Origin of the sequence: Paraglaciecola chathamensis S18K6 (assembly GCA_000314955.1) — a bacterium.
GTDB lineage: Bacteria > Pseudomonadota > Gammaproteobacteria > Enterobacterales > Alteromonadaceae > Paraglaciecola > Paraglaciecola chathamensis.
The window spans coordinates 1-56,658 of record BAEM01000026.1 but is presented as its reverse complement, the minus strand read 5'-3'; the positions used below and the strand labels follow the sequence as shown (position 1 = coordinate 56,658).

The window sequence follows — 56,658 nt, the reverse complement described above, 5'->3', positions numbered from 1 at the left end:
GATAACCCCATTTCGTTACGCATTGTTTGGGCAACTTGAAGTCCAGCATCGTCAGTTTCCATGACGACATCTAATAAGATGATGGCAAGATTCGAACCAAGTGACTTAATGATTTCAAGCGCTTGAGCTTTAGAATAAGCGTGATAAAAGGTTAAATTCCGGTTATTGAGAACAAGATCTGATAAGGCCAATCGTGTCACTGAATGAATTTCTTCGTCATCATCAACAACTAATACATTCCAGCTACCGGTGAACTCTGTATTGTCTGCCGTATTTTCCTCAGACAGGAAAATTAGCTCATCATTCTCATATTCCATTGGGCACATTTAAATTACGATTCTCTTGAGTTTACCTAACCACTACAGCACTATTTCTTAAGTCTAGCTAAATCTTGACTAAATCAAAAATTAGTTTACCCAATATATTACCTAATGCCATGCTACTAGGAATAAGCACAGTATGGTAAATAAAATTTACTAAATTAGATATGTGAATGAGTACCTAATGAAAATAGATAGCCCAAATACGTCCCAAACGGTGCAAGCCCCTAAAAGCCCATCGACGCCAACAAAAACAGAGACGGCTAGTCAACAAACAACTGCGCAGCACAACCCAGAAACAAAAGGCACCGCAGCACTTATTACGCAGTGGTTTGCACAAATCGGTGTATCTTTGCCTTATCAAGGTTTACGAGCAAACAGCATTGAAAGCCGAGTGCAAAAGCGCCAGAAAATAGCCGCGCAGCGTAAGCTAACCAACATAGAAAGTGTCTTTGAAAAAGCGCTCAAATTTTGTATCGAAGACGGCAAGAACGAACGTCTTGACCCTGATTGGTTCTATAACTTTGTGAATATGGCTGAGGAGATACACTCGCCCGCCATGCAGGAATTATGGGGGAAAATATTCGCCGTTGAAACCAACCGACCTGGCAGTTTTTCACTTCGTACCCTGCTAATTTTAAAACAGTTGACTCACAAGGATGCGCAAACATTTCGTCGGGCGGTTTCTTTATCAAGCAGACGAAAAGGCGATACAACTCCAAAAATACTGACCGGGTTTTATCAGCAACCTTCGATGCTAGCCGTTTTTCGCCTTCGAAAAGAGCAGCAACTTAACTTAGCAACATTTGGCTTGAGTTACCCTGACCTGTTATCGTTAATCGACCTAGGCTTAATACATCAAACTGAGATTGAGTCGGGAGAATGGCCAATAAATACAGATGTTGAATGGCGCAGCAATGGCCAAACGTTTCATTTAAATGCGAAGAAGCAGGGAACAACACTCAAGTATTTTAAATTTACTACATCTGGAGCTGAGTTGTTCACTTTGGTGGGCGCCAATAAGCAAGAGAAATACTTAGAGGCGCTAAAGCTGATATTAAACAATGCGTTTACGATCAGTTAAATACCGTCACCATCACCAAACTCGTGTAAGCCACATTCGCGCTTTAAGCCAAAGAAACGGGTGTCTTTCTCATCCATTCCTTCTTGCAATGAACGCGTTGTATGCCAGTCGCCAATCGACACATAGCCTTGTTCCCATAATGGGTGATACGGCATATCATTGTCTTTCAAATAGTAATGAACGTCTTTATTGCTCCAATCAAGGATCGGATACACCTTCACTTGTCGTGTCAGTTTTTGCAAAATAGACAAAGATTCACGCATTTCAGACTGACTACGGCGCAATCCAGCAAACCAGGTTTTAACCCCAAGTTCTGAGAGTGCTTGTTGCATAGGTTGTACTTTGTTCAGCTTATTGTACTGCTCAATACCCTCAGCTCCTTTTTCCCATAATTTACCGAAGCGTGCTTCTTGCCAAGCACCAGACATAGGTGCTCGGTATACTTGCAAATTAAGATTCAAGCGTTCGGTTAGTTCATCAATAAACTGATAGGTTTCAGGAAACAAATATCCAGTGTCAGTCAAGACCACTGGGATATCAGGAAACTGCTGAGTTAGCATATGTAACATCACTGCAGCTTGGGCACCAAAACTTGAAGATAACATAAAAGTTGGCTCCAAATTTTCAAGCGCCCAGGTCACACGCTGAACCGCACTTTTCGCTTCCAACTGCTGGTTCAGCTCTTCCAATGAAACCTGCGTTAAAATCTTGGGAGTACCGTCGTTTGGCTCGGCATTTTGCGACGACTGCAATGTTAGGTTACGCATAAAAATCCTCAGCGGAATTAACCACTTCTGCGATTACACCGGTGCGAACAACAAAATCACCAAACGATTCATCGCTTTGCCCGTCCTTCGCCCATTGGCCGATTAACACGTCAAGCTCGTCCATAATCTGTTGCTCACCGATGTTTTCTTTGTACATTTTAGGAATACGCGTACCTTCGCGGTTTCCACCTAGGTGCAAGTTATATTTTCCAGGTCCTTTACCGACCAAACCAATTTCAGCCAGCATGGCCCGACCGCAGCCATTTGGACAACCGGTAACACGATAAATAATGCTCTTTTGCGCTATTTCATGTTTAGCTAACAAGCCCTCTAACTGAGTAACGGCTTCTGGTAAATAACGCTCTGCTTCCGCCATCGCTAAAGGACAAGTGGGTAAGGCAACACAGGCCATAGAGTCTTTACGCTGAGCTGACAACTCATCTTCAATCAAGCCGTGAGCTCTGGCGATTTCTTCAATTTTCGCTTTGTTCTGCTCGCTGACACCCGCCACAATTAGGTTTTGGTTAGCCGTTAAACGGAAATCACCTTCGTGTATTTTGGCAATTTCAGCACAGCCTGTTTTTAACGGCTTACCGGGATAATCTAAAATACGACCGTTTTCGATAAACAACGTAAGATGATGCTTTCCATCAATGCCTTCAACCCAACCGATACGATCACCACGCTCGGTAAATTCATAAGCCTGACTTTCGCCAAACGTAATACCAGAACGTTTTTCTACTTCCGCTTTGAAGTTGTCAACGCCTACACGCTCAAGGGTGTATTTTGTTTTGGCATTTTTACGATTGACGCGGTTTCCCCAATCTCGTTGGGTAGTAACAACGGCTTCAGCGACTGCAAGCGTATCTTCTACATTGATAAAACCAAAGTCACTTGCTTTACGTGGGAAGGTAGTGTGGTCTCCGTGTGTCATCGCAAGACCACCGCCTACCAACACATTAAAACCAATTAACTTTCCATCTTTAGAGATAGCAATGAAGTTCAAATCGTTTGCGTGCACGTCCACGTCATTGAGAGGCGGTATAGCCACTGTTGTTTTAAATTTACGCGGCAAATAATGTGAGCCTAAAATGGGCTCATGATCCGTGGTTTCTTTTTTCTCGCCATCTAGCCATATTTCTGCATAAGCACGTGTTTTGGGTAGCAAATGCTCACTGATCTTAGTCGCCCATTCATAGGCTTCTTGATGCACAGCTGACTCTATTGGGTTTGAAGTGCATAGTACGTTGCGGTTAACGTCACCGGCAGTCGCAATTGAATCGATACCCACTTGATTAAGCGTTTGGTGCATTAACTTAATATTCGGTTTAAGCACGCCGTGAAACTGAAACGTTTGGCGAGTGGTTAAGCGAATACTGCCGTACAATGACTTTTCTTCAGCAAATTGATCAATCGCCAACCACTGCTCAGGCTTAATGATGCCACCAGGTAAACGTGCACGTAGCATCACATTTTGCAATGGCTCTAACTTTTGCTTAGCACGTTCAGCACGTAAGTCACGGTCATCTTGTTGATACATTCCATGAAAACGAATTAGCTGGAAGTTATCACCGACAAATGCGCCAGTTAAATCGTCTTTTAAATCTTCAGCGATTGTGCCACGTAAAAAATTGCTTTCGCCTTTAAGGCGCTCGTTGTCGGCAAGCTTGCCTTGTACAACGAATTTATTGTCTGTTGTCATTAATAAACGTCCTTCTGATAACGTTTTGCTCTGCGCAATGCAGTTAAATATTCTTCGGCAGCTTCGGCGCTCTTTGCACCGTGCTTTTGTACTATTTCAACAAGTGCAGCATGCACGTCTTTAGCCATATGATTGGCATCGCCACACACATAAAAATGCGCGCCTTGCTCAAGCCATTCAAATACTTCAGCGCCTTGCTCTAGTAAGCGATGCTGAACATATATTTTGTCTTCTTGGTCGCGTGAAAATGCCAATGTGACCTTATTCAGCACACCGTCTTTTACAAAGCGTTGCCACTCTGTTTGATATAAAAAGTCTTGGGTGTAATTAGGGTTACCAAAGAACAACCAGTTTTTACCCTCAGCCTCTTGTGCTTCACGCTCTTGCATAAACGCTCTGAAAGGGGCAATACCGGTACCAGGGCCAACCATGATTACAGGGGTATCTGTACTTTCTGGTAAACGGAAGTTGTCGTTCTTTTCAACAAAGACTTGTACTTCACCGCCCTCTTCTAAGCGCTGAGCTAAATAGCCTGAAGCGCCTCCTTGATGGACTTGTCCGTGGGCATCATATTCAACTAGTGCAACAGTTAAATGCACTTCATCTTCAACTTCTGCCTGACTTGATGCAATAGAGTACAACCGTGGTGTAATGCCACGTAGCATATCAACCAAGGCTTGAGCATCAGCTTTAGCAGGATATTGACGCACAACATCGATAATCTGACGTTCACCTAAGAAAACGCGCAATCCTGCTTTATCTTCAATCAGAGCATTCAATTCAGGGTTATTAGCAAGCCCAGCATAAGCAGTGGCAAACGAGGGGTAACTCTGGGTTAATTCACGTTTTTCAATTAAGGCGTCGCGCACTGACAACGTATCATCATTGATAGTTACCTGTGTTGAACCATCAAGTTCAAGCAAACCGAGTAACTCGTCTACCATGACGGGATCATTTTTAAACCAAACACCGAGTGCGTCTCCAGGACGATATTGGATGCTTGAATCTTCGAGTGAAATTTCAATGTGCCTAATATCTTTCACTGAATCACGGCCGGTGATTTTCTGGCTGTCTAATAGGCTTGCTGTATATGGATTCTTTTTGGAATATTGCGCTGCAGCCACTGACAAACTCGGTTTGCCGACGTGAGGCATAGAGACTACATGCGAATTGCTTTTCGCTTTAAGCTCGTCTTGAACCTTGTCTAACACTTTTTGAGACCAAGTATCCGCAGCGTCATCATAATCAACATCGCAATCTGCACGGTCAACAATACGCTTTGCCCCTAGCTCTTCGAGTTTTTTATCGAAATCTTTCGCTGTCTGGCAGAAGAATTCGTAACTGCTATCACCTAGGCCTAACACAGAGAAACTTAAATTAGGTAGCTTAGGGGCTTTCTTACTTGATAGAAAATCATGTAATTCAACTGCGTCATCAGGTGCATCCCCTTCACCGTGGGTACTGACAATAACGACTATATGACTTTCATTTTTCAGTTGTTTAACTTTGTAATCAGCCATGTTGACTAACTTGGCAGAAATACCTGCCGCATCCAGCTTGGCTTTGTAACCTTGCGCCAATGCTTTCGCATTACCCGTTTGGGAGCCGTATAATATGGTGATGAATTTCTCAGGGCTGACTGCATCTCCTACCATCGGAGATGGTTGTGCAGCAGAAACGCCTGTTTGAGTTTGAGCTAACCCTGCTAAATAACCGCTTAACCAGCCTAATTGTGCAGGCGTAAGTGTCGGCGTCAACTGATTAAGCTGTGCCCACTGGGTATCGCTAAGAGCGGTCGTAGTACCTAAATTTTGCTGTGTATTTAATGACATAATATCGCTAACCTCGAATGCTATGGCACTAGGTTAGCGATCTATCTTCATAACAGGAAAGAATAAATACTAATTTTTTATTACTTAATGGACTGAGCGAAAAGTCAACTATTCACTACAGCCCTGTCGGTTTAGAAATGTACTTCAACACCGACGAATGCGCCGCTAAATTCGAAGTCCGTATAGATACCGTCTAAATCGTCTAATTCCATCTTCAATTGGCGATAGCCCAACTGTAGCGTAGCGTCAATCGCTATGTTGTCGAGTAATCCATAAGTGACGGCAGCCTGATAATCTGAGATGGTGTTGTCATCAAATGCCAAAAAGCTCCCTTCAAGGTAAGCCCCAAGACCTGTAAAAGGTACCCCTACAGCAACACGAGAATACAACATAGGCACAAACCCAGAAAAATCTTGGGCTGCATTTTGAGTGGCATCGTTTTGCGCTTCAACGTAAATATCACCATCAAGGTGCTTAGCATTCACACCTAGATCGAAGCTGACCAAGTCATTATCGAACAATTCGTAATACGCTATATAATCGGTACTCACCAAATCAAGGCTCGTGTTGACAGAGGTATTTGCTGAAAATAACTCTCCATCATAGGTCATACTTGAAGACAGCAGTGTTTCCCCATTGGTATCTAAGCCTGTGCGCTGTAGTTTTATGTTTGGTATCAAAGGCACTGGGTGCTCTAAGGCAACATAAAAACTACCTTTGGTTTCATCTTCAAAGTTAAAGTCTACATTACTGTTGCTGTCTGAAAACCCACCTGTAGTTTCCATATCCCATGCTTGCGCTCCCGCATATACGCCTAAAAGGGTGTCTGCTTGGCTAGAAAAGCTAGAAAGAGCCAATACCAATGCACCAGCACAGAGTGATTTGTTCATGCGTTATCCTTGATTTAACAGTTCAGAAAGTTCAATTAGAGCAGCATTTGCTCGGGAAATATAGTTCGCCATGACTAAAGAATGGTTGGCTAACATACCAAAGCCACTGCCATTCAAAATCATTGGGCTGAAAATTGACTCTTGGGTCGATTCGAGCTCTCGGATGATCTGCTGAACGCTAACGCGAGCATTCTTTTTATCTAGTACGTCCGCAAAATCAACCTCAACCGCCTTTAAAAAATGAATTAAGGCCCAGCTAGCGCCGCGAGCTTCGTAAAAATTGTTGTCTAACTGGAACCAACTGGTTTGTTCACGCAATTCCTCTGCAGGAATACTTCCAGCGCTGTTATCGCCGGCAAAGCTCGTATCGAGTCGGTCTTGGCCTACGCTGACACTTAACTTTTGCGATAAGTTGCCGAGTCTTTTTTCTACTTGTTTGACCCAGTCACGCAAATTATCGGCACGAGCGTAAAATTGCGCACTACCTTGACGACTGGTCGATAGGCTCGTTCGGTACTGATAGAGCTTGTCAATCGCATCTTGATACTGCGATTCTGCCGACGGTAACAGCCAACTGCGGTGATCGATATTGAGTTTTGGCTGAGCATCAGTCAGAAACGGGTTCTCACTGGACTGCGACTGAGAGCGGCTAATATCTTTACGCATTGATAGCGCCAAATCTCGTGACATTTCCAATGCGCCAAATTCCCAACTCGGCATGTTATCCATGAACAACCCCGGAGGCATAACATCATTTGATAAGTAACCACCGGATTTATTTAACAGTGTTTCAGTCACGGTAATCAAGCTAGTGGTCAAGGTGTAGCCAGGTACAAGTTTTTCGTTGTGCTGTGCTGCGTAATCTTGAGCGGTCTGCTTGGGATTAAACGTTGCCGGCTCGAAGCTCCAATAAATAGCAATCAGCCAGAAAATGATAAATAAAATTGCTGCTGCACTGAGCAACCATTTGGGAGTTAAATATTTTTGCATGTTCACCTCCTAGTGATGACGATGTTGATTAGGTGATACGACGTGTGCATCGAATTTGATCTGTTGGCCGTCTTTTGTCATTAATGCTAAAGGCACGATTTGCTCTTTTTTCAAAGGCTGTTTCAAGCCAAATATCATCATATGCAAGCCACCTGGCGCAAACGTAATGGTTTTACCCGCAGGAATAATAACAGCGCTTTGTTTTTCCATTCGCATAACGTCGCCACTCATTATGTGATTATGCAACTCCACTTTATTGGCGATATCCGCTTTTCCTCCGACTAGGGTAACGTCGTTTTCACCACTATTCTCGATTTCAAAATAAGCTGACGTATTGGGAACACTAGGCGGCAATAATCGAATTTTTGCCTGCGTTACGTGTAATTCAGCAAGGGCAATATTCGAAATCAATATCAATGTGGTGGTAATTAAAGCGCGTGAAGTAAGTAGCATCTACAATTCCATCGTAATAGACCAAAACAGAATTATTCAGTAAATCCGTGCAAGATGCTACCCATTCCAATAGATGGACGTCCATGTGCTTCACTTATAAAAAGTAGTTTGCTGTTGCACTTACGAGTAACCGTCATTGCTTTTTTTGTCTTTAAGTGCCCAAATTATGATAATCGCCCCGAGTATTACGGGCCAAATGCTACTTAGGCCAGCGAACACTAAGGCCCCTAATACCGCAAATACGGTAAATCCAATCGCAGCCATAAGACTTAGAGCAACAGCAAAACCAATCATCACTAATACGACACCGACAATCACCAGAAGCGCTAACGAAGTCACCGGTTCGACAAAATCACTGTCTAATTGAACACGAATATCGAGCAGATCAGATGCGGCATAACCTAAGCTGTAGGTAATCAATATCGCAATAAGAACCGCTAGTGCTAGGTTTTTAAGTACATTCATGGGTGTGTCGGCAATAGCAATACTGCCATACCATAGGCCACAGCCGTAGGCACCGGTAAAAGTAATAAGCTTGCGATTGCTGCAACGCGTATTGCCCATCGCGGCTGATCCCAATGCTTTGCAAGCCCAGCACAAACACCTGATATTTTTGCGTGCAAAGTATCTCGATGAAGCCTATTCAAATTAATATAATCTCTCATGTCATTCTCCTAATATGAGGTAAGCAACTGTCCTTTGCTGCTCCCCGATCTATAATACTTCTAGCGACTCAATGAATTACTCACGTTTAAGCGACTTTTTTTCTTAACTCGGTAAGTTGTTTTTCAATCTCGTCATTCGCTTCTAATTCAGCTAACTCAGCATCAAGACTTTTTGTTTCACTGACCAAATCAAACGCGTCAACTTGCGCTTCTAGGTCATCGATGCGGCGCTCGTATTGATCAAATTTTACGATAGCAGTGTCCACTTTACTGTAAGCATCCGAACTTCTTAGTTTTAAGCGAGTACTTTGCGTACGCTGCTTGATCATTAATGTTTTTTGCTTTGCTTTAGCTTCAAGTAACTTGTCATTTAACTGACTGCTATCACTTTGCAATTTGCCGATAGCCTCCTTGACTTCATTTAACTGCTCATATAAGCCATCTAATGCCTGAGCGACACGCTGTTTTTCACCAAGCGCTGCTCGTGCTAGGTCTTCCCTGTCTTTTTGCAAGGCGATCTGTGCTTTGTTTTGCCAGTTCGTACTTTCAATTTCTAATTTGTCGATGCGACGTTCAATTTGCTTTTTATCGGCCAAAACTGTCGCAGCTACTGAGCGCACCTCAACTAATGTGTCCTGCATTTCTAAAATAAGATGCTTAATCATCTTTTCAGGATCTTCAGCCTTATCCAGCAATGCATTAATGTTTGATTGCACGATATCTGACATTCTTGTAAATAAACCCATAATAAATCTCCACTTGGTTAGGTTTATTGGTTGTACATTCTGTGCAACCAACACTTATGTATTCTCTTCATTGATACATTACAAGTGTTATGCCACTTAGACGAAAATTATAAGCTTTTGAAAATAAAGAATTATTTTTAGTTCCTGACATTTAGAGTAATTTCAAGGGTAAGAATAAGTGGTTATTTTGACCAATAAGTTAGCGAAAATAGCTATTATGAAAGAATGCATTTTCAGGTCGCGTAAAATTAGCGTTTGCAGACCGTTATTTTTTCAGCGTATTATAGTTCGTACTGCCCAGTTATTGAGCAGTCCTGCTCAATGGTTCTGCTACGCTAAGGAATAAGCACATGACCCACAACGAAATCCAATCACTTGTTTTCGCAGCGCTTGAATTGACGAATCAATCTCGCGAAGACGACGCGCAAGTCCCTATTGCATCTGACACTCCCCTTTTTGGCAAACAAGGGCATCTCGACTCCATGGGATTGGTGGGGCTTCTTATCGACATCGAAGATATGTTGCAAGACCAAGATATTCATATCTCCCTAAGCGATGAGCGAGCCATGTCAGCAGCAAATAGCCCATTTAAAAATGTCAGCACGCTTGTAGCGCATATAGACACTCTTTTAAAAGGGGAGTAACCCAATGCATCACATACTTGTTACTGGGGCGAGTCGTGGACTTGGGTTGTCCATGGTCGAACATTTATTAGATCAAGGTAATATCGTGCTGGGCTGCTCTCGCGGAAAGAGCCCTTTTTCACATAAAAATTATCATCACTTTGAAGCGGATGTTTCAAACGAAGAACAGGTTAATGATCTATTCATTAAAATAAGAAAGTCATTTAAATACATAGATGTGTTGATTAATAACGCAGGGGTTGCACGCATGAACGCCTTCGCGCTAACCCCTTTTAAGAATATGCGCGAAACCATAGACGTAAACTATGCAGGCACCTTTATGTGTTGCCAAAAGGCAATCAGCTTACTAAGAAAGTCAACAAACCCTCGCATCATCAACATGAGTACTGTTGCTGTACCAATGAACCTAGAGGGGGAAGCCGCCTACGCCGCGTCTAAAAGTGCAGTTGAGTCATTAACGCGTGTACTCGCAAAAGAACTCAGCAGCTTTAGTATAACGTGCAATGCGATTGGTCCATCACCAATAGCGACAGACCTGATACGAGGGGTGGGAGAGGAAAAAATAGCACGCCTAGTCAAACAACAGGCAATACCCAAAATGGCGCAACCAGAGGATGTGCTCAATTTGATTGATTTTTTCGTTAAGCCCGAAAGCCATATGATCACTGGTCAAATCATTTATCTAGGAGGGATATCATGACGGTACAATTTTTATTGGACAAAATGGCAGAGCTGAAAGACCAAGAGGCTGTAGCAGTAGGCAGTAACGTCATCACATATGGACAATTATTAACTAAATATCATGATTGGCTTGAATGGATAAAAACAGAAAAAATTCAACAAGGTGAAGTCGTTAGTATCAAGTCAGATTACAGTGCCGATAGTATTTCTTTGTTTTTAGCCCTGACCCATAATCGCAATATTATCGTCCCCCTATCAAATGACTCAAAGGCACATTTTGATACCTTTTGTGACATAGCCCAAAACCAATACGATATTATACTCGGTGATGGCCCTGTTTCCTTAATACGAACAAATAATCAACCAGACCATGAACTCTACAAAGTATTGCATGAGAGAAATCAACCAGGTTTGGTGTTGTTTTCCTCAGGCTCAACGGGCAAAAGCAAAGCAATATTTCATGATTTATCGCAACTTTTAAATAAGTTTACTGTACCGCGAAAAATGATGCGCACACTGGCCTTTTTGCAATTTGATCATATAGGTGGTGTTAATACTTTACTTTATACCTTGGCGAATGGCGGAACCGCTGTGGTACCAGCAAAACGCACACCAGAATCCGTATGTGAAGCTATCGATACCCACCAAGTCGAAGTATTGCCGACTTCCCCTACCTTTATAAATTTGCTCTTACTCTCCGGCGCAGCTGACGATGCTGACCTTAGTTCTCTAAAGCTGATTACCTATGGTACAGAGACTATGCCCGACAGCACGTTAGCGGCAATAACCGCTCGGTTTCCAGAAACCAAGCTTTTACAAACGTATGGCTTATCTGAAGTAGGTATTCTGCGCTCAAAATCGAGGGATTCGAAGTCGCTCTGGGTAAAAGTAGGCGGCGCTGAATTTGAAACCAAAATTATCGAAGGACGACTGTGGATAAAATCTGAATCGGCCATGCTAGGTTACCTGAATGCACCCTCTCCTTTTGATGAAGAGGGCTTTTTGGACACGGGCGACCAAGTTGAACAGGATGGTGAATGGATAAAAATACTCGGTAGGCAAAGCGAAATTATTAACGTGGGCGGAGAAAAAGTCTATCCAGCTGAGGTCGAAAGTGTGGTCCTCGAAATGTCTGGTGTAGAAGACGCTGCCGTATATTCACTGCCACACGCCATAACTGGCATGATTGTCGCCATTGAAATCAAACTAGACACTGACGAAACATTAGCTGAGTTTAAGGTTAGATTAAGACAGCATTGCACCGGCAGACTACAAGCGTACAAAATCCCTAGAAAAATAACCTTGATTGACAACTATACTCATAACGCACGTTTTAAAAGAATGCGAAAACGATCGTAAAACAGCCAACCACTCGGCCTTTTTACGACTCAACAAGGATATTGACTATGCGCAGCACTATTAAATTAATCATAAACCGCTTTTGCCAGCTATTGGTATTACCTATGGCAATCACCTGTTGGCTAGAAACTCGACTCACTTCGCATTCTGAAGCTATATTTTCATTTTGGACTCATACTGTTTCAATCTTTCCTGGACTGCCAGGTGTGTTTTTACGCAGGGCATTTTATTCACTGACATTAGAAAAGTGTTCCCTCAATGCGTATATAGGATTTGGAACTATCTTTGCTCATCGCAGTACTGTAGTTGAAGATAACGTTTATACTGGCATTTATTGTTCAATAGGTTCAGCCCACCTAGGTAAAAACAGTCTTATCGGTAGCCATTCAAGCCTACTTAGCGGAAATACCCAGCACACACGTAATGAAGTAAATGGGGTGTGGATGGCGTTTTCTGCAGAAAATATCAAGCGAATAGATGTTGCTGAAAACGTATGGATAGGAGAAGGGGCAATAATATTGGCAAATATTGGTAAGGGCTCTCTGGTGGCGGCAGGAGCGGTGGTCAACACGAACGTGAAAGCGAATATCGTTGTTGCCGGTAACCCCGCTAGGTTTGTAAAAAGTTTTGAACCAATAGCACCTGCGTTAACACCCGAGCAAAAATTAAGCGAAGCTGTTCTAACCTCCCAACCTGAGGTGTGATTGATCATGAACAAAGTACGTTGCGATTTTGTCGACTGGATGAAAGCGGTGGGCATGTTCCTTATCGTTTTTGGGCACTTTTTCGGCGACCCATTTAATCAATTTACCCAGCCTGTCTATCCAAAACAGCTTGGAGTCGCTATGTTTGTTTTTATCATGGGATGGGGTTTGGGGAAATTAAACAAAGACACACTATATGTTGGTTACAACCGTCTATTTCCGATGTTTTTTTGGGGGATTCTTATAGCGGTATTTATTAGTTTCATTAGCTTGTTGATAGTTCAAGATCTAGCGGAAAGTAACTATGCTCCTTTCATTCTTGGAGTCAACGTGGCATTCAACCTCTTTCCTGCCAATCCGACAACATGGTTTATCGGCACTTACCTTCATATTATTTTACTCTGGGCTTTATTTTTGTACCGCTTACGAATTACACCTTCGATTCTAGTGGTAAGCTTACTAATAGAAATTGCCATTCGTTGTTACTTCATCTACAACAATTCAATTTTTATTGCTTATATGTCATTACCTAATTGGCTTACACTGTTTATATTAGGGATGTATATGTGTCAGAAAACAGATCAACCCACGTTACAAGGATTAACAATACGCATTCTTGCTTGGGTCGTTTTTTTATTGATCTGGGCTGTGCTGCTAAATGAATTAAACGTAAAACATCGGTTTCCATTTAAAAATATTGAAATTGGTGACTCGGCTATAAATGCGTTAATTACATCGATTGTCGTTTCCTTCGTGTATATATCAAACACACTATTTAGCATTTCCATTTTTAGCAGAGTCCAAGCTGGACGTATCGTGCGTTTTTTTTCTCGCAATACCATTATTGTATTTATAGGACACATGCCACTGTACTTCGTTCTTGAGCCTATTGTACGAATTGTGTTCCCAAGTGGCTGGCCAAAGCGCTTGTGTATCGTTCTGATCATGTACATCGGGCTATCTTGGGTGTCCGAACTACTTCACAAATGGATCAAAGTGGATCAAATTAAAAAATGGGGATGGGAGAAGATTACACAGTTGATGCCGCAATTAGCAAAATCTCAATAATACAAACAGCGGTCAATACTACACAGAGTGACCGCTGTTTATGTGTGAGCCTGTCGGGCCAGAAGAGGTAGAAGTGCTTTCCTGTAACGAAGTGATTATGGAAAACAAAACTGCACCCGCTATATAAGCGACCACCGGTGCAAACAAAAGCGTAATCAGAGTGTTATGGTCAAACATACTCAACTCCTTATTCTGCTTGGTCTTTATCTTCTTCCGTATTTAAATCGGTAATCGTAATCTTACTCGCAATAACAGGGGCGTCGCTATCGAGACTAAACATATTGCTTGCCGTTAATACTGCTTCCTGGATACCGTATTGAAGTTCACTTTTTGTGCTTTCAATGGTTTTCACCATCATGCCACTGACAAACTGTTCAAGGTTTACTTCTGCTGCTGATGCGTGTGAGCTAAACGCAAAAGTTGATGATAGAGCGATTGCTGCGATAGTTGTTTTAGTAAACATGATATTTCCTCTCGTTTAATGGTATTTCGCTTAAGTCTATAAGCGTTATTGTCAAGTCGAGTGAAATATTGCGAGAGTTGTGCCAAGTATAAAATATATTTTAAGCTATTGATTTTACTAAAATATATTTCATACCTTACCTGATAACAAAATTAAAGGTGGGTTAAAAAAGCAACAGGTTAGCAAAAACCACCACTTAGGTGGTTAAATTAACTAACCCTGCTATCTTGATAGGCTTTTGCTGTAGCACGAGCTTCGTTAACAGCGGCTAATGCATTGACCAATAGCTCAGGTCCTACTTGCAAACCGTTCTTGCTTTGACCCGTTCCATGTTGGCTTAAATAGCGGCGCCACACTCGCCCGCCAGGCTGCCCTTGAAACAATCCCAGCATATGCCGAGCAATATTCCATGCGCGGGCACCACTTGCCATTTGCTTCTCTACATAAGGTAGCATGGCATGCACGATTTCTTCCCTGCTAGGTACTGGGGTTTGGTCTTGATAGAAGCGTTTATCTACATCGGCTAGAATATAGGGGTTGCTATATACTTCGCGGCCAATCATAACGCCATCGAGTTTGTCTAGATGCAAAGCTGCATCATCAAGCGTTTTAACCCCGCCGTTGATGCTTAAATTAAGATGTGGAAACTCTTCTTTAAGCGCGTAGACTCGGTCATACATCAAAGGCGGAATATCGCGATTCTCTTTAGGGCTTAGCCCTTTAAGCCACGCTTTACGAGCATGAACCGTAAATATTTCGCAACCTGCATCCGCAACAACCTGAATAAAATCCGTTAGATCTTTGTACTCGTCCATGTCATCGATCCCGATGCGAGATTTAACTGTAACCGGAATATCTACTTCTTTTTGCATCGCATTAATACAGTCAGCGACGGTCTTTGGCTCTGCCATCAAGCAAGCACCAAAACGACCGTTTTGCACCCTATCAGATGGGCAACCAACGTTAATGTTCACTTCGTCATAGCCACGCTCTTGTGCCAGCACAGCACAGCGCGCCATATCCGCAGGGTCTGAACCACCAAGTTGCAAGGCCACCGGATGCTCTGCTTCATTAAATGCTAAATAATCACCTTTACCGAAAATAATCGCCCCAGTGGTCACCATCTCCGTATATAACAAAGCGTGCTTGGAAATTTGACGCAAAAAATAACGGCAATGCTTATCTGTCCAATCCAGCATTGGTGCGACAGAAATTGTGCGATTGAGGGGAACAGAGGGAGTATTCACTGAAAGCCTTTCATAAATAGTTAGTATTTTTTTAACCAACACCAAACACAGGTAATGATCATTTCGCTCACAGATACAAGTGAGAACACAAATAGGCCGCGGATTATAACACTACAGCGCACACGCACAAACCTTGAGTACATCTGATACAAAGAGACCGCTAATCTAGCGGTCTCGTTTATAGTAGGGAGTAAAGCTTCTATTTACTTCCAAGCAAACTTTTTAAATGGTTCATCAAGCGGAGTTTCTGCAACATGGTTGGTGTAGTTGCTCATCACTTTTTGCGATAGGCATAGAATAATTTCTAGTAGTTGCCTTTGCCCATAACCTGCTGCATAGAATTTCTGTACAACATCGTCAGATACGATGCTGCGCTCGCGCACCATAGCCAAGGTCGTTTCGTGTAGTGCTTGCAGTTTTTCTGTTGGCATCGTCTCTGTGTTGCGCAACGCCTCAATTAAATCGTCAGAAACCTTCATCGAGTGGGCAATAGCCGTATGTGCAGGCACACAGTAGGTACAGTTGTGCTCAACATTAATCGTCTGCCATACCACGGTCTGCTCTTCTGCGTCGAATGATGAGTCCATAAATAACTTATGGAGTACTTGATAACCTTCGAGCAAGCCAGGGGCTTCAGCCATGACGGCATGTAAGTTAGGAAGCATGCCATTTGTTTTTTGTGACTGCTCCAAAATAGGTTTACTTTTTTCAGGCGCTGTTTCTACTGTGTGAAGGGTAAAATCTGTCATCGTATTGTCTCCAGCTATTGAGGTTAATTTCGGGACTTAATTAAGTCAGTAAAGGCAATATACATCCACCTGAACGATCGTTCAAGTTAAAAATGAACGACTGTTCAAAATATATTGATACGCCTCGTCCAATTGGAGTCTCAAGGAAGAATGCCAACTTTTAGTCACTTACGTTAAAGCCGATAGCGATATTGGTCTTCACGGAATGCCAGACACTTAGATATGTTAAGGTCCACTGTAATGAAAATGTCGAAATTGTCTCATTCTACATATTAGGAGTGCTTATGCAGCAGCATTTGTCTTGGCAAGAAACCATTAGCCGCGCCTTATCTGTTCATACGGATATCCCAAGCAGTCGTTTTTTACAGCTCGCCACTGTCGATATACACGGTCAGCCACATTGTCGAACGCTGGTATTTAGGGGATTCGATCAAGATAAAAACCAGTTGTATCTGCATACAGATAAGCGAAGTGAAAAAATTGCTCAACTTGAAAGCAATAACCGCGTTGAAACTTGTTGGTACTTTAGTGAAACCCGAGAGCAGTTTCGCTTTAAAGGCCAGATAGAGTGTATTGGGCATCTCGATGCGGCTATGGAGCAGGCCACATCTCGCTTCAAGCAGCAGCTACGGCTTACGCATTGGCAAAACTTAAGTGACGCATTACGTGAAAGCTATGGATCAAATTACAGCCATGCGCAACCAGATGAAAACTTTACTCTGCTAATAGTACACATAACACAAGTGGATTATTTGCGCCTAGCCCCCTTGCCCCACCTACGTCTCCTTTACAGCTTAGACGAACACGGAAAATGGCAAACAAAAGCGGGGAGCCCATGAAAAGCAGTTGCGCGGCTGACACAAATTCTTTCTCAGGTAACTAAAAAAACAGACCGCAAACAGTATTTAATGACAGTTGGTCAAAATAAGTACACAGTAGGATAGTAGGATGATTTGCCCAACGTGAGAAATGCGCAGTGTATTTACTTTGGGCGAACCTATATTGTCCCCCTATAAAGAGGCAAGTGTATGTTGGTATTAAGATTGAACAAATCTGGCCTACCTCAGGCTTGGATCACCTTAGAAGAAGCTGCCAAATACTATTCTCAAGACCGCGTTCTATTTGAGCTAGGTGAAAGTAAGCGTGTGTTGCGCGGTGGTTGGAACAACCAAGGTTTTCAGAGCCGCTTAACCTTGTCTTCAATCATCGGCTGTGATGGAAAAGTTACCCCGCCGTCAGGCAAAGTACCGTTGAATAATCGTTACTTGTTTCGACGCGATAACTACTTGTGTATGTACTGCGGTCAAAAATTCCGTATACCTGAGTTAACCCGAGACCACATTATTCCGCGCGCTAAAGGTGGACGAGATACATGGACGAACTGCGCTTCTGCCTGCAATCGCTGTAATTGTTTTAAAGCTGATCGTACTCCAGAAGAAGCTGGGCTTTCATTAATTGCTGTTCCCTTTACACCTAATATTTATGAGCGCTTTTATCTAATGAACCGGCGCATACTTAGTGATCAAATGGTGTTTTTAGGCAGCCACTTTTCTAAGAACAGAACGTGGGAAAACGTAAATAACAAGGATAATGTCGGCATTTAAGCTAACTTAAGGTACAAAATACCTAAAAACCTGATACTTCACTATTCGCTTGCTTCGACTTTAGTTTACACTACCCCCTTTGTTAGTTATTGCTTTGGGTTGGAGTGCAGGTAGTGGCGTTGTTGTTTGGCAATTTGATGGGTGTACTGTCGGTTATTTTGTATTTTATTAATACGGTATTTTGGGTTATCCCCATTGTAATACTGTCTTTTCTTAAACTGATCCCGATAAAAATATGGCGAACTGGGCTTTCTTATTTATTGGACGGCTGCGCAACATCATGGATCAGCGTCAACAATTTTAACCAACACATTTTCAGCCGCACCAAAGTAGAAGTCACTGGTGTTGAGACCTTAACGAGAGATGATTGGTACTTGGTTATCGCAAACCATCAATCGTGGGTGGATATACTCATTCTTCAACGCGTGTTTAATCGTAAAATTCCATTTTTGAAATTTTTTCTAAAACGAGAGTTAATCTGGGTGCCATTTTTAGGCATTGCTTGGTGGGCGCTCGACTTTCCCTTTATGCGTCGCTACACCAAGTCCTTTTTAGCCAAAAATCCGCACCTCAAAGGTAAGGATTTAGAAACCACACAAAAAGCCTGTGAAAAGTTTCAGACTAAACCTGTCAGTATTATGAACTTTGTCGAGGGCACCCGCTTTACGACAGAAAAATACCGACGCCAATCCCCCTCGTTCCAGCATTTATTAAAACCTAAAGCTGGCGGTATGGCCTTTGTATTAAGTGCCATGGGAGACCAACTTCACAAATTATTAGACGTGACGATTTATTATCCGCAAGGTAGCCCTAGTTATTGGGACTTTGTGTGCGGGAAGGTGAAAACAATCAAGGTACATGTTTCAGTTACGCCTATCAGCGACTTATTGCAAAGCGACGCATTCGCGAAAGATTACTTTGAAAACTCAGCGCAACGAGTGTTGTTCCAACGCTGGCTAAACAGCCTTTGGACTGAAAAAGACAACAAAATTGAACAATTGTCGATGGAGCGGTAAAGATGTTATCTGTAATGCGCGGGCTGCTTGTATTTCCGCTTCATCTTAGCCTTCAGCTCATTAATTTGTCTTTCTGGGCCATTCTTATTATTTGCTTAGGACTACTTAAGTTTCTACTACCATTTCCCCCTATCTCCCGTGCGTTAAATCCAATGTTAGATTTTATGCTTTGTGCCTTTGGTGTGATCAGCGTACGTCTTATTCGACTTTTTAACCCCGTAGAGTTTGATATTCAAATTGACGGTGAATTGAGTAAAAAGCATTGGTACCTCATGATGCCAAACCACTTGAGTTGGCTAGATATCATTTTACTGGTCGATTTCGCGGCTGACAAAATTCCTGCACCTAAGTTTTTTCTTAAGAAGGAACTGATCTGGTTACCTTTTGTTGGTCTCGGGGCATGGGCCTTAGATATGCCGTTCATGCAAAGATATAGCCGCGAATTTATTGAGAAAAACCCTCATTTAAAAGGTAAAGACATACAAACTACCAAGCGGTCATGTGAAAAGTTTAGAACCTGCCCCACTACTGTGATTAATTTCGTTGAAGGAAGCCGTTTTACCCCGCAAAAGCATCAATTACGTAACAGCCCATTCAACCATTTGCTGCCGCCAAAAGCCGGTGGCATCGCTTTTACTCTTGCTGCAATGGGAGAACTTTTCACAGGCATTTTAGATGTTACCTTGATGTATCCTGACAATTCCAACAAACCCATGCTTGATATGCTCGCGGGGCGTTTAGGCAGAGTCATTCTTCGCGCAAACGTCACCCCAGTGCAACCTGATATCATCGGTGATTACTTTAACGATGAAGGGTTTAAAACAGGTTTTCAAAGCTGGTTAAACTCGCAATGGGCAAACAAAGACACGCAAATAAAGCAGTTATCTGGAGGTAAATAAGTGGAAGAAAGCGCTCAATTAAGTGAGTATATAATTCAAGGTTATCAATACCTTGGGCTTACTGTAAGTAACAATGGTGCTATTTTTGCGATTACCGCTGTAACACTATTACTGTGTTTAGCCTGGCTCAGTTTCCGTTTGGTTCGCGTACTTTTAACAGGCCGTTTAACGCGGCTGATTTTCAATAGTAAAAACACCATAGATGACGAACTGCATGAACATGGTGTGTTCAGACGTATTGGCCATATTGTGCCAGCTATGGTGATTTATCTATGTAGCAGTGTTTTAGTACAAGATCCTATCCTTTATACCGCCCTGCAGAAAATTGCCATCATTTATATGCTAGTAGCTGCAGTTGCCGCGAGTAGCGCGCTGCTAAACACAATTGAAGATATATATAACGCATCAGAGCTGGCTAAACGTGCACCTGTTACCGGCTTTATTCAAGTAGGTAAACTGTTCGTTGTGATAGTAGCAGGTTTGCTTATCATCTCGAATTTACTCGACAAGTCACCGCTACTTTTACTCTCTGGGTTAGGAGCGGTCACCGCAATACTTTTATTGTTATTCAAAGATACAATTCTTGGTTTTGTCGCGGGTATTCAGATTGCCGCTAATCGCATGGTGAACACCGGTGATTGGGTTGAACTGCCTAAATATGGTGCCGATGGCACGGTACTTCAGGTAGGTTTAACCACAGTAAAAGTGCAAAATTGGGATAAAACCATTTCCACCGTGCCAACGTACAGCTTGATAAGCGACTCGATGAAGAACTGGCGCGGTATGTCTGAGTCTGCAGGGCGACGCATTAAACGCTCAATATACATTGATGTAAACAGCATTAGATTCTGCGATCAAGAAATGCTCGACGACTTTCGCAAAATTCGTTTTATAAATCAGTATATAGAAAAGAAGCGCGCAGAATTAGATGCTTATCATCTTGAGCAGAAAATCGATATTCAAGACTTGTTAAATAGCCGGCGCTTAACGAACATAGGTACATTACGCGCTTATTTAGTTTCCTACTTGCATCATCACCCCAGCGTTAACCATGATATGACCTTAATGGTAAGGCAATTACCACCTACTGAGTTAGGTTTACCTTTAGAAATATACTGCTTTAGTGCCAACAAAGATTGGATCGCTTACGAGGGTATTCAGGGGGATATATTTGATCATGCACTGGCTATGTTGCCAGTCTTCGAATTGCGAGCCTATCAACGTATCAGTGATAGAGCTCACTAATCTTAGGTAGCTACCATACTTGAAAGTAAACCTTTGACTGTAGGTAGTTAGCCTACGGTCAATGCGTATACGAATAACAAGAATAAAACCACACCAGAAACACCGAAAAAGCCGTATTCTACACGGGATTTCATTACGTCTTCCTGTTGTACAGGTTGAGCAATAAAGCCCATGATAATACTGGTAACACCCAATACAAACGCCACTAAACCAAAACCAAACAAGATTGCATCAGCCCAATTACCCATTACTCTTCCTCAACATCAAAAAATCAATCTAAAAGCCCACAAAAATAGTGGCGGAATTATATACCAAATTAATCCAGAAAACATAGGCTGGTGAAATTGCCTAACTATTAGCTTTTTTGCTAAATAAGCGTGTTAAATGGCAGAGTACGATCCCTGATAAAATAATAACTCTTTGTATTTATTGATTTTTTAATATTGGCCTAGCCTTTGCTCTATCCTGTAAAAGAACATTTCATCACGCCAGATGACAAAACGAAATTAAACTTTAAAGGAAAAAGGTTATGCATAAACTCATATTTTGTACTGCTCTACTCTTTAGCAGCATGGCTGTAGCCGCCGACCAACAATGTGATGTTGAATTTGATGGTGTCATGCAGCTAGAAAACCAAGTGTTGACACTAACCACTACACAAGATGACAAAATTGTTATCAATCAAAGTAAACAGCTTTGGGTAAACGGAACACAAACACAACTTAACGATAACCAACAAGCACGACTAGACGAGTTTTATAACAGTATCCACTCAGCGGTGCCTATGGCCGCCAATATCGCTTCTGACGCAATTGAATTGGCACGCTATGCCCTGCATGAGACCTTTACGCAGTTGTTAGGGGAAAACAATTCGGTTGTCGATGACATTAGCGCCCAGCTTGGTGAACTAAAACGTGAGCTTGACCGCAGCTTTTACAGTGATGATGGCTCAATAAGCTTAAACTCTGCTCATTTCGAGGATGGCGAATTTTTAAGTGAAGGATTTGAGCAAAAGTTCGAGCAAGCCATAGAAACCATTGTCGCCCATTCTATAGGGCAAATAATGATCGCCATCGGCAGTGAACTTATATTCAGCGACGGTGATGTGGATGATTTTGAACAACGCATGGAAACTTTCGCTGAAAATATTGAACAAAAGTTTGAGCATCAAGGTGAAGCCTTAGAAGCACGCGCCGAAGTACTTTGCGCCAGTTTAGCCAACATAGATCGCTTGGAGGAAAAACTGCAAAATGAAGTACCGCAACTTGCGAACATGGACGTACTTCAGGTAAAACACTACGCAATGTAATTTTATCAAGTCCACTTATTGTGTTAAGCCAACTATGAAAATAACTATTTATGGTGGGGGCTGGTTAGGCCAGCCCCTCGCCACTCGACTGAGCAGCAACGAGTTCAGAGAAAAAAACGAAGGCACCTCTGTTGAGGTAAGAGTCACGTCTCGCAGTGAAGAGCGGCTCAACCGTCTCAAGAAAGATGGAATTAATGCCCTAGCGTTTACGCTTGGTCAATCCCTCGCTGACCATCCTAGTAAAGCAGCGTTGCTTGATAACGATCTAGTGATTATTAATATTCCGCCTGGGCGCAAAAATTTAGCTAATAACCCACAAGCCAGCGCTGAGTTTGTTCGCAATATGTGCGAACTTATTCACAGTACAAGCATTGAACATAAAGCGAAAATCGTTTTTATCAGCACAAGTGCGGTGTACGGTAATGTCCAGGGGGAAATCACCGAACTGAGCCCCTTAAACCCTGCCACAGAGTCAGCTCACGCGCACCAAGCTATAGAAGAATATATTTGCCAAAATATTCCTCAAACAGCCTGTATTTTACGCCTAGCTGGGCTTGTTGGCACTGATCGACATCCCGGCAAGTTTTTAGCAGGCAAACAAGGGTTGGCCGCAGGCAGTCAAAAAATTAATTTGGTCCACCAGCGGGATGTGATAAACGCAATTGAAAAGATAATACTAAATGATGCGTGGGGGGAAACGTTGCTGTTATCGTCAACTGAGCACCCCACTCGAAAAGCCTATTATAGTTGGGCAGCAAAGCAGCTTAACTTAACACCGCCGACGTTTTCTGCTGAAGATCAAGAGCAGCCAAGCAAACACCTTAATCCAGAGTACACCTTGAGAAAGCTCAGTCTGTCTCTCGCATACCCAAGCCCTTACGATATGCTATAACATTCTCGAATCTACGAATGTTGTCGCCTTAAAGCAGCCAAATACCCTGCGTATTTGGCTCTGTAGGTTAGCCTATTAAAGCACTGCCAAAATACTTCAGCGCCACCGTATTAATAAACACTAAGAATAGAATGACCGGAATGAAGGTGCCTAAGGAAAAGTTAACATATCTCTCAAACCAGCTGTTGGCGAATTTCGGTGAACCTAAATCGAGTTCAGTGTTCAGGTTGCTTTTCTTCCAACGATAAATAACAAACAAACACACCAGAAGGCCGTTAAAGGGTAAAATCGTATCGTAGAATACGTCGATAATGACATCAAATACTGACTTTGTTTGCCCTGCGTAACTGAGAAACTCTGTAAAGAAAGTAGAAATACCAAAAGACGTCGCTGCCGCAATTGACATCACCACCAGCAATCCTCCTAGTATCGCCAAAGATTTCTTACGGCTATAACCTTTATCTTCCATTAACGCTGAAACTGGCACTTCAAAAATTGACACCAAAGAGGTGATCGCAGCAAAAAACACCAACAAAAAGAACAAACTCGCCACAATACTCGCGCCTGTATAGCCAATAGTGGCTTGTAGGGCCAAGAAAATCTTAGGCAAGAAGGTAAAAATCATTCCAACAGATGAATCACTTAGGCTTTCAGTATTGGTATTCGGATTGAATGAAAACACCGCAGGCAAAATTAACAGACCGGCAATAAAAGCAACGGCGGTATCCATTAAACCTACTAGTTTCGCTGAGCCAGGCACATCAGCATGCTTGTCGAGATATGAGCCGTAAGTCAGCATAATCCCCATACCCAGAGATAACGAAAAGAATGCTTGAGATAAGGCGGCGCTTACTACAGCAGCGTCTATTTTGGTGAAATCTGGGATAAGGTAATATTTTACCCCTTCAAATGCGTTATCTAGAGTAAGTACAAAAATAACCAAGCCGATTAGCATGACAAAGAGTGTTGGCATCATCAGTTTAGCGGCTTTTTCAATGCCCTGTTTCACCCCACCTTGTAAGATCATATACACAATGATGAGTACGCCAATCATGTAGTAAAACAGTTCGTAACCATTTATAAATATCCCAAATGTACTGGGGTCAGCCAACACATCAAGGTTACCTAATATACATTGCACTAAGTAGCCGAAAATCCACACGGTAAGCACGAGATAGAAAATGGCGATCATAAAAGGTGTAATAGTGGCCAACCAGCCCGCTATTTTCCAATGGCGTTGACCACCGGATAAGTCATTATATGCACCGAGCGGATCCTTACGACTTGCACGACCAACCGACATTTCGGCTAACATCACGGGTAAACAAACGAAGGCAACGAAAATGGCATACATCAGCAAGAAAGCACCGCCACCATTTTTTGTTGCAGCAACCGGAAAACCAACCATATTTCCGATACCCACAGCTGAACCAGCAGCGGCGAGTATAAAACCTAAACGAGAGCCAAACTGTTCGCGAGGTGCGCCCATAAAGACATCCTTTATTGTTGTTATCTATTTTTATAATAATGAACGGATGTTAACAGCAGATAATTAAAAAGTCTTCGCTCAGATGTATTCGCTCAATAGCTGACATGTACAAAATATTTACAAGTTGTAAATCCAGAGGATTACCATGGGATCTCTTTGCCGTTCCAATCTATAAAATACGGGCCTTTCTCGGCTTGAACCTTGTTTAAGTGCATAAGTAGGCGACTAACACTGAATTCACAGGTGAATAACTTCTCTGGTTTTACATTATTCTGAAAAGGCTTTGATAACGCTGTGTCAACAGTGCCTGGGTGGTAACACACCAAGCTCACATTTTTAGCTCGCCTTTGGTATTCAACCTGCGCGGTTTTAATCAGCATATTTAGCGCCGCTTTGCTCGCTCGATAACCGTACCAACCACCCAAACGGTTATCTTCGATACTGCCCACTCTGGCGCTAAAAAAACTGACATCAGAAGACAGCGGGCCTTGCACCAAAGGTAACAAATAGCGCAACCAAAGCGCAGGTATGACAGTATTGGTGTCAAAATACGCGCTGAGCATGTTTGCTGAAAGTTCTTCTAAGCGTTTCTCTGGGTGCAATTTAGCTCCGTCGGCACTGGAGCCATGCAATACCCCGCTACAACATACCACCCGTGTAAACTGCCCTGTATTTTCAAGCTCTTGGCAAAAGGATTTAACTAATGACTCTTTGCTATAATCGAGCTCTACGAGCTTGGCGCCTGATATAAAATGTGAAATATCCGCTGCTGGTTTTTGCTTAACGTGACGGGACACCCCAGTCACTGTTTTGTATTGACCTGTGGCCAGCAACTGCCTATACACTTCGCGACCTAACCCGCCTGACACTCCAATGACCAGCGCATTTCCCTTCATCGTCATACGTTACTACTCTTATCTTTCTCAGATTGTACAACGCACGTCGCACAACGTTTCTGTCCGGTTAGTAAATACGAAATGGTGTAGCGATTACGCGCAAAGAATGCGTAAAATCCATCAGCAAGCCAACGAATAACTGGCCAGCGTAACCAGCTATAGAGCCATCCTTTACCCACAGATTCCCAAGCGAGGTAAGTTGCATCTAACCCGGTAGCTAACTCGCCATTCTCTTTTTGCACGTGAATACGCGCATTAAGCGCATCCCAATTCAGGGCTGGGTATTGTTGGCTAAAATCTGTCATTTGAATATCAACAAACTGAATACACTGCTCAGTGTCATATGCCTTTAGCTTTTTCATTTCAGCCGCGCACAGAGGACAAAGACCATCATAAAAAATCTTTATTTTCATACCTACCTCTACAAGTAAGACCTTGCTTTGGGGTCTTTTACGCCTACAAAGAAAAAATAGTTTACTCATCAGCCTTGAACACACAGAACAATGTAACCACATTAAAGGTTTACCAATTTAAGTGAGACAAGTCATGGCAAATATTCAACAAGCGACTTTGGGCGGCGGCTGTTTTTGGTGTTTAGAATCAGCATTTAACACAGTAGATGGTGTCGAACTAGCGGTCAGTGCCTATGCCGGTGGCCAAACTCAAGATCCAACTTATGAATCTGTTTGTAGCGGTCAAACTGGTCACGCTGAAGTGGTTAGAGTCAATTTTGATGCAGACAAACTAAGCTATAGAGAAGTTTTAGAAATTTTCTTTGCGCTACATAACCCCACACAATTAAATCGACAAGGCAATGATGTAGGCACCCAGTATCGCAGTGCGATTTTCTATCATGATGAGCAACAAAAAGCAGCGGCTGAGGAAATAATACAAGAAATAAGCGACGAGGAAATCTGGCCAGATCCAGTAGTGACCGAAGTAACAGAACTAAACAACTACTTTCAAGCTGAGGATTATCACCAAGATTATTTTAGCAATAACCCTCAAAACCAATATTGCAATATGGTGGTCGCCCCGAAACTGGCTAAGTTTAAAAAGACATTCGCCAGCCGTTTGAAAAGCGTCTAGCGCTCGTCCCCCCCTAAGGTAAACCACGCGTCTTGAATCGGCAGATTAAAAAGCAAAGGCGCCATTTTTTCGAATTTGGCGCGATTTTGCTCACAGCTGATATTATTTAAGTACACTTTCTTCCAAGGGTCGTTCACCATCCACAAAGTGTCATCAATGATGGTTAACCCTTCAATCGAAGCGTTATCCATTGGCTCCCAGGCAGGGCATATATCATCTGGCTCATTCACTGCGGCATAAAAGCCGAGGTTAATAATCAGTGTTTCTTGTTGACCTGCAAGGTCCACCAGCCAGAGTTTTTCGTCGTTCCTTGCTGCTGCAAACAAGTATTCATGACCGTCACGTTCATATAATTCCAAGGCATTAATGGGATGATTACCGTGCTTAAAAGCCGGCAATTTCACTTTGCTATCCTCAACCACAATAAACCCATCGTGCAGCCAAGTATCTTGGTTGAGCGTGGTGGTAAAAATACGTGCTCTATCTTGTGCGTCTCTTTCTAGCGCAAAATACAATCGCCCGTCTTGGCTAAGGGCTAATCCTTCAATCCCGTCATTTGGATAATCCCCTAGATTAAACGAAGGTGAAAATTTTAAGGGCCGGGCATGGGTCATAAGAACAGAGTTGTCTTGTTGTACCTCTAGGCGAATAAGGACAAACGGGTAATCTACCGAGCCCGACTCACCATATTGCGTAACACAGCTTTCACTTAGCCCCTTAAAACTGCTGGCATCTTCTGTAATCGTCAAAAATACCCCGGGCTCATCAGGAACGGCTACCAACGCCTCTAAGTCAGGGTTACCTTGTATATAACCGGCAAAACAACTATCTTTTAGGCTCTCACTTAGCGACAGCATCATCTGCTCACCTGAGAGCTTAGCAGTATCCGGGGATATTACGTGCAGCTGCATGCGCTGGGAAACATCGGCGCTTCTATCACTTAACGAAACGAGTTTATCATTCCATACGGTTAAGCCTGATGTTTGCGGATCAATCATCACATCACCATTAGGTTCGGTGATCCACTGCCCTTTCAACATCATTGTCCCGTCAGCAATTTCGGTGTTTTTATCCAGTTCAACTGGCGCTACATCAGCCGCCTGCTGCACTTCCCCACAGCCCAATAGTGCCGTCGTAATCAGTCCCAACACCAAATATTTATGCTTCATGCATAGTCCAGCTCAATCATTTTTCTATGTTTTATAAGTAGATAAGCCGTCTTGGTCAATAGTTCATGGGATAAAAATTAAATATGTTATAAAAAACGCTATATATTCATAGCGTCACCAATGCCTGTCCGCTTACTCTTTACCCACGGCTTGGCTGCATCACAAATCCATAATGATAATCCCGCCAAGGTAAGGTGTACTGAAACAAAGGAGCTGTGCCCCAAGAATCTGTTCCTGCTACGCCACGCTGCTTGTAATCAATATTGATAAACACCCGGTCATGTTTGGTTAATTCATGCGGATGTAAGCCACGTTTTTCAAACTGGTCGTATTCGTGTACGTCATAACGCTGGGCGCCAAAGCCGATTTGGTTTAATCCCTTGAAGGTCAATCCCACTCCACTTGCATCATGGAAAGTCACCCAGCGCACATCGCTACGATAGCCATTTTCTTGAGGGCGAACGTAAGGAAACGCCAATTCATCTACTGACATTGCATAACGCCCAACAAATGCCGACGTTTTACGATCCCAATAGTTTTCGTGGGGGCCACGGCCAAACCATTGAACCTGATCAAACTGAGTAGGCATTTGCACCAGACTACCAATACGTGGCAAGGCACTGTGAAATTGATGAGGTGCTGCATAAAACCATATATCAAAGGTAACGCTGCCATCGCTATCCATTGTATAGCGACTCAAATATCGGCTTTGCACGTCCTTCAGGTAATGCTCTGTTGTTATTTCAAGCCCACAAATATCCTCATTGCTATCTTTGAGCGCCGCCCAGCTACACTTGGTCAGCTCAATATTCTGCCCTGCATACTGCCAATCTTTGGCTTTTTCAGGGAAGCCTTCCCCAAAGTCATTATCAGTAGGAGCACGCCAAAATTCAGGGCGAATAGGGTCAAGCAGCATTGCTTGGTTTTGTAAGTGATACTCGCTAATTAAACCCAATGCCAAATCAAAATGGATAGAAAAATCAGCCCCGCTATATATCAGTTGTGAATCCGACTCACTTATTTGCAACTGGTCGATTTTTTCAGCGGTATCTTGCGGTAAATCTACAGCACAAGATAAGTGCTCAAGGGGTATCTGACTGCGAGCAACAGTAAAACCTGCGGGCACCATGTCAGAGCTAGCTTTGCTTATAAAGGCAAAGTTGGCGAAATACTCAGCCGCAGGCAATGTATCTTGCTGAATAGGAAAGCTAACATCTGCCGTTGCTTGCGCCGGAATGTCCAAGGTATCAATAACTCCTTGCTGAACGACATGACCATTTTCTTCGATATGCCAATGCAGTGATACATCGGATAAATCAGTAAAGTATCGTTTGTTCGTGACCTTAATAGACTGCTTTTCAACATCAAACGCATCAACACACATATGTTGATAAACCGTCTGTACTTCGAACGCGTGAGGATTGGGCGTTCTATCCGCCGCCATTACCCCATTGGCACTGAAATTACCATCGTGATACATACCCGGCGTTTCCATATCTCCGCCGTAGCCCCAATATGGCGTGCCGTCTTTTGTGGTCAATGCAAAGGTTTGATCCACCCAGTCCCAAATAAAACCACCTTGCAGAAGCGGATATTTCTCGATCACTTGCCAATAATCAGCAAGATTCCCCATGGAATTGCCCATGGCGTGTTCGTATTCGCATAAAATGAGCGGGCGGGTTTCACCAAGTTGAGCATAGTGCTCAAGCACAGGGATAGGCGCATACATCTGACTATACATATCAGTATGGCGGCGTAACTGAGCCTGCTCTGACATGACTGGCATATTGGTTTTACTTTTCAACCAGTCGTACAAAGCCTCCATATTCGGCCCGTCGCCCGTCTCATTACCAATTGACCATATCACGACGCTGGGGTGGTTTTTATCTCGTTCATACATGTTAGAAACACGATCTAAGTAGGCGCCTTTCCAGTCAGGCATATTACCCATATGTCCTTTCGGGTCGTAAGCAATCGCTTGATTGGCAGCGCCAATACCATGAGATTCAATATTGGCTTCATCGACAATATACATACCGTATTCATCAGCCAATGCGTACCAATAAGGGTCATTTGGATAGTGCGAGGTACGCACTGCGTTGATATTAAACTGTTTGAGCAACTGCATATCTCGGCGCATAGATTCCCGACTGATGACATGCCCCGTTACCGGGTCATGATCATGGCGGTTTACCCCTTTGAATAATACGGGCTGGCCGTTAATTAACACGTTGCCATTTTTCAGTTCACTGCTACGAAATCCCACGCGCCAGTATATGTGCTGAATTGCCTGCTGCTTAGCAGTTACCACTGTCAGTTCAAGTTGATATAAGTAAGGCGTTTCAGCACTCCACTTAGCAACATGCTCAATTTTGCCAGCAAAATGTAATTCAGTAGAATACCCATTTAAGTCTATTACAGGCTCTACTTGCTCGAATACAACGGCCATTTCAGCGTCGAGCAAACGCGCGCGCACTTTACAGCCTTGCTCGCTATTTTCTTGTTCAGTCAAATGAGACTGAATACTAACGCTTAGTGCAAACTCACCATGCAGGTAATCGCTGTCTAGTGTTCCCAGCGCATGAAAATCTCGCACCCGTACTTTAGGTGTGCAATACAAATACACATCGCGCTCAATTCCAGACAATCGCCACATATCTTGTAGCTCAAGATAAGTGCCGTCAGACCAGCGATATACCTCCAGCGCAAGCACATTGTTTCCTGCGTTTACGTATTGAGTAATATCAAACTCAGCTGGTGTCTTAGAGTCTTGTGAATAGCCAACTTTATGACCATTCACCCATATATAAAATGCTGACTTAACTGCCCCTAGATAGATAAAAACTTGTTTATCCGTCCAATTATCAGGCAAGACAAAATCGCGGCGATATGACCCCACAGGGTTGTTGTCTGCCGGCACTTCACCAGCAATCGGATGGCTAGCAAAATCGACCGCCATATTAATATAGTTCGCCGCGCCATAGCCCAATAATTGCCAGTTACCCGGCACAGCAATTTTATTCCAATGGCGGGTATCAAAATCAGGCTTGAAAAAATCTTTCGGTCGCAAATGCGGGGCTTCTACCCAATGAAAGTCCCATTCCCCATTGAGATTAAAATAGTCTTGAGAATCAAACGGGGTATCCACATATTTCTGTGGATCATGAGAAAAACCATAAAATGAGACTCGCGCTGGCTCTTTGTTAATAGCGAAGACCTGAGGATTTTGCCAATCAGGTACAGTCGAAGATTCAGAAGATGTCATAGCAAGTGGCTCCAATATCGAGTAAGCAATAGTGATGAAAATAGACAAATAGGCTCAAACACCAGCTCCTCGTTTTATAAACAGCGACTGGCGTTCAAAACCCACATCTGAACACAGCTGGCAATGCCAAGCTACTTCAGTGTAAATAATATTAATATTACATATTAAAGTGCTGACTAACGAGTCAACAGACAAATTAAATCGTCTTGGTACATCGGGAAAACAATGAAATACTGGACAACATTCAAGTTCTTATTCTAAGGAACCAAAATGAACGTGAGTACACGCCAAAACATAACTCGGTTAATGTCAGCCGTTTTTCTAATAAGCTGTGTAACCCTCGCTGCTTCGCGCACCCATGCACAGCCAACGAATAATCTTGATCGCATTGCTAATTTTATGGCTGCGTACAATGAACATGACATCAATGGCATGTTGATAAATATGACCGAAGACGTGAAATGGCTTGGGGTAGCTAACAATCAGCTAATTGTTGAAACCGCAGATAAAAAACAGCTACAAAGTGCCATGCAAGCACATTTCAAAGCAAAGCCTAATGCTCGCTCCCGCATAAAAGACAGTATTGAATTGGGCAATACCGTAGCGGTAATAGAGGAGGCGTTTACTGAGCAACAGCAGAGCGAAACCTCGCAATGTGCGATGTCTATCTATCAACTCAGCGACGGCCTTATTAGTAGCATCACCTATTACGCGGCGGCAAAGTGTTAGTTACCTCACCCTGCTTAGCAACAAAAGTACAGGCACAAAGTGTCATCAAGCCTAGACCATTGCATAGCAAACAAGGACAATAGCGCTAACGTTTTAGCGGCAATATAAGGTACCCATGTCAGATTCGGCTTTTAAAATTGGTTTATTTTACGGTTCAACAACCTGTTACACCGAAATGGCTGCAGAGAAAATTCAAACTGCTTTTAATCGCTTGTTCGATGCTCACGTGGTGGATATGTTCAATATTAAAGATGTTCCTCTAAGTCAGGCTGAGCAATTCGATGTGCTCATTTTCGGGATTTCCACATGGGATTTTGGTGAGCTACAAGAAGATTGGGAGTCGTGCTGGCAAGATATCAGTGGTCTGAATCTAAAAGATAAAACCGTGGCTTTATTTGGCCTTGGAGATCAACTTGGCTACGCCCAGTGGTTCCAAGACGCCCTTGGTATGTTGCACGACGAACTGATTATTCTAGGCTGCAATATTATTGGTTATTGGCCCAATGAAGGTTATGAATTTACCGAATCAAAAGGGCTTACCCAAGATGGTTCTCACTTTGTGGGTTTATCACTGGATGACGAAAATCAGTACGATAAAACCGAGCAACGCATTGATACCTGGGCTGAACAATTGCTATTAGAATTGGATAACGACAACCAGTGATACCCAAAACGGGCCAATCACGGTTACATCGCCCTTATTATCGCAATGGTGATGAACATCGTGGTGGCGCGGATGTCAGTTTTCAGGATATCGTAAAAATTTTCGGATTTCGTACCGTTAATATAGGCAAATGGGTCACACCTGAAGAGCAGCAAATTGCAGCAAATCTATTTTTCGATGCCTTCTGTGATTTAATGGATATTCTGCAGGTCCCTGAATCGGTTATTTCGTTAAACGGTACCTTATCCTTAGCCTTCGGTACTGGCGGGCGCAAGCACAGTTGCGCGCACTATGAATCCCAAACAAAACGTCTTGCCCTGGCAAAAAATGCAGGAGGCGGCTCGTTAGCCCATGAATGGTTTCACGCATTTGATCATTATATTTGCGATAAACTTTTCGTTAACTGTGAGTCTCATCATTTTGCCTCCGAGCTATGGTTAGATGATTACGAGATGCATCCCCACCGGCTGAACAAAAAGCTTAGTCAGTGCTTCGAGGCTATTTTCCTATCCCCTGACAAGGAAGAACCAAACCAATACGTTTTAGCCAGCGCCTTGGTGGACAAAGAAATGAAACTGTATTATTTCGCTCGTCCTCAAGAGATGGCCGCAAGAGCGTTCGAAGCGATCATTCAGGATCAGCCCATACGCAACGCGTTTTTAGTGCAGGGTACCAAGAAAACGCCAGAAGCGATGTTAGGTGTTTACCCCAAAGATACGCATAGACGAACCGTTCAAGATCATTTTTTACGCTACTTTGTTCATCTTGGCCAAGCACTCGAGAGCAAAAGCAGCTAGTGCAGAATGCCGACCTTGAACAGGCGTTTAAAAAATGTACTGGGTTTGCAAAACATCTCGTTCTACGATACAAATAGTGCGCGTGCCGAAAAATGATCTGCGAGATCCTCAGCTTGATCTGAGTCACACTTATCTTCGTTTTGGTCGTAGGAATATGTCAATAAAGAGAGCAAACGATATGTTTGTTGCATGAATAGCCCATTCACATCTTTTGATTTGTCAGTTGATAAATCGGTAATTGGGCACTTTTTATACCCATCATGTGAAAAACAATACATTTTCGTTAATACAATTGCATAAATTTATGTAATTAGTGGATGCTCTCAACTAAAAGTGCCTTTATACTAGGCGAATTCAATTTCAACAATTTGGCGACAAGTACAGATGAAAAGAAAGAAGCACGGCTCTTCTGATGACGAAGCAGCAATTGATATGACCCCTATGTTGGACATCGTGTTCATCATGTTGATTTTCTTCATTGTTACCACCTCTTTCGTAAAAGAGAAAGGTCTAGATGTTTTGCGTCCAAAAGACTCAAATTCACCGCCGCCGAAAACGAATGTTAAATCTTTAGCGATCCGCGTTAACCAAGATGGCACTATCATGATGAACAGTCGTGAAGTGGATATCCGCCGTATCGTGGCGAACATTCAAAGCTTTTTAGCTGAGAACAACACAGACTCTGCTGCTGTTCAAGCTCACCCTAAAGCTAAGCACGGTGTAGTAACTGAAGTCATTAACCAAGCTAAAGAAGCTGGTATTACCAACGTTTCTGTTTTAGTAGGTAAGTAATTTTTAAATTACACTGCAAATGAATACGAAAAAGCCATCAAAATGATGGCTTTTTTTATATCTGAAATTTGTTCGTTCTGAAAATACTAACCTTTTAGATTTACTCTACATCTAAAGGTTCGGGTGACAGAATAATTCCCGTACGATCAGCATATACATGATCTTCTGGTAAAAAAGTCACACCACCAAAATTCACCGCCACATCTACCTCGCCAACACCTTGGTCGTCAGCACTGACGGGAATAGAAGCTATCGCATGAACGCCAACGTTGATTTCTTCAAGATCATCAACTTCACGCACACTGCCATAACAAATAATGCCTTCCCAGCCATTATCTAAAGCAATTTGAGCTGCGGCTGAATCAATTAGCGCTCTGCGCATAGAGCCGCCGCCATCGATGAGTAATACCTTACCTAACCCTGGCTTCTCTAGCGCTTTAAGAATCACACCCTTATCTTCGAAACACTTAATGGTGGTAATTTCACCGCCAAATGAAGCACGGCCACCAAAGCTAACAAACATGGGTTCTACCACATCAACACTGTCAGCAAATAAATCACATAATGCAGATGTATTATATTCCATTGCCAATCCCCTTCAGACGAATTATCACCAGTATACTGTTAGGTATTGGCAATGCCACTACTAATCAAGCTTTTGCGTTTTTTTAATTCACATTGCCGGGAAATTTATTTCATAAACTGTTCTTTAATCTGTCACCTAAGCTTCACACAGAAAAAATACCATCTTCACCATCGAACACATGCGAGTTGATGGAGTGTCACATTGAAAACACTTACTCAGACAGATACCCAGCTTTTTCACTGGCTTTTTGGGTTAACCGCGAAACGTGACTGCCGCTGGATAATTTGGATGTCACGTACAGGCGACGGGCACCTATATTTACTCCTTGGTTTATTGCTTTGGTTATTTGAGGCAGAGCATGGTGCGCTCTTCTTATACAGCGCATTGCTGGCATACAGCTTAGAACTGCCTGTGTATTTAATTTTGAAAAAGTTTTTACGCAGACAGCGACCGTGCGATCTGTTGCAAAACTTCAGTGCTCATATCACCCCATCCGACAAGTTTAGCTTGCCCTCAGGGCACACAGCAGCGGCATTTTTAATGGCCTCACTCATAGCTAGCTTCTATCCATCCATGCTGATTTTGGTTTATTGCTGGGCCAGCATTATCGGGCTATCTCGGGTGCTATTAGGTGTGCACTACCCTAGCGACATTATAGCGGGTGCGGCGCTGGGCCTAAGCATGTCTTATTTCAGCTTGTCTTTGCTATAACTTGTCCTAACTAAAGAGAACTCACCTTTGAAGATATTGTACGGTGTACAAGGCACCGGTAATGGGCACACTACCCGCGCCCGAGTCATGGCGAAAGCGTTTAATCAACGCAGCGATATTCAAGTCGATTATCTTTTTTCAGGCAGAGATAAAGACAAGTATTTCGATATGGAAGTCTTTGGTGATTTCGCTAGCTATCGCGGCTTAAGTTTCGAAACCAAAGGTGGCAAAATCAGTAAATCTGCTACTTTCAAATCAGCAAAGTTCAGCGAGTTGTATCGAGATATCAAACGCGTGCGCGCGAGCGACTACGACCTAATCATTAATGACTTCGAGCCAATTAGCGCCTGGGCGGCAAAACGCAATAACATTCCGTCTATTTCCATCAGCCATCAAGCGGCATTTGTACACCCCATTCCGCAACAACCCGGCACCTTGTTCGATAAATTCATTACACGATACTTTGCCCCCACAGACTTACATCTAGGTGTGCACTGGTATCACTTTGGCCACGCCATTATGCCGCCTTTCATCGAAGCGGATGACAGCCATTGCCCACCGTCGCGCACTTATTTGGTATATTTGCCCTTTGAAGAAGTAGACGATATCAATGCCCTGCTTGACCCATTCTCAGAGCATGATTTCATTTGCTTTCACCCTAAGATAGAGAAAGACGTTCAGGCAGGAAATATTCAATGGCGTCGACCATCAAAAGCCGACTTCGTTAATATTCTACAAAGCTGTTCTGGGGTAATTGCCAACGCGGGCTTTGAACTGGCAAGTGAATGTCTGCACTTTGGTAAAAAACTGTTGATAAAACCTCTGAGCGGCCAATACGAACAGTTGTCTAATGCCAAGACCCTAGTTCAACTTGGGTTAGCCCAAAGCATGCCAACACTGGACAGCGACACTGTCGAAGAATGGTTAATTAAACCTGCTATTGAACGTATTGCTTACCCACAAAACCCAGATATTCTGATCGATTGGCTAGTCAAACGAGATTGGAAAGCCGTTAACTCATTATGCGAGCAACTTTGGAGCAAAGTACGCTTTCCACAATCAGTGGTCACACAGTTAGACAAACTTCCCATTGCAAACCGCTAGCACTCACTTCAAAGCCACATTCACGCGTACTTTTAACCGAGTGTGGTTAAGTGCGTATTGGTGAAAATGAATATAGATTATAACGCTTAAAGCACAGCTAACACGTTGCATTTTACGCTAAGAGTGCCATCATACGCGGCTACAATATTAGTTGAGACCTGAGATGCAACGTAAAACGATTTTTTTGTTAGCACTAATAAGTGCACTTTCCCTGCTAACACTGCAGGGCTGTGGGCAAAAGAACCCCCTAACTTTGCCGGAAAAGCCCCAGCAAAACACAACATCTCAGACTTCTCCTAGCCCATCTCAAGAGACCCAAGAAGGTAAGCAGTAATATGGATTTTTTTGGCTATAAAAATGAAAAACTCTATGCAGAAGACGTATCCCTGCACGACATTGCTCAAACCCATGGAACCCCATGTTATGTGTATTCTAAAGCCACTATCGAGCGCCATTGGTTAGCCTTTGATAAAGCAGCTGGCGCACATCCACATTTAGTCTGCTATGCAGTAAAAGCCAACTCTAACCTAGGTGTATTAAGTGTTCTGGCAAAGCTCGGTTCAGGCTTTGATATTGTGTCAGGTGGTGAGCTATTACGCGTCATAAAAGCGGGGGGTGACCCGAGCAAAGTTGTTTTTTCTGGTGTAGGTAAAACCCCAGAAGAAATCGCATTAGGCCTCAAGCACAACATCAAGTGTTTCAATGTTGAATCACCAGCAGAATTAGAGCGTATTAGCCAAGTCGCTGTTGCTGAAAATAAAATTGCTCCTATTTCAATTCGGGTTAATCCAGACGTTGACGCGAAGACGCACCCCTATATTTCTACTGGTCTAAAAGCCAATAAATTCGGTATCGAGCGTGAACAAGCGGTGGAAGTTTACCGCCATGCTGCTTCATTACCCAATTTAGAAATAAAAGGCATCGATTGCCACATCGGTTCACAGCTAACCGAAATTGCACCATTTGTTGATGCGCTTGATAAACTATTAGTGCTTATTGATGAACTAGCCGAAAATGGCATTACCTTAGCGCATTTAGATGTCGGCGGCGGCTTAGGGGTAACCTACAAAGACGAAACGCCTCCTCACCCTGATGAATACACCCAAGCCATCGCGCAGCGAATGCAAGGCCGTGAAGATTTACAGCTTATTTTTGAGCCGGGTCGCGCCATTATGGCCAACGCCGGGGTGTTATTGACCAAGGTAGAATTTTTAAAACAAGGCGCTGAAAAGAATTTCGCGATCGTTGATGCCGCCATGAACGATTTAATTCGTCCTGCATTATATTCAGCTTGGCAAAGTATTATCCCCCTTGATACTTCGCTCACCCGTGAGAGCGCAGTTTATGATGTTGTTGGGCCAATATGCGAAACCGGCGACTTCATCGGCAAAGAGCGCGAATTAGCAATCGAAGCGGGTGATTATTTAGCGGTACGCAGTGCCGGCGCTTATGGTTTTGTGATGGCCTCAAACTACAACAGTCGTTGTAAAGCCGCTGAAATCATGGTCGACAAGGAAAACGTCATAGTAGTGCGTGAACGTGAAACCCTTGAAGATTTATGGCGTGGTGAAAGCACGCTATAAGGGTATCAAGCCCCTGTTTGCACCATCCCTTAGCCAAGATGGTGCAAATCCATAGTCAGCAGTGCTTTGAAATGATATAACCATCATTATAGGTACTTGATACAAGGGCGATTGTCGTCTGATTAAGTGATTTTTACGTAAGTGGCACACATGCAAGTTCAGTTTTCAAAGATGCACGGTTTGGGCAATGACTTTGTCGTTATCGACAACGTGACTCAAAACGTTTTTTTCAGCAAAGAGAAAATTGCCCAGTTGGCGGATCGCAACTTCGGCATCGGCTTCGACCAATTATTAGTCGTTGAGCCTCCGTACGACCCAGAACAAGATTTTCATTACCGCATATTTAACTCAGACGGTTCAGAAGTTTCCCAGTGTGGTAATGGTGCTCGCTGTTTTGCTCGCTTTGTGAAAATGAAAGGGTTGACCAACCGCAATAAAATAGTGGTCAGCACCAAAGCTGGCCGTATCGTGTTGTATCACGAGCGCGATGGGCAAGTGACCGTTAATATGGGCGAGCCCGAGTTTGAGCCTTCGAAAATCCCGCTCAAAGCTAACAAGCAAGAAAACATTTATATCATCCGTGAAAATGACCATACCTTTTTTTGTGGCGCGGTTTCCATGGGTAACCCACACTGTGTATTATTGGTCGATGATATTGCAACGACGGATGTAGAAGGCATAGGCAAAATGTTAGTCGCTCATGAACGCTTCCCTGAAGGGGCAAACATTGGCTTTATGCAGATTCTAAACAGCGGACACATAAAACTTCGCGTTTACGAACGTGGCGTTGGCGAAACTCTCGCCTGTGGTAGCGGTGCTTGCGCAGCAGTAGCTGTAGGGCAAATGCAGAAAAAATTAAACAAGGACGTCACAGTCGATTTACCCGGTGGCACCTTGAAAATTCGCTGGCAAGGGCCAGGGTCAATCTTAAAAATGACAGGGACAGCGGAACATGTCTTTGATGGGAATATCACGTTATGAATGAAGCATCTGGTCAGCAAAAAAGCCAACTCGACGATACGTCCGCCTTTGCTGAACCGGATGGTGTAACTGAGCAGCAGGTGGCAGTCTACCTCGCACAGCATCCTGAGTTTTTCGTGAAACACCCCGCTCTACTCGAGCAATTACAATTGCCCCATGCCCAAAAGGGCAGCGTGTCATTGGTTGAACGCCAAAGCGAACAACTGCGACAAAAAGTGCGGTTACTGAATACTAAACTCAGCCAGTTGATTGGTATTGCTAAGCAAAACGAAGCTATATACCGAATTTATGCTGATTTGAATCTTCGCGTCTTGAAATGCACTGACATTAGCTCAGTGCAGTTTGTGTTAGAAGACGTGATGCAAGAGCAGTTGAACCTTTCCTCTGTTGCTCTAAAGCCTTACAAAGGTGCCTTTGCGCTACCGGAAATTCAACGTAAACTGTTCGCTGAAAAGCGCTTTAAAGATAACGACTTTTTCTTCGGGCGCTTGAGTGAACATGAGAAAAAGCTGCTTTTTAGTGACCAACAAGCAGAATCCGTAGCTTTGCTGCGTTTAGGCGATAACGGTGAGCTAGGTATTTTAGCCATTGGCAGTAACGATCCTGGGCATTTTAACCCAGACATGGATACCCTGCTTATTACCCAGTTACAGCAGTTTTTAAGCATACTGCTTCCCAAACTTCTGGCTTATTAATGACTGCGCAGCCAAGCCTGCAACCCTTGCTAGACAAGTACTTTGACTACCTCAAGTACGAACGTAATTTAGCCGCTAAATCGATTGAAAATTATCAACGACAATTCGCAAGCATTTGCCAAACCTTAAGCATTTCAAGCTGGTCAGCACTAAGCGTTGAGCATGTGCGCCAAGTACTCAATCACGCTCGACGCCAAGGTTTAAGCCCACGTAGTATTGCGCTTCGATTATCTGCGTTACGTGGATATTGTGCCTACTTGGTTGAGCTTGAGGTATTGTGCAGCAACCCAGCCAAAGCGGTTCAAGCCCCCAAGCAAGGCAAACCATTACCCAAACAACTCAATGTAGATGAAATGCATCAGTTGCTGGATTTCGATGATGTCTCACTGCTCGCTATTCGTGACAAAGCCATGCTCGAACTGACCTATAGCTGTGGATTACGCTTAGCTGAGTTAGCAGATTTAAATCTCAATAGCTTGCAAGATGACGGGCAATTACGGGTCATGGGTAAGGGGAGCAAAGAGCGCTTGCTGCCAGTAGGCAAAAAAGCACTAACGTGCGTCGGACAATGGCTAAAAGTGCGCGGCGAGTTAGCTGATGGAAATGAACCTGCCCTGTTTTTAAGCAAGCACAGAAGGCGTATCAGCCACAGACAAATAGCCAAACGCATGCAGTTGTGGGCCAAACAGCAGCATCTAGATCAAGATATTAATCCGCATAAATTACGTCACTCTTTCGCTACCCATATTCTCGAGTCGAGCGGTGATTTGCGCGGCGTGCAGGAATTACTCGGGCATGCTAATTTATCTACCACACAAGTGTACACCCACTTGAACTTTCAACATCTGGCCAGCGTATACGATACGGCGCATCCAAGAGCCAAAAGGCGAAAGTAGTTATCCAACCGATAAGTGATGTCGGCTGATCATCAGCGCAAGAAAAAAGGACAGAACCGAAAACATGATTTATTACCGTAAAATCGGCGACATTAAAGCCCTAACGTTCGATCTCGATGACACCCTATACGATAATTACCCTTATATCATACGCGCGGAACACGCCTTAATTGAATTTTTAGGTGGCTTTGCTCCAGAGCCTTCCCACAGTCACCCAGGGTATTGGCGTGAGCATAGGCTCAGCACTCTGAAAAACAAGCCAGAACTGCACAGCGACATGGGCATGTTACGCCGCGAGGTATTAACCAGCGGCATTCAAGCGTTTGGACACAGCGGTCAAGCGCTAAAAAGCGCGGTAGATGAAGCCTTTGATTTCTTCTATTTTGAGCGCAGCAATTTCAAGGTCGCAGAAGAAGTCACGCAAACGCTGAGCAAACTCGGCGAGCGCTGGCCCTTAGTCGCTATTACCAATGGCAATGTGAATTTAGAGCAAATTGGTATCGCGGATTACTTTCAAAAAAGCTTTCACGCAAGTTTGGCTTTCCCTATGAAGCCCAACAGTGCCATGTTCGACGCTGCACAGCAGTTACTCAAAATGCCAAGGGAGACCATTTTGCACGTGGGTGATAATTTAGAAAAAGACGTTTTAGGGGCAAAAAAAGCCGGTTTTATGAGTGCTTGGTATGCAGTGAATCGCCCTATGAGTCTGAGCAGCGAAGATGTCACTGTATTACCGGATATCCAGCTAGAGCATTTAAGCGAGCTTTGTGATTTGTAGCTGTTTATCTGGTTGTTATTAGATTCGCGTGATTTCGTTACCACGCGAGCCTAGATACTAATCTTCTAATACGTTTTGACGCATTGTCTGGCAAGGGTTTTGGCAGCTTGGCTTACCCACAATTTTTGCTGGCACGCCTGCCACAGTCACATGGGGCGGAACATTAGCCAGTACCACACTGCCCGCACCGACTTTGGCTCCAGGGCCAATTTCGATGTTACCCAAAATTTTGGCGCCGGCACCAATCATCACGCCATGGCGCACTTTTGGATGCCTATCACCGACCTCGTTACCTGTGCCGCCCAGCGTAACCGACTGCATAATCGACACATTATCTTCAATCACAGCCGTTTCACCCACCACTATGCCAGTGGCATGGTCAAACATAACGCCTTGGCCAATATACGCTGCCGGGTGAATATCCACAGACAACACTTCAGAGCTGCGACTCTGAATAAATAACGCCAATTCATGGCGGCCCATTAGCCACAACATATGAGCAAAACGATGCACCTGAATGGCGTGAAAGCCTTTAAAGTACAACAACGCAGTTAAATACGACTTGACCGCCGGATCGCGCTCGAATGTGGCTTGAATGTCAAACACTGTGGCTTCAACCAGCAACGGCTGGTCGCGGTAGGCTTGGTCCAGCATGGTACGCAGTGCATCCGCTGACATGACTTTATCTGAAAGCTTGTTTGATAAGATAAAACTCAGCGCCCCTGCGAAATCTTGCTGCTTCAAAATACATTCATTAACATAAGTGGCAAGTAAGGGTTCTTTGTCTGTCATTACCTGTGCTTCATTTCGAAGGGTTTGCCAAAATTTGTTGTCCACGCGTATCCACCTTATCTCTGCATTAGTCGGCAGTGTAGTCAGTTGTTATTTCAAAGCCCATTAATGACTAAGAACAAATTCATTAATTGTATAAAAACACAGTATAACTGTTATAATGCGTTCATAATTCTACAGCATTTTTCCCCCATGGATGTATCTCGACTCTTAGAACAACTCAACGATAAACAACGCGACGCCGTGGCCTCACCGGCTGCTGACATGCTTATTTTGGCTGGCGCAGGCAGTGGTAAAACCCGTGTTTTAGTGCACCGTATTGCTTGGTTAATGGAAGTAGAAGGCATTGCCCCTTGGGGGATTCTGGCCGTTACGTTTACCAACAAAGCGGCGCGGGAAATGCGCGGGCGTATCGAAGAGTTGCAAGGCAGTGCACTGAGTAATATGTGGATTGGCACGTTTCATGGCATCGCCCACAGATTGCTGCGCACCCATTATGCGGAAGCTAAGTTACCCGAGAACTTTCAAATTTTAGATTCTGATGACCAATACCGCTTAGTGCGCCGCGTCATAAAAAGTATGAATCTAGATGAAAAACAATGGGCCCCTAAACATGTTCAGTGGTACATCAATGGCAATAAAGATGAAGGCTTGCGCCCAGAACACATCGACACCCACGGCGATTACAACCAGAAAAAACTCTGTGAAATTTATCAGGTGTATCAACAAACCTGCGAACGTGCTGGTTTAGTCGATTTTGCCGAGTTATTACTACGCGCTCATCAATTATGGGTAGAAAACCCAGAGCTGCTTAAGCACTATCAAAATCGCTTCCGCGCGGTACTGGTGGACGAATTTCAAGATACCAACAACATCCAATATGCATGGCTACGCCTGTTGGCTGCCCCCACTAACAATATGATTATTGTTGGCGATGACGACCAATCTATTTATGGTTGGCGCGGTGCCAACGTACAGAATATTCAGCATTTCTTACGTGACTACCCCCAAGCGAAAACCATACGCTTGGAGCAAAACTATCGCTCTACAGGTAATATTCTTAAAGCAGCTAATGCGGTTATCGATAACAACCAAGGTCGGCTAGGCAAAGAGCTATGGACTGAGGGTGCCGATGGCGAGCCTATCTCTTTATACGCTGGCTTTAACGAGTTAGATGAAGCCCGCTTTGCAGTATCACGTATCAAAGACTGGCAAACCCAAGGTTACGCCCTTAGCGATTGCGCCATTTTATACCGTAACAACGCTCAATCTCGCGTGCTCGAAGAAGCCTTATTGCAAGAATCAGTGGCCTATCGAATTTATGGTGGTCTGCGATTCTTTGAACGCCAAGAAATTAGAGACGCTTTAGGTTATCTGCGCATCATTAATCAACAAATTGACGATGCTGCATTTGAACGCGTGGTTAACACCCCAACGCGGGGCATAGGTGATAAAACCTTGGCTCAGGTGCGCGAACAAGCCAAAGAAAGCGATTTGTCCATGTGGCAAGCGAGCTTACAATTGCTGCGAGAAAAGCGCCTTTCTGGGCGGGCTGCGAATGCGCTGCAAGGCTTTATCGATTTAGTTTTATTGCTGCAAAAAGACACCCAAGACTTACCCCTTGAACAGCATGCTGATCACGTGATTAAGCATTCCGGTTTATACGCCATGTACAAAGCAGAAAAAGGCGAGAAAGCCCAAGCGCGTATTGAAAACTTAGAAGAACTCGTTACTGCTTGTAAGCAATTTGCGCCCCCTGAAGAAGCTGAAAACATGAGCCCTATGTCTGCATTTCTCGCCCATGCTTCACTTGAAGCCGGTGATGCGCAAGCGGATAAACATCAAGACGCGGTGCAGATGATGACCATTCACACAGCTAAGGGTCTTGAATTCCCTATGGTGTTGTTGGTCGGTGTCGAAGAGGGCATGTTCCCGAGTCAAATGAGTAACGATGAACCGGGTAAAATCGAAGAAGAACGTCGCTTATGTTATGTAGGCATGACGCGCGCCATGCAAAAACTCTTTCTAACCTACGCTGAAAGTCGCCGCGTTTATGGCCAAGACAAATACCATACGCCTTCTCGTTTCATCAAAGAAATACCCAGCGAATACATTGAAGAAGTCCGCTTGCGTACCAAAGCAACGGTTGCACGACCAATGCAAAGCCGTTTTCAGTCATCCGCCAGCCATACCGCGTTTGATTCCACGGGGTTTAAACTCGGCGAACGAGTGGCACACCGTAAATTTGGTGAGGGTACCGTACTTAATTACGAAGGCAGCGGCGAACACGCCAGAGTGCAAGTCAATTTCGATAATGTCGGCAGTAAATGGTTAGTATTGTCATTCGCCAAACTTGACCGAATATAGACCATTGCTGATTAAAACCGGTTTACTTTTTTAACCGAGTACGTTGTAGTTACCTCGAGTGATTGCACTCCCGTGCTCAGAAAAAGGTAAACTTGTTTTATGCGCCCAAAAGTACTGATCATTGACGACAACGAACAATCCGTAGGTGTCATTGCCAGTCTCATCGTTAACGCTCAGCTAACGCCAGTTAGAGCCACCAGCCTAACGGCTGCCCAGCATATATTTTCACGTTCTGCACCAGAAGACTTTCTGTGTGCCATCGTCGATTATCGCCTCCCAGACGCCCCACACGGCCAAGCAATCGACTTCACCCTAGCTTCGTTTTTGCCCACCATAGTCACTACTGAATTCTTAGACTCACAAACCAGAGCCGGTATTCTGGACAAAGACGTTATTGATTACATCCTCAAAGAAAGTGAACAGGTATACGAATACCTGAGTGTGTTACTCAGTCGGTTATATAAAAACAAACATATTGGCGTTTTAGTTGTAGATAACGCACGTGTTCATAGGGCGCGCAGTACAGCGTTGTTGCGCCGGCATAACTTTATGACCTACGAGGCAACAACTGGGCAGCACGGACTTGAAGTACTCACGCGCCAGAGTCATATCAAGCTAGTGATTGTGGCCAATGATTTACCAGGCCCGAGCGGCATCAAAATGCTCAGCGAAGTTCGACAACGAGCAAAAAAAGAAGATATCGCTGTGATCGGTTTGTCTGACAGAGGCGATACTGGGCTATCTGCCCGCTTTATCAAAAGCGGGGCGAATGACTTTCTGACCCAGCCTTACGGCCAAGAAGAATTCTTATGCCGAATTATGCAAAACATAGAATATATAGAAAATATCGAGCTTATCAGACGTGCGGCCAATTCTGATTTTCTCACTGGCCTGCCCAATCGTCGTCATTTCTTTGAGCGGGCAGCGGCTGCACTTCAGTTAATCCCGGTTTGCCAATGCTTAGCTCTTATCGATATCGACCATTTTAAAAAAATTAATGATACCTATGGTCATGATTGTGGTGATTATACCTTAAGGGAAATTGCTAAATTAGTCGCTGACACCTTCAAGCAGCATATTCCGGCCCGCTTTGGCGGTGAAGAATTTTGCGTTTTTATGCCGAATATTAAGCTGCACACGGCAGTGCAAATATTTAATGATTTCCGCCAAGCCCTCACTGACATCGAGTTCAAATTTGAGGGCCAAACATTTCATTGCTCTGTCAGTATTGGCGTGACCGCTATAGAACATGGGGGCATAAGCGGCATGCTGCGTAAAGCGGACGAATATCTGTATCAGGCAAAAAATAACGGCCGAAATCGTGTTGAGCACGACCCCAGCTAAGTACGCTAAGCCTGCGCCTGTTTAAGCGCCTTCTTTACTTTTTGGTATTGGCGTAAGGAATCATAACTAAACAATCCTAGCGCCAACCAGACAAACGCGAACATAACTAATTTGCTGTTATCCAGCGGTTCACCGTAAACCGCAGCAGCCAATACAAACATCAGGCTTGGGCCGATGTATTGGAAAAAGCCTAAGGTCGAAAACATGATGCGCTTGGCGGCTGCCGTAAAACATAACAAGGGCGCTGTAGTGACGATGCCAGCGCAAATCAAGGTAATATTTAAAGGCAGGTCATTAGTGAGCATATTGCTGTACTCACCCGCGAACCAAATCCAGTAGACGATAGCAGGTGGGAGCAAAAACACACTTTCAATTAGCAACCCTGGTAATGAGTCCACCGCGACTTGCTTTCGCAATAAGCCGTATATTCCGAACGTGCCAGCAAGTGCAAGTGCAACCCAAGGCAACTGGCCGTAACTGACGATAAAATACGCTACACCTGAAAGCGCTAAGCCCACGGCAACTTTTTGCATGCGTCGTAACCGCTCACCTAAAAATAGGCGTCCTAGGAATACATTTAGCAAGGGATTGATGTAGTAACCTAAACTGGCATCAAGTAGATGATTATTATTGATTGCCCAGATGAAAATAAACCAGTTTGCGGCCAACAGTAATCCGGATATCAATAGAATCTGCATGACCTTCGGATTTAATATCGCCTGCTTTACCTTATTAATTTTACCGGTCACAGCCACCAGTAAAACTAATACCAGCACAGACCAAATAATGCGATGCATCAAAATTTCCATTGCTGGCACTTGGCCAATCAATTTGAAATACATTGGCGCAATACCCCACATGGTGTACGCCGCGATTGCGAATAAGACGCCCGATTTCACCGCTTTATCATTCATTTCAAGCCCCTTTTACCATCAAGCGCAGGAGTGTGAATTAACTACCTTGGAAAAGCAATGTGCGTAGTTACATTCAAGTCTTCAAGCCTACAGTCTTTTTCATACACTGAAATAATACAGGCTGGATATCGGTCTTGTTTTATCATCAAAATCCAAAAGGTAACCCAATTGATATACAAAAATATTGGACTATTAAATCAGCTTTTTAACCCTACTTTGGTCAAGCGTTCGCTTGCCACGGCGCTAACTGTTGGTGCGATCCTAAATGTGATTAACCAATATGACGGTGTATTTGGACAAGCACCGATTCTGTGGGGGAGTATGCTCCTAACGTTTATCGTCCCTTACTTCGTCTCGTCTATTTCCGGTATGTTAACCCTACGCCAATTCGCGAGGCAGCAAGCAACAAAATCGTCGACATCTGAATAAGCCTAAGAGCGATTTGCAGCTCTATCCAGAGGGCTACTCGCCATCGACCTTGGGTAAGCAACCTAAATACTGGATAAGTAAATATTGCAAAAAATCCCTCTAAATCAGCCCGCGCCGAGTCAATATTTGCTGTTTAGGACAACGTTGTTGCATCCAAATTGCGTTTATACGCGCAAATTCACAAGTATGGGCATAAGCTGGACCACCGCGATCTATAAGGCTTAAAGCAGTATTAGTTTACAGATCTGGTTTGCGCGCCAATAACTCACTCATTCCCCGCCGTCCTTTGGTATATATCCTGCACAGTCAGTCTACTCGTTTCATTCTCTACTTGGTTTACATCAAGCCCAAGTTTTTATACAGGACGAACATGGTCACGTATTTTAAAAATAAGACTAAGCAATTTATAGAATCTAAAAACATGTATCTTGTTTTGGTCATCGCCTCATTTTTAGAGTCGATCATTGTCCCTATTCCCCTTGAAGCCGTGTTGATCCCTTTAATGCAGGCCAAGCGTGAAAAAATATGGCTGTTAGCGACGTTGGCCACCTTAGGTTGTATTTTTGGTGCCATTATCGGCTACGGCGTCGGTTATTATCTTTTTGACCAATTCGCCGAGCAAATCGCCAGCTGGTTTTCGGACCCTCAGCAGCTAGAGAATGTTAAAACCCAGATGCAAGAACAAGGCTTCTGGTACGTATTGTCCGTAGGCATTATTCCCGTTCCTTTTCAAATTGCCATGCTAGCAGCTGGTGCTGCTAAATACTCTTTGGGCCTATTCTTATTAGCGACTTTTATTGCCCGCTCTATTCGTTATTTCGGCCTCGCACTGTTAGTCAAATTGGCGGGTAACCAAGCTGAAGCGCTATTTAAAAAATATAAGATCCCTACAGCCATCGGGCTCACTCTAATAGTGGCCTTGATATGGTGGATAAAACATTAATTTACATTGATTCAAGGATAAACAATGAGTGATGATCTAGAGCACGGCGAACACGATCATGAGGCGAAAATAGTTTCCCCTTCTGGTGAGCTATTGTTTAATGAAAGCACCAAGGAGCGCTCCAAAGAGCGTACCCGCGAGAGTCAAGAATACGCTTCTGTAATAGTTAAGCGCGTGGACGAAACCTTTCGCCACCCCGATGACATTCTTGAAAAAGCCATAGACGAAGGGGTTGAACAACTAGCCCGTCCGAGCATGTCGCTGTTCATGTCTGCGCTCGCTGCAGGCATGATCATCTGCTTCACCGTACTTGCCGTAGGCGTAATGACAACCATAGTCGGTGACATGTCTACAGGCTTTAATCGGGTATTGGTGGCTTTAGTGTATCCGCTAGGATTTGTGATGTGTATTTTAAGTCGTACCCAGTTATTTACCGAGCACACAGCCACAGCTTTCTACCCGATTCTCGATAGGCGCATCAGTGTATTTCGCATGTTTCGCCTGTGGGGTATTGTGATTGCAGGCAATATTATCGGTGGTATTTTCAGCGCCGGACTCTTAGCCCTGAGTGACGAGGTGATACATGCCAGTGAGGGTTACTTCATTATCGCAGAGCACATTTTGTCTTACTCACCTCTAACACTGCTCATAAGTGCCACCTTGGCGGGTTGGTTAATGGCGTTAGGTGCGTGGACTATACTTTCAACTCACTCCACGACCAGCCAAATACTATGTATTTACATCGTTACTTTTATTATCGGCCTTGGTGGCTTGCATCACTCGATTGCAGGCTCAGTAGAGCTACTAGTGGGCTATTTCACCTCAGATCAACTGTCTTTGATAGAGATGTTAAAGGCTCTTGCTGTCGTACTTCTTGGCAATGCAATTGGCGGCTCTGTCTTTGTCGCGTTACTGAATTACAGCCATATTCGCAAACTTAATAAATAGCCGCAAAGCCACGACAGCCCATACTGTCGTGGCGCTATGTTCATTTACACTGCACTGTACTCGCTCTGTACACGCTCTGTGTATTCGATTCATCAATCAGCGGCGAGCTAAACGCCAACCGCAATAGCTGCTTAAACTGGTGACAACTGCGCCCCATACCCAATCTTGCAAGCTTATCCCTAAAGGCCAGTCAGCCAATAACGCATAATTTGTCATATTGTACGCACCATAGGCTGCTGCACCTAAAACGCCTCCTCCAATGAATACACCACTGGCTTTTTCAGCGTTAAACTGTGGCCGAATGACTAAGTAAACCATCGCCATGCAATACAGGGTATAAAACACAATCCAAGGCCAAATATGCACCTTGTCGCGCATTAAACCTTCCATCGCTTGCGTGTAGTTATCTTTCGCTATGAAGCCAAGCCATAGTGCGTCCAGCAATAAAAAACCGAGTAATGAACCCACATATGCACGAATTACTTGTGTCACCTTTCCTCCTAAGCGTGAACGCTAATATTTAAAAATAGGTTGTAAATTTGCTCCCTACATACTGTTACGCTCACGCGCCAAAATCGACCACTGTGACCAAAAACCAAACAGAAATAACTACTTAATTTGTGTAAATTTTACCACTCCGGCCTTTCTTAAATACTAAAACGAAAACGAAAAAACCATACTATTCAGTTAGTTATAATTATTAGGCGATTGGTACAAAGCTCGCATTAGCGTAAAGACAATAATGAAAGCAAAACAGTGAGAGGAACCCATGAAAATTTTTGAAGCGTTACGCAAAGATCACGATGTTCAAAGAGACTTAATGGACACATTATTAAATACATCTGGGAAAAGCGAGCAACGTGTTCTCGCGTTCAGCCAATTAAAAGACGCATTGGAACGTCACGCGCTCGCTGAAGAACGTTACTTCTATGCCCCTCTCATGAAGTCAGACAAGATGGTTGACCCATCGCGTCACGCGATATCTGAACATCATGAAATCGACGAAATGATCGAAAAGCTTGAAGCGACCGACATGAGCTCTTCCGCTTGGTTGACGCACATGAAAAGTCTACAGCACTTAGTACTTCACCATTTAGACGATGAAGAACAGCAGTTTTTCCAAATGGCAGGAAAGGTTCTCAATGAAACGCAAAAAGATAAGTTAGCGACTAGCTATCGCCAAGAAATGCGCGAACAACAATCAGCTTAAACAGCTCATTGCATCGCCATTTACTAGCCTTAGACATTTTACTCAAACGCCCCCATCAGGAGGAACAAAATGAATTATGAAAAATTAACCCCAGGCGCCAGCTTCCCCAGCATTCAAGTGCTCGATAAAGACGGGAAAACACAAAGTTTAGTCGCGCCTCAAGAGGCTGAAAATTGGACACTATTAGTTATTTATCGTGGCGTGCATTGCCCTATTTGTAGTAAATACTTAACCCAATTGCAGGAAATGCGTTCGCAATTTCAAGACATAAACGTCGACATTGTGGCGGTGTCAGCAGATTCGGTGGACCAGCTCAATACCAAGCTTGCCGATGTATCAGTTGAATTTCCTGTATACGCCGGATTGAACAAAGATCACATGCGTAAATTAGGTTTGTATGTTTCTCAGCCCACCTCAGACGCAGAAACTGACCATGACTTCCCTGAGCCTGGTTTATTTGTCATCAACAATGACAACAAAGTGCAGGTATTGGAGATTGCCAATAGTCCATTTGTGCGCCCTGACTTGAAAATGCTGGTATCAGGTTTAGGTTATACACGAAAAAATGACTACCCCATTCGAGGCACAAAAACTATCTAGAGTGCTGCAAATGAGTCTGTGTGCGTTTGCTGCACACAGGCTGAGTCACTTCACATACCTGGTTAATTGTTCACCATTGAATCGTCAAAATAAGCGTTATTGCACGAAAGGAACCGCAGCATGTTTATCGTAAAGTATTATCTTGGTGGGGCACTCTTCGCTTTATGGTTAGCTTACGTCAGTACTAGCCTATTTATTGCTATACCTTTGATATGGATCGCATTGTCATTAGTGACTGTTAGTAGTGCATACGCCCTGCAAAAACCGGCTATTTTTCGTAAGAAACAAGACGGCTCGATCCCCTTTTACATTCGCTGGTTGTTTATCCCATTTTTGCTCGGTGCACAGCTCTATAACGCTTGGTCACGTAAGCATGACAAAGTCCCTGCAATTCAACAAATTGACGATGACCTATACCTCGCCTGCCGTTTATTTCCTAGTGACATTGAGTACCTACAGGAAATGAACGTCAAAGCCATACTCGACGTAACTGCTGAATTTGACGGCCTAGACTGGACCGCAACCTCAGAGGATTTGGCCTATCTAAATGTACCTGTTTTAGACCATCAAAGTCCCACGGAAGAAGATTTAATCAGCGCAGTGAATTGGATTGAAAACCAGCGCCGCGCAAACCGTGGCGTCGTAGTACACTGTGCACTAGGACGAGGGCGTTCGGTACTCATCATGGCGGCTTACTTACTCAGTAAAAATCCAGATTTGAGCGTACGCCAAGCAATCACGATGATACAAGACGTACGTGAAACCGCGCGGCTAAACTCCCACCAGCTTAGGGCGTTAAGCAAGGTGTTCGAGCAGGGCAAGCTCGTCTTGTCACAGCCGACCTGGTTAATTGCTAACCCCGTGTCAGGGGGTGGGAAATGGGTAGAAAATCGAGATTTTATTGAACAAAGGTTGTCTGCGTCGTTGCAGCTTCACATTGTAGAAACCACCCCAGAAATCAGCGCCGCCGATTTAGCAGAACAAGCTCTCAAAGCCGGGGCTAAAACAGTAATTGCCTGTGGCGGTGATGGCACCTTAACAGAGGTAGCATCGGCCTTAGTCAATAGCGACACACATTTCGCGATCATTCCTCTTGGCACGGCAAACGCACTTGCCCACGCATTGTTTGGTAGTCAAAGTAAAGTGATGCCTATAGAGGTCGCCTGTGAACACATTGAGAATGGCCAGCCAACTAAAATAGATACCGCTTATTGTAACGGCGAACTCATGCTACTGGTCACCGCCCTAGGATTTGAGCAAAAAATGGTTGAAAATGCAGACCGCTCTGAAAAAGATGTTGCTGGGCAACTCGCGTACATCAAAGCGCTTTGGGAAGCGGTTAACGTAAATGAATCACTGACCCTGTCAGTGAGCATTGATGACGAACCAGAACGCGAGCTGCCAGTGTGCAGCTTAGTAGTAGCAAATGCTGCGCCTTTTACCACAGTTTTAGCTCAAGGTGGCGGCGAACCCAATGCGAAAGATGGTCTGTTAGACCTTACTTGGTTGCCACCACAAGCGACATTCGGTGACCATATGTTTAGCTTGTCAGAACTTATCGCGCCGAACCTATTTAGCGATGAGGAAAATAAAAATGTACATCATCAACACATTCAGCGCATAAAGATTCGCGCGCAGCAGCCCTTACAGTACGTTGTTGATGGGGAGACCTACCAAGCAGAAACGCTGGACATTAAGGTAAACCCCAATTCACTTACTATGCTGATAGCTGTGCCCTCATAGCCATGGCGCGGTTTAATCGCTGTGCTCATTTTAATCGCTGTGGCCTTTTAGTCGCTGTCGCTATAATCCACTGATAGCCGCTTCAACAGTAAATCGCACTTCATATTCCAAAAGGAAAGCCCAAGGCTTTCCTTTTTTCATTTCCTGGGCAACGAACCACCTCGCGCTTGTGTGCACTTTTTACTTTTTCAACAGTAAAACTTGCCAAGCAATGAAATGATAAATCTCTGTAAGTCCCTGTTTTAAAGGGGTGCAGGGTTGGCCCCGATATTGAATTAAGCATTACATATAAAATTAAGCACGCTGCCTTCGCCAGCCAAGACCTTAAAGAGTATGACTAATGAATATATTGCCAGACTACATATTGTTAAAACCGACCCTAACGTTATGCATGATTTGCCTTTGCTTATTCGGTTGTAGCACAGTTCCCCCTACGCAATATCAAGCTGCTGTAGAAAATGGCGATAATGGATACAGTCACGTCCAGTTGAGCGACAACCAGTACCGTGTATTGTTTAAAGGCAATAAAACCACTGACGAAGATGATGCAAAGAATTACGCTCTGCTGCATGCCGCAGAACTCACCACCGCCCAAGGATATACTTGGTTCACCATAGTCGATAGCGATCTTGACGTAGAAACAAAAGAACTAACACGTGTAGGCCCTACAACGACGAAGCCTGTACGCGGTGAAACGACCTGCGGTTTATTAGGCTGTGCCACGCCAAGTTCCCCCAATTACGCCGGTGGCGAAGTCACGACCAAGCAAGTAAAAGAAAATATTATGTCATCTTTACTGATCACTATGGGCAAGGGCGAGCCCAAAACCCCATTGAAGGTGTTTGATGCAAAACAACTTGCGCAAAACCTTCGCTAAACACGATTTAACACTGCTGCGCCTGCACTGCACTCACACTGCATTAACAGCGCGTTCCCGCTTGCGAGCCCCGAATATTCGGTGCTCGCTTTTTTCGTTTCTAACTCTGTTTCACCTACTTAGGATCATATAATGGAATTTACAGCGCTCGGCGAATTTTCCTCTCTGATAACCGACAAGCTTCAAAGCTGGCTAGAGCAAACAATTGCTCACTTACCTAATTTTGTTGTCGCTATTCTCATCACCATTGTCTTCTCAATACTCGCCAGAGTGCTTAGCAGGATGCTAAGAAAAGGCTTACACCGTGCTTTAGAATCAAGGCAAATAGCCGACCTGCTTGCGTCTATATTCAAAGCCATCGTCATGTGCACTGGGCTATTTATCGCTTTGGAATTTCTAGGATTGTCTGGCACCGTGACCTCACTGTTAGCCGGTGCAGGCATTGTCGGGTTAGCCATAGGTTTTGCGTTCCAAGATATGACAGAAAACCTTATAGCTGGCATCGCAATGGGGATCAGAAAACCATTTGAACTAGGTGATGTGGTGCAGGCCGAAGGCGTATTCGGTAACGTACGCGCCATTAATTTACGCAACACAATAGTCGAGACGTTTTTTGGTCAGATAGAGGTTATCCCGAATAAAATTTTATTCCGAAACATCCTAACCAATTACTCTACTATCGGTGTGCGCAGGTTAGAGATCCCTGTGGGAATTTCCTATGGTGACGACCCAGCAGCTGCGGCCAAATTGCTCACTGATAAAATGAACGAGTGTGATTTTGTGGTTAAAAAAGAAGAGACGGCCGTTTACGTCGAAAGCTTCGGCGATAGCAGTATCAACATGCTGGTATGGTTTTGGATAGATTACCCTGGGGATACGGGCTTTATGGTTGCTCGACACGAAGCTGTGATCCTAATCAAAAAGACCCTTGAAGAAGCAGATTTCTTAATTCCATTCCCGATTCGAACCTTGGATTTTGGCGCCAAAGGCGGAGAGAAGTTAGATGCAATGCTGAGCAGTCAGAAACACCCAGGTGAGCAAAAAGCCGAAACAAACGACCAGTCGCAAGAAAGTGCTTCAAAACAAACGTTTAGTAAGGAGCATGCCACTAAAGCTGATGCCCCATCATCACCTAGTGACGGCGAATCACAAAGTTAATCCTAGTTATATGTGGGCACCTCGTCTACCGAGGTGCTTTAGGTATTAAAGCCGCTCCTGCCACGTACTTTATTCAAGTCTAAATGCAAACTTTACTCGGTGTAATTTTAAACCCCGACAAATACCAATTCCTCTTGCAAAAAATCTCGCCACCCCAAACCAAAAACCCGACTAAACCCTTGTATTAAATAAAGTTTTTTAACTTAAAGGTAATTATAGCAGTATAAAAAATAAGTGGTATAAGCGTTGCAATAATACATATAACTCAGAGCAACTCTCTGACGACGACAAGTTTAATCACAAAGGAGTAATCTATGTCTAATCCAAATCATGTTGAAAAAGTATCATCGATTATCAAAGTTCTAAACGGTGGCATCGAGTTCTATTCAGACGCCATAAAGAAAGTGGAATCGCAGAGTATCAAAACTGTATTCCAGCAAATGATTAACGACAAACAAACTGCTATTACTACCTTGCAACCTTTCGCAGTCGCTGAACAAGGCGATTATGAAGATGACAACGCAATGGCCGTTGATATCAGAAGTATGTACACCAAGGTGATCAGCTCGCTTACCTCTAACAGTGACCATACATTTGTCAGTCAGTTAGAAGAAGTGGAAGACAAAATTCTTGCTGAATTACGTGAAGCGCTTAAAGAAGATCAACCCGCTGCCTGTACCATGGCACTCAATAAAGTGTTGACCGACATGAAGCGTAACCACGACCAAATGCGTTCGCTGCAAAAAAGCACCGCCTAAGCAAGCATTCGGCTTCTAGCCAAAGAATAAACAAATACCCCAGTGTCTGTGATGCTGGGGTATTTTTATGCGTGTAGCTTGATTTTAGGTGCGTTGTTTGGCTTTGGTAATTGCTGCTTGATTCTCAGGCTTGATGGGTAGCTTTTTAAAAGGACTCACATTTGTACCGCCCGTGTTACCCGCAGGAACTAAGCCTAATGCTGTCTTGCTTATCGCTCCGATGATTCGAAAAAGCTGACCTAAACACTCCTTCGCGTCATTTTGCCGAACAGCCCACGACAACATCAGGCAATGCACTTTTACATGCCACCAGGTCGACTCTTGGCCTAATACATGAGCACTTTCTAAATGCTGAAACGCTTTTGCAGCAAAGCCTTCCGCTTCCCGTGCTTCGGCCAATAAAATTTCTGACTTCACGTCATCTGCAATATTTCGAGCGAATTTATTCATCATGACATCCTCCTTTGCATGGGGTATTACCCTTGAACCAAACCTCTGGCCTCAAACACTATAGTTCACGCCCCAACTACCTTTATGAGTGCCAATAGTCGCTTATTATAACTCACTGTATTCCATTCTAACTTTGAGGTTAGCGCCAACGTTTTGCAAGCCTGTTAGGAAGAAGTCCCGCATGCGGGAAAGCAAAGCGCATGCAGTAGTGGCCGCAGACCATAAGTAAGCAAAGCGCATGCTTTAGTGAGCGCAGCGAATCAATTCGCGACTCAAACTTTCCCGATAAATGCAGCGACTTGTCAGATGGCCAGATATGGGTGAACCCGAGGCTTTTAGGAGCAGCGCTCCTGTCGGGTGAACGATTCACCATGGATGGTGAAGCTGGGCGCACTACCAAGGATGGGTCGAAACTGAGTTTTGTATTAAACGCCTTCGAAGAACCTGATCGGCGTGCGTTTTACAGGGATGTTTCCTCACGCCGGTATGACAAAAAAGACGCGGCTGTTAGCGGATTAGAAAGTTTGCCGGAGCACGGCCTTTCTTGGTTACTTATTTCGGCTGTTGGAAAG

63 protein-coding genes (1 of these 63 only partly in view) are annotated in these 56,658 nt (G+C 43.8%); 38 read left to right on the top strand and 25 right to left on the bottom strand.

Annotation, left to right across the window (positions count from 1 at the left end):
* Positions 1–326, bottom strand: partial view of a bifunctional diguanylate cyclase/phosphodiesterase gene (locus tag GCHA_RS08135; RefSeq protein WP_039992246.1) — the 5' end (the start) only. The gene continues 1,906 nt to the left of window position 1, outside the view; 326 of the gene's 2,232 nt are visible here — the first part of the coding sequence; the start codon lies at positions 324–326; its stop codon lies off the left edge, out of view.
* 178 nt (positions 327–504) lie between these two features.
* Between GCHA_RS08135 and GCHA_RS08130 the strand changes: the two genes are divergently transcribed.
* Positions 505–1,404, top strand: coding sequence for a TIGR03899 family protein (locus GCHA_RS08130; RefSeq protein WP_007986975.1), 900 nt, complete (start codon positions 505–507; stop codon positions 1,402–1,404).
* On the opposite strand, the gene GCHA_RS08125 is transcribed toward GCHA_RS08130, so the two are convergent.
* From GCHA_RS08125 to pspA, 9 genes are all read right to left on the bottom strand, one after another.
* Positions 1,401–2,171, bottom strand: a complete 771-nt coding sequence (locus tag GCHA_RS08125) for a phosphoadenylyl-sulfate reductase (RefSeq protein ID WP_007986974.1) — start codon at positions 2,169–2,171, stop codon at positions 1,401–1,403. The genes GCHA_RS08130 and GCHA_RS08125 overlap by 4 nt on opposite strands.
* Positions 2,164–3,873 (bottom strand): assimilatory sulfite reductase (NADPH) hemoprotein subunit, encoded by a 1,710-nt coding sequence (gene cysI / locus GCHA_RS08120; RefSeq protein ID WP_007986972.1) that lies wholly within the window; start codon positions 3,871–3,873, stop codon positions 2,164–2,166. Before cysI ends, GCHA_RS08125 begins: the two co-directional genes overlap by 8 nt.
* Positions 3,873–5,705 (bottom strand): assimilatory sulfite reductase (NADPH) flavoprotein subunit, encoded by a 1,833-nt coding sequence (locus GCHA_RS08115; protein ID WP_007986969.1) that lies wholly within the window; start codon positions 5,703–5,705, stop codon positions 3,873–3,875. Before GCHA_RS08115 ends, cysI begins: the two co-directional genes overlap by 1 nt.
* 131 nt (positions 5,706–5,836) lie before the next feature.
* Positions 5,837–6,595: a TIGR04219 family outer membrane beta-barrel protein gene (locus tag GCHA_RS08110; protein WP_007986967.1), complete on the bottom strand. Its 759-nt coding sequence runs from the start codon at positions 6,593–6,595 to the stop codon at positions 5,837–5,839.
* Positions 6,596–6,598: 3 nt separating this feature from the next.
* On the bottom strand, positions 6,599–7,585 hold the full coding sequence (locus GCHA_RS08105; RefSeq protein WP_007986964.1) for a DUF2333 family protein: 987 nt from the start codon (positions 7,583–7,585) through the stop codon (positions 6,599–6,601).
* A 9-nt stretch (positions 7,586–7,594) separates the two neighbouring features.
* A complete protein-coding gene (locus GCHA_RS08100) occupies positions 7,595–8,038 on the bottom strand; it encodes a copper chaperone PCu(A)C (protein ID WP_007986962.1) in 444 nt (147 codons plus the stop codon).
* Positions 8,039–8,158: 120 nt separating this feature from the next.
* Positions 8,159–8,569 (bottom strand): hypothetical protein, encoded by a 411-nt coding sequence (locus GCHA_RS08095; RefSeq protein ID WP_226992025.1) that lies wholly within the window; start codon positions 8,567–8,569, stop codon positions 8,159–8,161.
* Complete coding sequence (locus GCHA_RS22560) at positions 8,500–8,703, bottom strand: PspC domain-containing protein (protein ID WP_083881843.1); 204 nt, start codon at positions 8,701–8,703, stop codon at positions 8,500–8,502. Before GCHA_RS22560 ends, GCHA_RS08095 begins: the two co-directional genes overlap by 70 nt.
* An 86-nt stretch (positions 8,704–8,789) precedes the next feature.
* Positions 8,790–9,449, bottom strand: coding sequence for a phage shock protein PspA (gene pspA / locus GCHA_RS08090; RefSeq protein WP_007986956.1), 660 nt, complete (start codon positions 9,447–9,449; stop codon positions 8,790–8,792).
* Between the two features lie 350 nt (positions 9,450–9,799).
* Between pspA and GCHA_RS08085 the strand changes: the two genes are divergently transcribed.
* Genes GCHA_RS08085 through GCHA_RS08065 form a run of 5 tightly spaced genes read left to right on the top strand, consistent with a single transcriptional unit; the run spans position 9,800 to position 13,905 of the window.
* On the top strand, positions 9,800–10,093 hold the full coding sequence (locus tag GCHA_RS08085; protein WP_007986953.1) for a hypothetical protein: 294 nt from the start codon (positions 9,800–9,802) through the stop codon (positions 10,091–10,093).
* Positions 10,094–10,097: 4 nt separating this feature from the next.
* Complete coding sequence (locus tag GCHA_RS08080) at positions 10,098–10,793, top strand: SDR family NAD(P)-dependent oxidoreductase (RefSeq protein WP_007986952.1); 696 nt, start codon at positions 10,098–10,100, stop codon at positions 10,791–10,793.
* Positions 10,790–12,133 carry an ANL family adenylate-forming protein gene (locus tag GCHA_RS08075; protein WP_007986950.1) on the top strand — a complete coding sequence of 448 codons (1,344 nt, stop codon included), beginning with the start codon at positions 10,790–10,792 and terminating at the stop codon, positions 12,131–12,133. Before GCHA_RS08080 ends, GCHA_RS08075 begins: the two co-directional genes overlap by 4 nt.
* A gap of 47 nt (positions 12,134–12,180) precedes the next feature.
* Positions 12,181–12,837, top strand: coding sequence for an acyltransferase (locus GCHA_RS08070; RefSeq protein ID WP_007986948.1), 657 nt, complete (start codon positions 12,181–12,183; stop codon positions 12,835–12,837).
* A gap of 6 nt (positions 12,838–12,843) precedes the next feature.
* Entirely contained in the window at positions 12,844–13,905 is a 1,062-nt protein-coding gene (locus GCHA_RS08065) for an acyltransferase family protein (protein WP_007986946.1), read from the top strand.
* 18 nt (positions 13,906–13,923) lie between these two features.
* Here the strand turns inward: GCHA_RS08065 and GCHA_RS23020 are convergent, their stop codons facing one another.
* The 4 genes from GCHA_RS23020 to GCHA_RS08050 all read right to left on the bottom strand — a co-directional run bounded on the left by GCHA_RS23020 (position 13,924) and on the right by GCHA_RS08050 (position 16,364).
* Positions 13,924–14,082 carry a hypothetical protein gene (locus tag GCHA_RS23020; RefSeq protein ID WP_007986944.1) on the bottom strand — a complete coding sequence of 53 codons (159 nt, stop codon included), beginning with the start codon at positions 14,080–14,082 and terminating at the stop codon, positions 13,924–13,926.
* Positions 14,083–14,092: 10 nt separating this feature from the next.
* Entirely contained in the window at positions 14,093–14,368 is a 276-nt protein-coding gene (locus tag GCHA_RS08060; RefSeq protein ID WP_007986941.1) for a hypothetical protein, read from the bottom strand.
* Positions 14,369–14,577: 209 nt separating this feature from the next.
* The gene (gene dusA, locus GCHA_RS08055) at positions 14,578–15,615 is read right to left on the bottom strand and encodes a tRNA dihydrouridine(20/20a) synthase DusA (RefSeq protein ID WP_039992243.1); all 1,038 of its coding nucleotides are present in this window, start codon (positions 15,613–15,615) and stop codon (positions 14,578–14,580) included.
* A 203-nt stretch (positions 15,616–15,818) separates the two neighbouring features.
* A complete protein-coding gene (locus GCHA_RS08050) occupies positions 15,819–16,364 on the bottom strand; it encodes a carboxymuconolactone decarboxylase family protein (protein ID WP_007986937.1) in 546 nt (181 codons plus the stop codon).
* Between the two features lie 284 nt (positions 16,365–16,648).
* Here GCHA_RS08050 and GCHA_RS08045 point away from each other — a divergent pair, with 284 nt between their 5' ends.
* The 5 genes from GCHA_RS08045 (at position 16,649) to GCHA_RS08025 (ending at position 21,128) form a co-directional block, all read left to right on the top strand.
* Positions 16,649–17,203, top strand: coding sequence for a pyridoxamine 5'-phosphate oxidase family protein (locus GCHA_RS08045; RefSeq protein WP_007986935.1), 555 nt, complete (start codon positions 16,649–16,651; stop codon positions 17,201–17,203).
* Positions 17,204–17,392: 189 nt separating this feature from the next.
* Entirely contained in the window at positions 17,393–17,968 is a 576-nt protein-coding gene (locus GCHA_RS08040) for an HNH endonuclease (RefSeq protein WP_007986933.1), read from the top strand.
* Between the two features lie 113 nt (positions 17,969–18,081).
* A complete protein-coding gene (yihG, locus tag GCHA_RS08035; RefSeq protein WP_007986931.1) occupies positions 18,082–18,984 on the top strand; it encodes a 1-acylglycerol-3-phosphate O-acyltransferase, YihG family in 903 nt (300 codons plus the stop codon).
* Between the two features lie 2 nt (positions 18,985–18,986).
* Positions 18,987–19,883 (top strand): 1-acylglycerol-3-phosphate O-acyltransferase, YihG family, encoded by an 897-nt coding sequence (gene yihG / locus GCHA_RS08030; protein ID WP_013752596.1) that lies wholly within the window; start codon positions 18,987–18,989, stop codon positions 19,881–19,883.
* On the top strand, positions 19,884–21,128 hold the full coding sequence (locus GCHA_RS08025) for a mechanosensitive ion channel family protein (protein WP_007986928.1): 1,245 nt from the start codon (positions 19,884–19,886) through the stop codon (positions 21,126–21,128).
* 47 nt (positions 21,129–21,175) lie between these two features.
* On the opposite strand, the gene GCHA_RS08020 is transcribed toward GCHA_RS08025, so the two are convergent.
* Positions 21,176–21,376, bottom strand: a complete 201-nt coding sequence (locus tag GCHA_RS08020; RefSeq protein ID WP_007986926.1) for a hypothetical protein — start codon at positions 21,374–21,376, stop codon at positions 21,176–21,178.
* Between the two features lie 281 nt (positions 21,377–21,657).
* Here GCHA_RS08020 and GCHA_RS08015 point away from each other — a divergent pair, with 281 nt between their 5' ends.
* Together GCHA_RS08015 and GCHA_RS08010 are read left to right on the top strand one after the other, a co-directional pair.
* Positions 21,658–22,437 carry a DUF2884 family protein gene (locus GCHA_RS08015; RefSeq protein ID WP_007986924.1) on the top strand — a complete coding sequence of 260 codons (780 nt, stop codon included), beginning with the start codon at positions 21,658–21,660 and terminating at the stop codon, positions 22,435–22,437.
* 34 nt (positions 22,438–22,471) lie between these two features.
* The gene (locus GCHA_RS08010) at positions 22,472–23,329 is read left to right on the top strand and encodes an NAD-dependent epimerase/dehydratase family protein (RefSeq protein ID WP_007986922.1); all 858 of its coding nucleotides are present in this window, start codon (positions 22,472–22,474) and stop codon (positions 23,327–23,329) included.
* 67 nt (positions 23,330–23,396) lie between these two features.
* On the opposite strand, the gene GCHA_RS08005 is transcribed toward GCHA_RS08010, so the two are convergent.
* The 3 genes from GCHA_RS08005 to GCHA_RS07995 all read right to left on the bottom strand — a co-directional run bounded on the left by GCHA_RS08005 (position 23,397) and on the right by GCHA_RS07995 (position 26,127).
* Complete coding sequence (locus GCHA_RS08005; protein WP_007986921.1) at positions 23,397–24,818, bottom strand: sodium-dependent transporter; 1,422 nt, start codon at positions 24,816–24,818, stop codon at positions 23,397–23,399.
* A 140-nt stretch (positions 24,819–24,958) separates the two neighbouring features.
* Complete coding sequence (locus GCHA_RS08000) at positions 24,959–25,720, bottom strand: SDR family NAD(P)-dependent oxidoreductase (RefSeq protein ID WP_007986919.1); 762 nt, start codon at positions 25,718–25,720, stop codon at positions 24,959–24,961.
* Entirely contained in the window at positions 25,717–26,127 is a 411-nt protein-coding gene (locus GCHA_RS07995; protein WP_007986918.1) for a thiol-disulfide oxidoreductase DCC family protein, read from the bottom strand. The genes GCHA_RS08000 and GCHA_RS07995 overlap by 4 nt, the downstream gene beginning before the upstream one ends.
* A 133-nt stretch (positions 26,128–26,260) precedes the next feature.
* On the opposite strand from GCHA_RS07995, the gene msrA reads away from it, so the two are divergent.
* Positions 26,261–26,803, top strand: coding sequence for a peptide-methionine (S)-S-oxide reductase MsrA (gene msrA, locus GCHA_RS07990; protein WP_007986916.1), 543 nt, complete (start codon positions 26,261–26,263; stop codon positions 26,801–26,803).
* On the opposite strand, the gene GCHA_RS07985 is transcribed toward msrA, so the two are convergent.
* Positions 26,800–27,972: an esterase-like activity of phytase family protein gene (locus tag GCHA_RS07985; RefSeq protein WP_007986913.1), complete on the bottom strand. Its 1,173-nt coding sequence runs from the start codon at positions 27,970–27,972 to the stop codon at positions 26,800–26,802. The genes msrA and GCHA_RS07985 overlap by 4 nt on opposite strands.
* A gap of 139 nt (positions 27,973–28,111) precedes the next feature.
* On the bottom strand, positions 28,112–31,237 hold the full coding sequence (gene lacZ, locus GCHA_RS07980; RefSeq protein WP_007986911.1) for a beta-galactosidase, LacZ type: 3,126 nt from the start codon (positions 31,235–31,237) through the stop codon (positions 28,112–28,114).
* 270 nt (positions 31,238–31,507) lie between these two features.
* Here lacZ and GCHA_RS07975 point away from each other — a divergent pair, with 270 nt between their 5' ends.
* The 4 genes from GCHA_RS07975 to GCHA_RS07955 all read left to right on the top strand — a co-directional run bounded on the left by GCHA_RS07975 (position 31,508) and on the right by GCHA_RS07955 (position 34,219).
* Positions 31,508–31,966 carry a nuclear transport factor 2 family protein gene (locus GCHA_RS07975; protein ID WP_007986909.1) on the top strand — a complete coding sequence of 153 codons (459 nt, stop codon included), beginning with the start codon at positions 31,508–31,510 and terminating at the stop codon, positions 31,964–31,966.
* A 115-nt stretch (positions 31,967–32,081) separates the two neighbouring features.
* Complete coding sequence (gene fldB / locus GCHA_RS07970) at positions 32,082–32,630, top strand: flavodoxin FldB (protein WP_007986908.1); 549 nt, start codon at positions 32,082–32,084, stop codon at positions 32,628–32,630.
* Positions 32,627–33,427 carry a CLCA_X family protein gene (locus tag GCHA_RS07965; RefSeq protein ID WP_007986907.1) on the top strand — a complete coding sequence of 267 codons (801 nt, stop codon included), beginning with the start codon at positions 32,627–32,629 and terminating at the stop codon, positions 33,425–33,427. Before fldB ends, GCHA_RS07965 begins: the two co-directional genes overlap by 4 nt.
* A 384-nt stretch (positions 33,428–33,811) precedes the next feature.
* Positions 33,812–34,219 carry an ExbD/TolR family protein gene (locus GCHA_RS07955; RefSeq protein WP_007986906.1) on the top strand — a complete coding sequence of 136 codons (408 nt, stop codon included), beginning with the start codon at positions 33,812–33,814 and terminating at the stop codon, positions 34,217–34,219.
* Positions 34,220–34,319: 100 nt separating this feature from the next.
* Here the strand turns inward: GCHA_RS07955 and rraA are convergent, their stop codons facing one another.
* On the bottom strand, positions 34,320–34,805 hold the full coding sequence (gene rraA / locus GCHA_RS07950; RefSeq protein ID WP_006991623.1) for a ribonuclease E activity regulator RraA: 486 nt from the start codon (positions 34,803–34,805) through the stop codon (positions 34,320–34,322).
* 201 nt (positions 34,806–35,006) lie between these two features.
* Between rraA and GCHA_RS07945 the strand changes: the two genes are divergently transcribed.
* From GCHA_RS07945 to GCHA_RS07910, 8 genes are all read left to right on the top strand, one after another.
* Positions 35,007–35,516 carry a phosphatase PAP2 family protein gene (locus GCHA_RS07945; RefSeq protein ID WP_007986905.1) on the top strand — a complete coding sequence of 170 codons (510 nt, stop codon included), beginning with the start codon at positions 35,007–35,009 and terminating at the stop codon, positions 35,514–35,516.
* A 27-nt stretch (positions 35,517–35,543) separates the two neighbouring features.
* On the top strand, positions 35,544–36,620 hold the full coding sequence (locus tag GCHA_RS07940) for an MJ1255/VC2487 family glycosyltransferase (RefSeq protein WP_007986904.1): 1,077 nt from the start codon (positions 35,544–35,546) through the stop codon (positions 36,618–36,620).
* 163 nt (positions 36,621–36,783) lie between these two features.
* Positions 36,784–36,954: an LPS translocon maturation chaperone LptM gene (gene lptM, locus GCHA_RS23315; protein ID WP_437123583.1), complete on the top strand. Its 171-nt coding sequence runs from the start codon at positions 36,784–36,786 to the stop codon at positions 36,952–36,954.
* Between the two features lies 1 nt (position 36,955).
* Positions 36,956–38,203: a diaminopimelate decarboxylase gene (gene lysA, locus GCHA_RS07930; RefSeq protein WP_007986899.1), complete on the top strand. Its 1,248-nt coding sequence runs from the start codon at positions 36,956–36,958 to the stop codon at positions 38,201–38,203.
* 150 nt (positions 38,204–38,353) lie between these two features.
* A complete protein-coding gene (gene dapF, locus GCHA_RS07925; protein WP_007986897.1) occupies positions 38,354–39,184 on the top strand; it encodes a diaminopimelate epimerase in 831 nt (276 codons plus the stop codon).
* Positions 39,181–39,879, top strand: a complete 699-nt coding sequence (locus tag GCHA_RS07920) for a DUF484 family protein (RefSeq protein WP_007986895.1) — start codon at positions 39,181–39,183, stop codon at positions 39,877–39,879. Before dapF ends, GCHA_RS07920 begins: the two co-directional genes overlap by 4 nt.
* On the top strand, positions 39,879–40,775 hold the full coding sequence (locus tag GCHA_RS07915; RefSeq protein WP_007986893.1) for a tyrosine recombinase XerC: 897 nt from the start codon (positions 39,879–39,881) through the stop codon (positions 40,773–40,775). Before GCHA_RS07920 ends, GCHA_RS07915 begins: the two co-directional genes overlap by 1 nt.
* A 64-nt stretch (positions 40,776–40,839) precedes the next feature.
* Positions 40,840–41,553, top strand: a complete 714-nt coding sequence (locus tag GCHA_RS07910; protein WP_007986891.1) for an HAD-IA family hydrolase — start codon at positions 40,840–40,842, stop codon at positions 41,551–41,553.
* Between the two features lie 57 nt (positions 41,554–41,610).
* Here GCHA_RS07910 and cysE read toward each other — a convergent pair whose 3' ends face one another.
* The gene (gene cysE, locus GCHA_RS07905) at positions 41,611–42,390 is read right to left on the bottom strand and encodes a serine O-acetyltransferase (RefSeq protein WP_007986889.1); all 780 of its coding nucleotides are present in this window, start codon (positions 42,388–42,390) and stop codon (positions 41,611–41,613) included.
* 147 nt (positions 42,391–42,537) lie between these two features.
* Between cysE and uvrD the strand changes: the two genes are divergently transcribed.
* Positions 42,538–44,712: a DNA helicase II gene (gene uvrD / locus GCHA_RS07900; protein WP_007986887.1), complete on the top strand. Its 2,175-nt coding sequence runs from the start codon at positions 42,538–42,540 to the stop codon at positions 44,710–44,712.
* A gap of 99 nt (positions 44,713–44,811) precedes the next feature.
* Positions 44,812–46,056 (top strand): GGDEF domain-containing response regulator, encoded by a 1,245-nt coding sequence (locus GCHA_RS07895; protein WP_007986885.1) that lies wholly within the window; start codon positions 44,812–44,814, stop codon positions 46,054–46,056.
* Between the two features lie 5 nt (positions 46,057–46,061).
* Here GCHA_RS07895 and rarD read toward each other — a convergent pair whose 3' ends face one another.
* Positions 46,062–46,970, bottom strand: coding sequence for an EamA family transporter RarD (rarD, locus tag GCHA_RS07890; RefSeq protein ID WP_013752582.1), 909 nt, complete (start codon positions 46,968–46,970; stop codon positions 46,062–46,064).
* A gap of 168 nt (positions 46,971–47,138) precedes the next feature.
* Here rarD and GCHA_RS07885 point away from each other — a divergent pair, with 168 nt between their 5' ends.
* The 3 genes from GCHA_RS07885 to GCHA_RS07875 all read left to right on the top strand — a co-directional run bounded on the left by GCHA_RS07885 (position 47,139) and on the right by GCHA_RS07875 (position 49,290).
* Positions 47,139–47,399, top strand: coding sequence for a hypothetical protein (locus GCHA_RS07885; protein WP_007986879.1), 261 nt, complete (start codon positions 47,139–47,141; stop codon positions 47,397–47,399).
* 370 nt (positions 47,400–47,769) lie between these two features.
* Positions 47,770–48,342, top strand: coding sequence for a YqaA family protein (locus GCHA_RS07880; RefSeq protein ID WP_007986876.1), 573 nt, complete (start codon positions 47,770–47,772; stop codon positions 48,340–48,342).
* A 24-nt stretch (positions 48,343–48,366) separates the two neighbouring features.
* A complete protein-coding gene (locus tag GCHA_RS07875; RefSeq protein WP_007986873.1) occupies positions 48,367–49,290 on the top strand; it encodes a formate/nitrite transporter family protein in 924 nt (307 codons plus the stop codon).
* Between the two features lie 96 nt (positions 49,291–49,386).
* Here GCHA_RS07875 and GCHA_RS07870 read toward each other — a convergent pair whose 3' ends face one another.
* A complete protein-coding gene (locus GCHA_RS07870; RefSeq protein WP_007986871.1) occupies positions 49,387–49,782 on the bottom strand; it encodes a DUF2177 family protein in 396 nt (131 codons plus the stop codon).
* A gap of 277 nt (positions 49,783–50,059) precedes the next feature.
* Between GCHA_RS07870 and GCHA_RS07865 the strand changes: the two genes are divergently transcribed.
* The 6 genes from GCHA_RS07865 to GCHA_RS07840 all read left to right on the top strand — a co-directional run bounded on the left by GCHA_RS07865 (position 50,060) and on the right by GCHA_RS07840 (position 55,636).
* Complete coding sequence (locus tag GCHA_RS07865; RefSeq protein WP_007986869.1) at positions 50,060–50,500, top strand: hemerythrin domain-containing protein; 441 nt, start codon at positions 50,060–50,062, stop codon at positions 50,498–50,500.
* Positions 50,501–50,569: 69 nt separating this feature from the next.
* Positions 50,570–51,100 (top strand): peroxiredoxin-like family protein, encoded by a 531-nt coding sequence (locus GCHA_RS07860; RefSeq protein WP_007986867.1) that lies wholly within the window; start codon positions 50,570–50,572, stop codon positions 51,098–51,100.
* Positions 51,101–51,220: 120 nt separating this feature from the next.
* On the top strand, positions 51,221–52,843 hold the full coding sequence (locus tag GCHA_RS07855) for a diacylglycerol kinase family protein (protein WP_007986865.1): 1,623 nt from the start codon (positions 51,221–51,223) through the stop codon (positions 52,841–52,843).
* Positions 52,844–53,183: 340 nt separating this feature from the next.
* Positions 53,184–53,720 (top strand): CC0125/CC1285 family lipoprotein, encoded by a 537-nt coding sequence (locus tag GCHA_RS07850; protein ID WP_007986861.1) that lies wholly within the window; start codon positions 53,184–53,186, stop codon positions 53,718–53,720.
* Positions 53,721–53,852: 132 nt separating this feature from the next.
* Complete coding sequence (locus GCHA_RS07845; protein ID WP_007986859.1) at positions 53,853–54,878, top strand: mechanosensitive ion channel family protein; 1,026 nt, start codon at positions 53,853–53,855, stop codon at positions 54,876–54,878.
* Positions 54,879–55,192: 314 nt separating this feature from the next.
* Positions 55,193–55,636, top strand: coding sequence for a ferritin-like domain-containing protein (locus GCHA_RS07840; RefSeq protein WP_007986857.1), 444 nt, complete (start codon positions 55,193–55,195; stop codon positions 55,634–55,636).
* Between the two features lie 84 nt (positions 55,637–55,720).
* Here GCHA_RS07840 and GCHA_RS07835 read toward each other — a convergent pair whose 3' ends face one another.
* Positions 55,721–56,089, bottom strand: coding sequence for a DUF3703 domain-containing protein (locus tag GCHA_RS07835; RefSeq protein WP_007986855.1), 369 nt, complete (start codon positions 56,087–56,089; stop codon positions 55,721–55,723).
* 368 nt (positions 56,090–56,457) lie between these two features.
* Between GCHA_RS07835 and GCHA_RS23200 the strand changes: the two genes are divergently transcribed.
* On the top strand, positions 56,458–56,658 hold a 201-nt coding region (locus GCHA_RS23200), incomplete at its 3' end, for a hypothetical protein (RefSeq protein WP_039992236.1).

What these genes read in the sequence shown, in the direction of transcription:
- GCHA_RS08130 (WP_007986975.1), top strand. Translation starts at nt 505, where the DNA reads ATGAAAATAGATAGCCCAAATACGTCCCAAACGGTGCAAGCCCCTAAA.
- GCHA_RS08125 (WP_007986974.1), bottom strand. Translation starts at nt 2,171, where the DNA reads ATGCGTAACCTAACATTGCAGTCGTCGCAAAATGCCGAGCCAAACGAC.
- cysI (WP_007986972.1), bottom strand. Translation starts at nt 3,873, where the DNA reads ATGACAACAGACAATAAATTCGTTGTACAAGGCAAGCTTGCCGACAAC.
- GCHA_RS08115 (WP_007986969.1), bottom strand. Translation starts at nt 5,705, where the DNA reads ATGTCATTAAATACACAGCAAAATTTAGGTACTACGACCGCTCTTAGC.
- GCHA_RS08110 (WP_007986967.1), bottom strand. Translation starts at nt 6,595, where the DNA reads ATGAACAAATCACTCTGTGCTGGTGCATTGGTATTGGCTCTTTCTAGC.
- GCHA_RS08105 (WP_007986964.1), bottom strand. Translation starts at nt 7,585, where the DNA reads ATGCAAAAATATTTAACTCCCAAATGGTTGCTCAGTGCAGCAGCAATT.
- GCHA_RS08100 (WP_007986962.1), bottom strand. Translation starts at nt 8,038, where the DNA reads ATGCTACTTACTTCACGCGCTTTAATTACCACCACATTGATATTGATT.
- GCHA_RS22560 (WP_083881843.1), bottom strand. Translation starts at nt 8,703, where the DNA reads ATGAGAGATTATATTAATTTGAATAGGCTTCATCGAGATACTTTGCAC.
- pspA (WP_007986956.1), bottom strand. Translation starts at nt 9,449, where the DNA reads ATGGGTTTATTTACAAGAATGTCAGATATCGTGCAATCAAACATTAAT.
- GCHA_RS08085 (WP_007986953.1), top strand. Translation starts at nt 9,800, where the DNA reads ATGACCCACAACGAAATCCAATCACTTGTTTTCGCAGCGCTTGAATTG.
- GCHA_RS08080 (WP_007986952.1), top strand. Translation starts at nt 10,098, where the DNA reads ATGCATCACATACTTGTTACTGGGGCGAGTCGTGGACTTGGGTTGTCC.
- GCHA_RS08075 (WP_007986950.1), top strand. Translation starts at nt 10,790, where the DNA reads ATGACGGTACAATTTTTATTGGACAAAATGGCAGAGCTGAAAGACCAA.
- GCHA_RS08070 (WP_007986948.1), top strand. Translation starts at nt 12,181, where the DNA reads ATGCGCAGCACTATTAAATTAATCATAAACCGCTTTTGCCAGCTATTG.
- GCHA_RS08065 (WP_007986946.1), top strand. Translation starts at nt 12,844, where the DNA reads ATGAACAAAGTACGTTGCGATTTTGTCGACTGGATGAAAGCGGTGGGC.
- GCHA_RS23020 (WP_007986944.1), bottom strand. Translation starts at nt 14,082, where the DNA reads ATGTTTGACCATAACACTCTGATTACGCTTTTGTTTGCACCGGTGGTC.
- GCHA_RS08060 (WP_007986941.1), bottom strand. Translation starts at nt 14,368, where the DNA reads ATGTTTACTAAAACAACTATCGCAGCAATCGCTCTATCATCAACTTTT.
- GCHA_RS08050 (WP_007986937.1), bottom strand. Translation starts at nt 16,364, where the DNA reads ATGACAGATTTTACCCTTCACACAGTAGAAACAGCGCCTGAAAAAAGT.
- GCHA_RS08045 (WP_007986935.1), top strand. Translation starts at nt 16,649, where the DNA reads ATGCAGCAGCATTTGTCTTGGCAAGAAACCATTAGCCGCGCCTTATCT.
- GCHA_RS08040 (WP_007986933.1), top strand. Translation starts at nt 17,393, where the DNA reads ATGTTGGTATTAAGATTGAACAAATCTGGCCTACCTCAGGCTTGGATC.
- yihG (WP_013752596.1), top strand. Translation starts at nt 18,987, where the DNA reads ATGTTATCTGTAATGCGCGGGCTGCTTGTATTTCCGCTTCATCTTAGC.
- GCHA_RS08020 (WP_007986926.1), bottom strand. Translation starts at nt 21,376, where the DNA reads ATGGGTAATTGGGCTGATGCAATCTTGTTTGGTTTTGGTTTAGTGGCG.
- GCHA_RS08015 (WP_007986924.1), top strand. Translation starts at nt 21,658, where the DNA reads ATGCATAAACTCATATTTTGTACTGCTCTACTCTTTAGCAGCATGGCT.
- GCHA_RS08010 (WP_007986922.1), top strand. Translation starts at nt 22,472, where the DNA reads ATGAAAATAACTATTTATGGTGGGGGCTGGTTAGGCCAGCCCCTCGCC.
- GCHA_RS08005 (WP_007986921.1), bottom strand. Translation starts at nt 24,818, where the DNA reads ATGGGCGCACCTCGCGAACAGTTTGGCTCTCGTTTAGGTTTTATACTC.
- GCHA_RS08000 (WP_007986919.1), bottom strand. Translation starts at nt 25,720, where the DNA reads ATGACGATGAAGGGAAATGCGCTGGTCATTGGAGTGTCAGGCGGGTTA.
- GCHA_RS07995 (WP_007986918.1), bottom strand. Translation starts at nt 26,127, where the DNA reads ATGAAAATAAAGATTTTTTATGATGGTCTTTGTCCTCTGTGCGCGGCT.
- msrA (WP_007986916.1), top strand. Translation starts at nt 26,261, where the DNA reads ATGGCAAATATTCAACAAGCGACTTTGGGCGGCGGCTGTTTTTGGTGT.
- GCHA_RS07985 (WP_007986913.1), bottom strand. Translation starts at nt 27,972, where the DNA reads ATGAAGCATAAATATTTGGTGTTGGGACTGATTACGACGGCACTATTG.
- lacZ (WP_007986911.1), bottom strand. Translation starts at nt 31,237, where the DNA reads ATGACATCTTCTGAATCTTCGACTGTACCTGATTGGCAAAATCCTCAG.
- GCHA_RS07975 (WP_007986909.1), top strand. Translation starts at nt 31,508, where the DNA reads ATGAACGTGAGTACACGCCAAAACATAACTCGGTTAATGTCAGCCGTT.
- fldB (WP_007986908.1), top strand. Translation starts at nt 32,082, where the DNA reads ATGTCAGATTCGGCTTTTAAAATTGGTTTATTTTACGGTTCAACAACC.
- GCHA_RS07955 (WP_007986906.1), top strand. Translation starts at nt 33,812, where the DNA reads ATGAAAAGAAAGAAGCACGGCTCTTCTGATGACGAAGCAGCAATTGAT.
- rraA (WP_006991623.1), bottom strand. Translation starts at nt 34,805, where the DNA reads ATGGAATATAATACATCTGCATTATGTGATTTATTTGCTGACAGTGTT.
- lptM (WP_437123583.1), top strand. Translation starts at nt 36,784, where the DNA reads ATGCAACGTAAAACGATTTTTTTGTTAGCACTAATAAGTGCACTTTCC.
- lysA (WP_007986899.1), top strand. Translation starts at nt 36,956, where the DNA reads ATGGATTTTTTTGGCTATAAAAATGAAAAACTCTATGCAGAAGACGTA.
- dapF (WP_007986897.1), top strand. Translation starts at nt 38,354, where the DNA reads ATGCAAGTTCAGTTTTCAAAGATGCACGGTTTGGGCAATGACTTTGTC.
- GCHA_RS07920 (WP_007986895.1), top strand. Translation starts at nt 39,181, where the DNA reads ATGAATGAAGCATCTGGTCAGCAAAAAAGCCAACTCGACGATACGTCC.
- GCHA_RS07915 (WP_007986893.1), top strand. Translation starts at nt 39,879, where the DNA reads ATGACTGCGCAGCCAAGCCTGCAACCCTTGCTAGACAAGTACTTTGAC.
- GCHA_RS07910 (WP_007986891.1), top strand. Translation starts at nt 40,840, where the DNA reads ATGATTTATTACCGTAAAATCGGCGACATTAAAGCCCTAACGTTCGAT.
- uvrD (WP_007986887.1), top strand. Translation starts at nt 42,538, where the DNA reads ATGGATGTATCTCGACTCTTAGAACAACTCAACGATAAACAACGCGAC.
- GCHA_RS07895 (WP_007986885.1), top strand. Translation starts at nt 44,812, where the DNA reads ATGCGCCCAAAAGTACTGATCATTGACGACAACGAACAATCCGTAGGT.
- rarD (WP_013752582.1), bottom strand. Translation starts at nt 46,970, where the DNA reads ATGAATGATAAAGCGGTGAAATCGGGCGTCTTATTCGCAATCGCGGCG.
- GCHA_RS07880 (WP_007986876.1), top strand. Translation starts at nt 47,770, where the DNA reads ATGGTCACGTATTTTAAAAATAAGACTAAGCAATTTATAGAATCTAAA.
- GCHA_RS07875 (WP_007986873.1), top strand. Translation starts at nt 48,367, where the DNA reads ATGAGTGATGATCTAGAGCACGGCGAACACGATCATGAGGCGAAAATA.
- GCHA_RS07865 (WP_007986869.1), top strand. Translation starts at nt 50,060, where the DNA reads ATGAAAATTTTTGAAGCGTTACGCAAAGATCACGATGTTCAAAGAGAC.
- GCHA_RS07860 (WP_007986867.1), top strand. Translation starts at nt 50,570, where the DNA reads ATGAATTATGAAAAATTAACCCCAGGCGCCAGCTTCCCCAGCATTCAA.
- GCHA_RS07855 (WP_007986865.1), top strand. Translation starts at nt 51,221, where the DNA reads ATGTTTATCGTAAAGTATTATCTTGGTGGGGCACTCTTCGCTTTATGG.
- GCHA_RS07850 (WP_007986861.1), top strand. Translation starts at nt 53,184, where the DNA reads ATGAATATATTGCCAGACTACATATTGTTAAAACCGACCCTAACGTTA.
- GCHA_RS07845 (WP_007986859.1), top strand. Translation starts at nt 53,853, where the DNA reads ATGGAATTTACAGCGCTCGGCGAATTTTCCTCTCTGATAACCGACAAG.
- GCHA_RS07840 (WP_007986857.1), top strand. Translation starts at nt 55,193, where the DNA reads ATGTCTAATCCAAATCATGTTGAAAAAGTATCATCGATTATCAAAGTT.
- GCHA_RS07835 (WP_007986855.1), bottom strand. Translation starts at nt 56,089, where the DNA reads ATGATGAATAAATTCGCTCGAAATATTGCAGATGACGTGAAGTCAGAA.